Below are 57671 nucleotides of genomic sequence, written 5' to 3'. Positions count from 1 at the left end.
CAGCCGACGATAGGGCCGTTTCGTCAAGCCACCACCCCAATGTTCACTCACCGAACAGGGCTGGGCGATGGGGTGGCTGTGGCCGCGACGCCCGCCGCCGTGCGAGCTTCACTAGGGATAACGGGGACGGGCGTTGCGGTGGGCCGAATGTTCACTCTCCGGACACTGGATTGCCGGCCCCGCCGCAGCGATTCTAACGTTTCACCGTGATGAACCGCATTGACATGGTGGAGCTCTGGGAGCAGCACACCTATTACGAATTCGCCTGCCGGGACGCCGATCTCGCGGTGTCGACAATGGTCCCTGAGGCGCGCGTCATGCACGTGCCGACGATGAGCGGCGCGTCTGGACGTGACGCCCTGCGCGCCTATTACGCCGACGTCTTCATTCCAGGGCAGCCGCCGGACACCGAGCTCGACCTGATTGCCCGCTCGATCGGTGACGACGTCCTCGTCGATGAGTGCATCATGCGGCTCACCCACGACCGCGAGGTGCCCCAGCTTCTGCCCGGGGTGCCCCCGACGGGTCTGGCGCTCGAAGTTGCCTTCGTCGTGATCGTCACGTTCCGCGACACGTTGATGCTGAGCGAGAGGCTTTACTGGGACCAGGCACAAGTCCTCAAACAAGCGGGGCTGCTGTCGGATGCCGCGCTGATGTTGCCGGACACGTCCGACGTCAGCGGCTATCTGCGTACCTCGAGGACTCGGTGATGTCGCGCCCGAAGCAAGCGAGACGACGAGACGGTGTCACCGGCCCGAGGAAGGTACGCTATTGCATGGCCCCCGCTGCGGGAAAGCCCGAATCAGCCGCCTCAACCCGGGGCGTCATTCACACTGCCTTCGCGCTTCTCGACCTGGTCGCCGAGTTTCAACCGGTGCGGCTGGTCGACCTCAGTGCGGCCGCAGGGCTCCCCCACCCGACGGTGCATCGACTCCTTCGCCAGCTGGTCGAGGTGGGAGCGGTTCGGCGCGAGGGCTCTCGCTACTGCCTGGGCGCGACGGTGCTCCGTCTCGGTGCGGCGGTCACTCCCGTGGCGCGACTGCGCGTGGCGGCGCAGCGGCCCATGGCGGAACTCGCGGCACTCACCGGGGCCGCCGTGAGCCTGTCGGCCAACCTGGGCGACGGTCCGGTATACCTTGACACTCTCGATGCGCGAACACCCATCCGCTACATCGCGAAGACCGGTGCAGCGGTCCCCGCGGAGACGGCGCAGGCTCGCGCGCACAATAGCTGCGCGACAACGGTTCCGCTCGTTGACGCCGGCCAAGTGGCCGCCGACTACAGCTGCTCCGCGATGGCGATACCGCTCGGCGCGTCGGGGGTGGCCGTCGTGTCCACGTTGCTGCCAACGGGCAGTCCCCCGCCCGGGATGATCGAAGCAACTCGCCGGACCGCCGAACGCATCACCGCCGTGCTGCGGGCGTCCGTGTCCGAGCAGTAATCGATCACGGTCAATCGCTCGAACCGCGTCCGCGATCGCACCGAAAGCCGCTGCGGCAGCAGCTTTGGCGTGCTCGCGGCGCACGCAGCAGAAGGGAAGGCATTCGGTGGCACGAACCGAACGCGATGCGTGGGACCTGGCCCGCAGCGTAGGAGCCACCGCGACCATGGTCGCCGCGGCGCGAGCGGTCGCGACCAGGCGCCCGCGGCCGATCGTCACCGACGACCTGGCCGAGCCCTTGGTGCGCGCCGTCGGACTGGAAGCGCTCAGTCAATTCGCCAGCGGCGAGATCGATTCGGAGGACCTCGAAAGCGACATCGGTGTTCCTCGGATGGTCGACATGTTCGCCGCCCGAACCCGCTTCTTCGACGAATTCTGCGTCGCGGCGACGCACGCGGGCGCGCGTCAGGTGGTGATCTTGGCGTGCGGGCTCGACACCCGCGCCTACCGCCTGGACTGGCCGACGGGTACGACGGTGTACGAAATCGACCAGCCCGACGTGATGGCGTTTAAACGCCGTGCGCTGTCCGCCCTTGGCGCAACCCCCACCGCGAGCGTGAAACACATCGGAGTCGATTTGCGCGAGGCGTGGCCGGCGGCGTTGCAGGACAGCGGGTTTAGGGCGGCACAACCCACGGCATGGCTCGCCGAGGGTCTCCTGATCGGCTACCTGCCGCGTGCGGCAGAGGTCGCCTTGCTGGACTCGATCACCTCGCTAGCCCACCGGCACAGCCGGCTTGCCGCCGACTATGGTGTGGTCACCGGAACGTCAGCAGAGTCGCGAGAACAGGCACGGATGATGGCCCAGGGCTGGCGGCGGCGCGGTCTCGACATGAACCTCGCCGGTTTGATCTATCCCGGCGAACACACCGACGCCCCGCCTTGTCTACAGGGGACAGGTTGGACAACAACGACATTCGGGATCGGCGAGCTGTTTTCCACGGCGGGGCTGCCGGCTTTGAGCCAACTCAGCGACGTCGGGTCGGCCGCAGAAATCAGCTTCGTCACGGCACTGCGAGGGTGAGCGACGGGTGGGACCCAGCCGTACATCGTTGGGCCCCGTGGCGTAGCGACCGGAAGGCCCAACGGATCACGTCGCCGGCCGGTGGGGTTCAGGTGGCGTTGCACGCTCCTCGGAGCCGGTGAGCGCCGAGAGGGCCGTCGATACATCGAGGCGAGGGTCGAGGCGGGCGGCACAGCGCAGTGAAGTGACGAGTAGCTGGACGACCACCTCGACCATCTCGTCGCGGCCGAACGGGTGGTCGTGGTTCAGCCAGAAGGCGGTGGCCTCATCGAGGCTGCCCTGACAGGAGCGCAGCATCAATCCGATCGCAAGATTGGTGCTATCGAGGTCGAGAAGGGCGCAGGTCCATTCGATGGTGCGCCAGCGCGCCTGGTCGAAGATTGCTCGTGCCTCCGGGTCACCGCCGTCTCCGCCGAGGATCAGCCGCAACGCGAAGTCCCTATGGTCACCCAGATAGGTCAGATGTGCGTGAATCATCTGGCGGAAACAGTCACCCGCCGAGGCGGTCTCGGCCGGAGAGGTGGTCGCGGCGCCGACGCGCGATGCCGCCTCGCGCAACACTTCGAGATAGAGACCGCGCTTGCTGCCGAAGTAGTGAAAGAGCAGACCTTGTGTCACACCGGCGGATCCGGCGATGTCGCTGGCGGTGACGTCGTCGAAGTGGCTCGTCGAGAAGTGTTCGAGCGCTGCGTCGAGCAGCCTCCGGCGAGCGCGTTCGGCCTGCGCTCGACGTTGCGTCACCGGGGTGCCGATCGCAAAAGAGGAAGTTCTCGTTCGGAAGTCACCGACCGATCGTCGGATAAGGGCGCGGGCGGGAGCAACCGACCCTCCGCATCCCTCCACATTACTCATTGAGTCTCACTCAACAAGCCCGCTATTGTGGGAGGAGGCGTCCCCCGCGGTCCGCCAGAGAGAACCCACCTGCCAGCGCGCGCATCGCCCCGCTGCCAGAGCGACTCAGGAGGTACGTCATGGCGCTCTATGCGCTTTGCGAGCTGGAGCCGGGAGACCTGCACGGGATGCAGCCATATCTCGACGGGGTGGCCGAGACGATCACCTCGCACGGCGGCAGATATCTCGTAGCAGGGCAAAGCCCGGAAGTCATCGAAGGCGGCCCGGGGGAATACCCGGTAAAGGTCGTCCTCGAATTCCCTTCCGTGGAAGCGTTCAAGACCTGGTACGCCTCCGCCGAGTACCAAGCCATTCTTCCTTTTCGGCGCAACAATTCGACGGCGAACTTCTACGTGATGGAGGGCGTCGCGACGTCGCGATGACTTGATGTCGGTATCCGTAGGGCTCCGCGGTTACCGTGACGACGGGGCCGCGGAACCAACATTCGCGTCAGGTCGGCCCTCGACGCTGCCGAACTTCGGGTGGCGACCAACCAGCCACCGCCGCCTCGCCGGTGACGGTCGTCGACGGTCAACCGTTGTCGATGGGATGCGCGGGTTCGGGCGTTTCGATCGAAGCCCCACTGGTGGAAAGGCTCTGGTGGTAAGTCTGCCCGCGGCTCAGGCCCAGTACCCAGCCGAACCAGCGGTGGCGCGCCAACCCCTCGATGACGAGGTCGCCCAAGCGCGACGACACCGCCTCGGTGACCAACAGCAAGGTGACGATCGGAGGTATCACGGTGCGGCGCTTGCCACGGCGAACGGCGCTGACCACGGCACGGGCGACGCCATCGGCCGACAGCGGAGTGAGGTAGCGGAACGCGGGCGGCATGTCTTCCTCGTCGACCTCTGCGAGCAGGGCGGTGGTTGTCAATGCCGGGTAAATCACCGACACCTTGATATCCGTCCCAGCCAATTCCTGCCGCAGCGCGTCGGAAAATCCCGAGATCGCGTGCATGACCAGTCCGTAGGCGCCGAAGCGGGCGATGGCTTTCCGGCCCATCACCGACGACATATTGACCACCGTGCCCGAGCCCTGCCGACGCATGACCGGCAACACCTGCTGAGTCACGTTGATCGCTCCGAAAAGACTGGCCTGCATGATGGCTCGCGCGTCGTCGGCAAACGTTGAGGATTCGACTGCTCCGACTCGGGCGAGGCCGGCGTTGTTGATCAGTACGTCGACCCGGCCGAATCGATCCATGATCGTGGCGACAAGCGCGCTGACCGCCTCCGGCGACGTCACGTCGGTCGGCACCGGAAGCGCGACTGCGCCGAGCCGGCGGACCTGTTGTGCGACATCCTCGAGCAGGCCGACCGACCGCGCGACGAGTACCACCGACGCCCCCTGCCCGGCGAAAGCCAACGCCATGGCCTTGCCTATTCCCTGGGAGGCGCCGGTGATCACCACGACCTTCTCGGCGAAGGGTTGTTTCATCAAGCTCTCCTTGGGTTCGATGTGACGTAGCGGTCGGCGGGCGCGTCAGGCTGTGGGGCCGCGACAAGGCGCTCGTGTCCCCCGAGTGTCAGGACAGGACGTCCGCTGGGTCAGCAGTCGGCTTCGTGGTCGCTGGTTGGTCGGCTCGGGCGGGCAGCAGCCATGCGACGACGAGGGCGGCACCCACCGCGATCCCGGCGCACACCAGGGTCGCGACGCGGTAGCCGTCGAGGAACGCATCGTTGACGGCAACGCGGACTTCAGTGGCGTGTGCCGACGGCAGCTGACCGACGATACTGTGCGCCAACGCCATTGAACGCCCGATCGCCGAGTGCAAGGCGGCGGGAAACCCGCCCAGGCTGGTCGCCGAGGCGATGCGCGCGCTGTAGATCGACGCGAAGACGCTGCCGGCGATGACCACACCGAGGGTGCCCCCGAATTCGCGGGTCGTGTCGTTGACCGCGGAGCCGATGCTGGCCTTCTCGGTGGACAGGGACCCCATGATGGCCTCGGTGGCCGGCGCGATGGTGAGGCCCAGACCACCGCCCAGGAGCAGCATTTGCATGGCCATCTCGGGATAGTCGGTTGCGGCGTCGACCGTCGAAGACCATGCGAGACCCGCAGAAAAGATCGCGAGTCCGCCGGCCGCTAGGGCGGTGGTGCCGATCTTCTCCACAAGCCGGGGTCCCACAATGCTGGTCAGCGCGATCGAGATGGCCACCGGCAACAGGCGGGCGCCGCTTTGAAATGCGGTGTATTCCTTGACGAATTGGAAGTATTGGGTGACCACGAAGATGAAGCCGAACAGCGCGAGAAAGCTCGCCGTGACGGCCAGGCTGCCGCCCGAGAAGCGGCGGTTGTAAAACACCGAGACATCCAGCATCGGGTGAGTGCTGCGCCGCTCCCAGAGGGCGAAGCCCACGAGAATGGCCGCGACGGTGGCAAATCCGGTGGCGGCGCGGGGGCTGGTCCAGCCCCAGGTGGGGGCCTCGATGACGGTGTAGACCAGCGTGGTGATGCCCACCGCGGACAGCAGCAGCCCGGGCACGTCGACGCGCGGGGCGTTCGGGTCGCGCGAGGGGGGCACGAACAGGATGCCGCCGAGGATGGCCAGTAGGGCGATCGGGATGTTCACCATGAATATCGCACCGCGCCAGAAGTGTTCGAGTAACCACCCGCCACTGATCGGTCCCACCGCAACCCCGACACCCACCATCGCCGCCCACAGCCCAATAGCCTTGGCCCGCGGCACCGGGTCGGTGAAGATGTTGGTGATGAGACCCAGCGTGGTCGGAAAGATCACCGCCGCACCGACACCCATCGCGGCACGTGCCGCGATTAGTTGATCCGCCGAATTCGCCCGCGCCGCAACCGCGGACGTCAACGCGAACAGCGCGAGACCGGCGATGAGCCAACCCAACCGACCGTAACGGTCACTGAGGCTTCCGACCGACAACAGCAGCCCGGCCATCACCAGGGTGTAGGCGTCCACGATCCACTGCAGTTGCGCGGTGTCGGCGTGCAGCTGGTACGACAAGGTCGGCAGGGCGACGTTGACGATGGTGGCGTCCACGTTGATGACGAAGACACTCAGGCAAATCACCGCCAGCGCGGCGATGGGGCGATTGCGCAGAACCGGGCGACGGGAACTCATGAACGTTGATAGTAAAGCTGTCAGACAAACAAATCAACCACGTAGGGTTGTTGATAAAGTAGTTGCCGTGAAGACCAGGGTCTACAACCAAAACTGCCCCATCGCACGTGGTCTCGACGTCATCGGCGAACGCTGGACATTGCTCATCGTGCGCGAACTCATCGGTGGCCCCCGCCGCTACAGCGACCTGCGCGCGGAACTGCCCGGCATCGCCACCAACCTGCTCGCGCAACGCCTCAAAGAGCTCCAAGAGGCCGGCCTCATCGACCGCACCGACCTACCCGCGCCGATCGGGCGCACGGTGTACACCCTGACCGACGCCGCCTGGCAGCGCGTGCTCCCGATCGTGCAGGCCGTCGCCCTCTTCGGCCTCGACAAGCTCGACCCCATGGACAGCAGTGCCATCACGCCGCTCAACGGATTCCTCGCGGGCCTCCTGCTGCCCTTCAATCCGGCCGTCGCCGCCGACCTTGACGCCACCTACCGCGTCGATATCGACGGCCGCCGTTTTGAATTCGGCGTCACCGACGGTCATTTGACCGGCGCTCACGGCGAGCCAAGCGTCGGCATTACCGCAGCTGCCGCCGACCTGATCACCGCACGCCTCGGCAGCGACGCCGCCGCCCGCAGATCCGCCCTCCGCCGTGTCCGCTTTGACGGTGACAAGCACGCAATCCACGCCATGCGTGATGCTTTTTCCCTAAGCGGATAACGCATCACGTCCCGAAGACGCCTTACGACTCCCCCCTCGCGCCCGCAGCCAACCGGCCGGCCGGACCGCGTCGCCGCGGGTCAGGTGGGTCGAGAAGTGGTGTCGTCGTGTGGCATGGGCGTTGGCCAGTCGGCGGGCGAGGCGTGCAGCGAGGACATGTCGGGCAGCGGCTTCTGGCACAGTTCACGAGCCTGTTCGGCAGACATGCCGAAGATTCGCAGAAGGTTTTCGGTGGCCGCGTCGACGGTGGCTTCGGCGTCGCGGTCGGGGCGTTCGTGTAACAGGGTGCCCAACCCGAACATGGCCCCGCCGGCGAGGGCGAGGCCGAGTTCGGGGTCGGCGATGGTGAACCGGCCTTGTTCGATCGCGGCGGTGATGTCGCGCAGTGCGCGCGGCGACAAGCCGCGATCGGACAGGATCAGCGAGCTGCCGTTGGCTCGCAGCAGCGAAGCCTCCCGCGGGCGGTGCCGCAGCAGTCGTCCGGTGAGGCGGTAGTTCGTGGTGAAGGCCTCGGCGGGGTCGGCGATGGCGGCGGTGTACCCGTCGAGCAGCGCGCCGAGGTCGTCGAGGGCGTCGGTCACGGCCGCCGCGAACAGTTCTTCTTTGGTGTCGAAGTGGTTGTAGAAGGAACCCATGCCGACGTCGGCGGCCTGGGTGATCTCCAGGACCGGCACGGCGAGCCTGCCTTCGGCGATGAATCCCTGGGCAGCGCGGATCAACGCGGCGCGGGTGCGCATTTTGCGGCGTTGCAGCCGGTTGGTGGGGGCGTCTGGCGGCGCATGGGCGTCACGATCAGGCGCGTGCATGAGCTGCAGAATACCAGCCGCGCCTCACCAGTGACGATTTCATCAGAAGCCTTGACTGAGGATCCAGTCTTGTGTGACGATTTCGTCACTCTATAGGAGAAGGGCGGTGACTCGGCGTGTGGAAGACGGTCACTCGCGTCGCTGACGGACATCAGAACCTGCACAGCGACCGCGGCGCGCGACGCGGGGAGCATCCCGGCCGCGCCCGCGACCCGATCATCCGGGTCGCCGACATCGCCTGGCTGGAGTTCGACAAACCCGACTTGCTGCGCGCGGAGGCGTTCGCCCGAGCCTTCGGCTTCGGCGTCGCCCTCCGTGAACCGCAGACTCTGCACTTGCGCGGCACCTCAGCGGGTGCGCCGTGCGTGATCCTGCGGCGCGCGTCAAAGACACGCTTCGCAGGACTGGCCCTGCAGGCCACCGGTGAAGTCGACGTGCTCCGCCTGGCCGACAGGACCGGCGCGCCGGTCTACCGGCTGCCTGAGCCGCTCGGCGGGATGGCGGTGCAGTTGCGCGACCCCAGCGGCATGGCCGTCAAGGTGGTCGCGGGCCTGCACGAATTACCCGCCTTGCCGGCTCAGCGCTCGCAAGCGTCCAACACCGGTCCCGACGATCAACGGGTCAACGCGACCGTGCGGCCGCCGCGAATGCCCGCACGGGTCCAGCGTCTCGGTCACGTCGTGTTGCAGTCGACCACCTACCTGCAAACGCTGAACTGGTACCTGGACACCTTCGGCATGATCGTCAGCGACTTCCTCTTCTTTCCCGGGCAACGCGACCGCGGTCCGACGATGAGCTTCATCCGTTGCGACCGCGGCAGTGTGCCCGCCGACCACCACACTCTGGCGTTGACGCTGGGACCGGCCAACCGCTATGTGCACTCGGCCTACGAGGTCAGTGACCTCGACGCGCTGGCCGCCGGCGGCGAATACCTGCGCGAGCGCGGCTACCTGCGGTCCTGGGGCATCGGCCGCCACATTCAGGGCAGCCAGTTGTTCGATTACTGGCGCGATCCCGAAGGCTTCCTGGTGGAGCACTTCACCGACGGCGACATGTTCGACAACACCCTCGAACCGGGCTGGGCACCGTTCACCGCCTCCGGGTTGGCCCAGTGGGGGCCCCCGGCAACTCGGGACTTCCTCGACGCCAGCCCACGCTCGGCGCGCCACCAGGTGACCGCCATGCTGTCCGCCCTGCGCGGCGACAACGAATTCGACGTCCACCGCCTCATCGGCCTACTGAAAGTCGCAACCTCATGACCATCTCCGTACTGCGCACCAGCGATAGCTGGTGGGTACACACCCCTACCGGCGCTGCACCGATCTCCACCAGCGCGACCAGCACCGCCGACCTGCTCGCCGACCGGGCGGCCATCGATGCGGCGACCACCGCCGGGGGGACTGTCGCGGTCGACGACCTGCGGCTGCTGTCGCCGGTGACCGCGCCGTGCCGGGTCGTGGCACAGATGACCAACTTCGAATCCCACGTCAAAGACGCCGGCATGGACCCCAAGGCGGTGCCCCTGACGTTCTTCCGGAAGTCCTCGGCCTCCATCATCGGCCCCTTCGACGAAATCGTGCGACCGCCCCATGTGCGCTTGCTCGACTACGAGGTCGAGATCGGCCTGGTCATCGGTCGCGACATTCCGGTCGGCACCACTGTCACCGATGCCAACCTCGCCGACTACGTCGCCGCCCTGACGATCACCAACGACGTCTCCGCCCGCGACATTCAGCTCCCGCAAACCCAGTTCTACGAGGCCAAGTCCTACCCGACGTTCACCCCGGTCGGGCCGGCGCTGGTGCTTCTGGACGCCGCCGAACTGGCCCGCTTCGGCGACCTACGGTTGCGGCTGCGGGTCAGCGGCGAGGAGCGCCAAAACGCACTCGTCGAAGGCGACATGCTGTACCGGCCTCTGCAAGCCCTGCAGGCGCTGACGCGGTTCCAGCACCTGGCCCCCGGTGATCTCATCCTCACCGGCACCCCGGTGGGCACCGCGCTGAGCGCCCCCCCGAAGCCGATCGAACTCATCGGCAACTTGCTGCCCCCGGCGCTGAAGTGGAAGGCCTTCTTCACCCGACAGGCCAACAACCCGAAGTACCTGCGCCACGGCGACGTCGTGGAAGCCTCGATCGCCACCGACGACGGTGCGATCGACCTAGGCACGCAACGGCTGGCGGTGCGCTGCGCATGAGCGCGAAACTGTTGTGGCCCGTGTGCCAGTCACCGGTCGATCTCGCCGTCGACTGGGCCTTCGAGGTGTGATGACCGAGTCCGTAGCGGACCCCGCCATCGAGCACGTGCCGGTCGCCGTCGTGGGCGGCGGGCCGACCGGCATGACCGCGGCCACCGTGCTCGCCCAGTGCGGCGTCGACACCCTGGTCCTGGACCGGTGGCCGCAGGTGTACCCACAGCCGCGCGCGGTGCACCTCGACGACGAGATCTACCGCATCCTGGCTCGGCTCGGTGTCGCCGAGGACTTCGCCGCCATCTCCCGACCGGCCCGCGGGCTGCGCCTCGTGGACCGCGACCTGTCGGTGCTCGCCGAGTTCCAGCGCGATACGGCGTTGACCCGCAACGGCTTTCCCGCGGCGAACATGTTCGACCAACCCGAACTCGAAGAGCTGTTGCGCCGCAACCTCGCGCGCTACCCGCGAGCACGTTTTCGCGGTGACACCGAAGTCCTCGACGTCACCACCGATGCCACGGGCAGGCTGCGCCTCGCGGCAGCGGACCGCATGTCCGGCCGCAGGTCGCTGATCACCGCCGACTACCTGCTGGGCTGCGACGGCGCAAACAGTATGGTGCGCGACGCGGTGGGCGCCACCATGTGCACCCTGAAATTCGATCAACGCTGGCTGGTCGTGGACATCGCCACGCCCGCCGATCTCCGTCAGTGGGACGGCGTGCACCAGGTCTGCGATGGCCGGCGCGCGGGCACCTACATGCGCATCGGCGACACCCGTTACCGCTGGGAGTTTCCCCTGGGAGACGACGAGTCCGTCGACGACTATGCGACCTTACGGGCGCTGCGCCCCCTGATCGCGCCCTGGACGCGAGGCGTCGACGACGCCGACCTGCAGCTCATCCGGGTCACCGAGTACACCTTCCGCGCCCAGATCGCCGACCGCTGGCGCCGCGGCAACGCCTTTTTGCTCGGCGACGCCGCGCACCTCACCCCGCCGTTCATCGGCCAGGGCATGGGCGCGGGGCTGCGTGACGCCGCGAACCTGGCATGGAAGATTGCCGGAGTTCACCACGGTCATCTGCCGCCGAGCGTGCTCGACACCTACCAGACCGAACGCGCACCCCATGCTCGCTACATGATCGCCCTGGCGCGCAACATGGGGCGCGCCATGACTGCCGGCGGCACATTAGGAACAGCTGCCCGGCGCCTCGTGCTACCCCGCCTTCGGTTGGTGCCGGGCCTGCGCGCCAAGATCACCGATTCCCGGACTCCGCCACTGCGCTCCTCGAGCATGGTGCGGCGGACGTGGGCCACCCGCCGGATCGCGGGAAGCCTGTGCCCGAACCCGTTGATCGACAACCGGCGGCGTCTCGACGACGAGTTGGGTTGGGGTTTCGGAGTGATCACCGCCGCAGCGCTGACACCGGCGCAGCAACGCCTCGTCGACGAACGCGGCGCGCGCACCGTGCAGGCCGCGCCGGGCACCGACCTGGCCGATTGGTTGGACCGCCACCATGTCACGGCCGCCGTCGTACGCCCCGACCGCACCGTCATGTCCGCCGGTCGCGACGTGAACGCACAGTGCCTCGCCCTCCCGGTCTTTCTGCCCGACCAGCCCTCGCCGTCGCTGTTGCGTGGCGCGTACGACGAATAGGACATAGGTCATGTTCCACCAGCGAACGGACGTGCCGGTCTACCGACCCGACATCTACAGCAGATCAGCCATTCTCGACCCGTACCCGCACTACCGCGAGCTACGTCACCTCGGACCGGTGGTGTGGCTACCGCGCCATCGCCTCTATGCGCTGCCGCGCTACACCGAATGCAAAGCCGCCCTGCGCGCTGACGACCGGTATCTGTCGGGAAGCGGGGTGGCGGCCAATCCAGTCGCTAACCGCTTGTCGCGCGGCACCACCCTGAACAGCGACGGCGCCGAACATGATCGGCGCCGCAAACTGGTCGCCCACCGATTGATGCCGCGCGCCCTACGCGCACTGGGCGACAGCGTCGACGAGCAGGCCCACACCATCGTCGACGCCGCGCTTCGGCGAGCCACTATCGACGCGGTCACCGACCTGGCCACCGCCCTGCCCCTGGCCGTCGTGCCCGACCTGGTCGGCTGGCCGCGCGATCAACGTGGCCATCTACTCGCCTGGGCCGCAGCGACTTTCGACATCCTCGGCCCGGCCAACTGGCAGGCCTTCAAGGCGGTGCTTCGTAGCCTGCACATGTTGCGCTTCACACGTCGCATCGTGCGCGACCGCAACGTGTTACCGGGCAGCATGGCCCACGAGCTGCTCGACGCCGCCGACAACGGCACTCTCGCTGCCGACGACGTGGCACCCCTGCTGATCGACTACATCGCGCCGTCGCTGGACACCACGATCAGCGCCATCTCCAACGCGATCTATCTGTTCGCCACCCACCCCGAACAATGGGAGACACTCAAGGCCGACCCGAGCCTGATCCCCAACGCGGTCAACGAAGTCGTGCGCTACGAGTCCCCGCTGCGCGGGTTCACGCGAAAGGCTCTGCACCAGAACACTCTTGGCGGTGCGCAGCTTCCCGCCGGTGCCCGTGTGCTGGTCATGTATGCCTCGGCAAACCGCGACGAACGCGAATGGGACCGTCCCGACGTCTTCGACATCACCCGCGACGCCGGACGCCACCTCGCATTCGGCAACGGCGCCCACGCCTGCGCCGGCCAAGGACTGGCGCGGCTGGAAACGACCGCCATGCTCAAGGCCCTGCTCGACCGGGTCGAACGCATCGAGGCGACCGCACGGCCGACGTGGGAGGTCAACAACATCATCCACCGCCACCAACATCTGCCGATCCGGCTCATCGCCGCCTGAGGCGCCGGCGCGCTAGCGTGCAGGAGTTCGCGCCGCTGTGCCGTGTGTGACACCTCCACGGCCTAGACCTCGCGCCCACGTCATTCCCTACCGAGTGCAGGATTCAGCGAGCGAGTGCCTCGCGCCGAAAATCCGCTCCGTGCAGCGTATTCAACGTGATCATCTGTCCGAGTCAAAGGCGTGCCGAGTGGCGCGTTAGCGTGCGGCCGCCGGGCGGAGCAACACCAGTGCAAAGACGGCGGCGGCCAGCGGCGCCACGGTCATGAGCAGTCCTAGCGTGTGGATCGCGTGAAGCATGCTGTGCGTTGCGCCCGCGACGACCGCCCTGGCCTGGTGGGGATTGAGCACGTGACTGCCGCCGACCGCAGCCGCGCTCCCGCCGCGCGCAATTTGCACCATCGGCAACCGGCGGAGGGACGCCGGCGAGCGGTCATGCCGGGGAGGCAAGCTGTGACGCTCGACAAAGGGATAGGAGCGGCCGAGCCGATGCCGAAATCGACTACGGACCAAACACCTTCGCGGCCGCCCGCGCCACAGCGCTGTCCTGGTCCCCCGTTCCTCCACTGACACCGACCGCACCCACGATCTGACCGCTCTGTTGCAGCGGGATGCCACCGGCGAAGATCATGATCCGTCCTCGGTTGGACACATGTATTCCGTAGAATTGATTGCCGGGCGCGGCGTTTGCTGCCAGCTCTTCGGTCGAAATGTCGAGCGCTCGCGCGGTGTACGCCTTATTGATCGATATGTCGATGCTGCCGATCCAGGCGCCGTCCATCCGGACATGGGCGACCAGGTTGCCTCCCGCGTCGACGACCGCGATATTGGACGGTGAGGAGATCTCCTCGGCCTTGGCCACACCGGCGGCGATGACACGCTGCGCATCGTCGAGGGACACCGAGGTCTGGGTAACAGTCATGATTCACCTTCTTCCATCAGAGTGCTTGTAACGACAGTCGCCAACGCAAGCTCAGCAGGTGTCTCACCCGGCCGGCTGCAAGACAGCGCGGACGCAACCATCCGTCTTGTTCTTGAACATTTGGTACGCCGTCGGGCCTTGCTCGAGAGGCATGACGTGGGTGGCGAGGTGCTCGGTGTGCAGCTCGCCGTCGGCGATGTGTTGCAAGATCCTGGGGATATAGCGCTGCCCGTGTTGCTGCGCCCCACGCACCGCCATCCCCTTGTTCATGATGGCGCCGAGCGGAAATTTGTCGACGACGCCGCCGAAGACACCCAGGATGAACAGGCTTCCGCCCTTGCGGCACGCGTAGATAGCCTCCCTCAGGGCGGTGGGGCGGTCGGTTTGTAGTCGTAGCTGCTGCTTGACTTGGTCGTAGAGGTAGGCCGGCCCATTGCTGTGTGCCTCCATGCCGACCGCCTCGATCACCACGTCTGGACCGCGACCACCGGTGCGCTCCTTCAGCTGGGCAACGACACTGTCCCGGGTGTAGTCGAGCGTCTCGGCACCGATGTGCTGTCGAACCTGTGCCAGGCGTTCGGGCAGTCGGTCGATGACGACAACCTGCTCGGCGCCCATCAGCATGGCGCCGCGCGCGGCCATTTGCCCGACCCCGCCGGCACCCCAGACCGCGACGATGTCACCGGGAGCGATGCCGGCCCCGTCGGCGCCGGTCCATCCCGTCGGGGCGGCATCGGACGCGAAGAGCGCCGCAAGGTCAGACACCCCGTCCGGCACGCCGAACGCGCCGTGGTCGGCATACGGCACGCGGATGTATTCGGCGTGACTGCCGGCGTAGCCGCCGAGGGCGTGGCTGTAGGCGAAGCAGCCGCCGATCGCCGACCCCCACATCGCCTCGGTCAGTGCGGGATTCGGGTTGCCGTTGTCGCACAGTGAGAACAGTTCCTTCTGGCAGTACCAGCACTGTCCGCAGGCGATGAACGAGCAGACCACGACCCGATCACCGATCTGGTGGTTGCGGACGGCCGAGCCCACCTCGACCACCTCGCCCATGAATTCGTGGCCAAGCACGTCCCCTGCCCGCATCGTCGGGATGTAGCCGCCCAGCAGGTGCAGGTCCGATCCGCAGGTCGTCGACAGGTTGACCTTCAGGATGATGTCGTGGTCATTGAGGATCTTCGGGTCGTCAACGGTCTCCACAGAGGTCTCGTTGACGCCGGTCCAGCAGAGGGCCTTCACAGCACTCCCTCCCCACCCGCGCGGCGGGTCGCCAAGTCGACGAGCTTGCCGGTTGGGGCGGCGCTACGGGCGCCGTGCGGTGTCGGATCGATCCGCAACACCTCACCCACTTCGATGAGTTGTTTGGCCTGGCGCAGCGCCGCACGCACCTGCTGGCGCGGATCGTCGCCGGACATCCGCTTCCCGACCGAGCCGAGGCCGCTGGGCTCCGGCTGGCGCAGCCGGGCGGCGAGCTCGGTACCCTTATCTCCCGCAGCCTTGCGGACCTTGACCTCGACATGGTCACCGAGCGCGGCGAGCGGGTCAGGCACCCGACCGTCCGGCATCACCTCCTCCGGACTCTTATTGATCGTCACGCTGCGCCACCGCGAGCGTGGCTCGGGGTCCGCAGCGCCATCGCCGTCGCTGCCCAGCCGGCGCTGAAGCTGGTGGATCAGCTGGCCGGCGCCGTCAAGACCAGCCTGCGCAATCCTGCTCATCGGGTTGCTCATGAGCCGCTCCTCGCGCCGGCTGGCCGTGTGGCGTCTGCCGCCAGGATTGCGACCCGCGTACCGCCCAATTCGTTTGACATGTGGATCCTTTCGATGAGAAGTTGCGGCGTGCCCGAGTGGCAGGCCGCCCCGCTGCCCGTGCCGGGCAGCGGGGGACGAGGCATCAGCGAGACCCTGCTCCGGCCTTCTGCTTGTGCGAGCCGTTCGGGTGCAGCACGACCTTCGTCCAGCCCTCGTCTCGACTGTCGAAGTGCTGGTAGGCGTCCGGGCCCTGGTCTAGGGGCAGCTCGTGGGACACAATCCACGACGGCTTGGCCTTGTCGGCCGCAATCAGGTCGCGCAGGCGGCGGTTGTACTTCTTGACCGGGCACTGTCCGGTGCCCAGAGTTTGGCCCTTGAACCAGTGCAGCCCGTAGTCAAAGGCCACCTCGCCCCTCTTGGCCATCTCGTCCGCGCCCCCAGGATCCTGCGGGACGAAGACCCCGACCGCGCCAATGCCACCCGTGAACCGTACGGACTTGACCAGGCTGTTCAGCGTCACGTTGGGATGCTCGGTGCCCTGCGGGTCGTGCGCCTGGTAGCCCACGCACTCGCAGCCCCGGTCGGCGCCCAGACCCATGGTCTGGTCCAGGACGAACTCGACCGGGTCGACCTTGGAGTCATCGATCGCAATGGCGCCGATCTCCTCCGCGAGGCGCAACCGGTCGGGATGGCGATCGACCACCATCACCTTCGACGCGCCCTTGATGGTTGCCGACAGCGCCGCCATCAGGCCGACCGGTCCCGAGCCGTAGATGACCACCGAGTCCCCAGGGATTACCCCAGCCAACTCGGTGGCGTGATAGCCCGTTGGAAAGATGTCGGCCAGCATCACGTAGTCGGTCTCTTTGTCGACCGAATCCTCGCCCAACCGCAGGCAGTTGTGGTCGCCGTAGGGCACCCGCAGTAGTTCCGCCTGCCCGCCCTGCCACGGTCCCATGTCGGCGAAACCATACGCCGCACCGGCCATGTTGGGCTCCGGCTGAGTGGTCAAGCAGTAATTGGTGAAGCCTCGTTCACAGTTTTTACAAAACCCGCAGGAGACGTTGAACGGCAAGCAGACTCGCTCACCCACCTTGACCTTGTCGACGCCGTTGCCTACTTCGACGACCTCGCCTAGATTCTCGTGACCGAACGAGCGGCCAGTCTCGAAATCGGTTCTGCCCTCGTACATATGCAGATCCGAGCCACAGATGTTGGTGGCGGTAATCCGCACCAAGACATCGGTGGGCCGCTCGATTTTGGCGTCCGGCACATCCTTGACGCTGACCTGGCGGGGTCCGTCGTACACAATCGCTTTCATGGTGAGCCTCCTGGGAACGGTTTTTGCAGCGAGGATGGTCCAGGCCGAACTGATCGCCAACGCGGTTGTTGAGGCGCGACGCAACTAGTCACCGGGCGGTGAACCAGTCGGATTTCTCGGCCGAAAGTCACCCGTCCAGGCGGTGGGCTCAGCCTGCGGATGCTGGTCGCAGAAGCCATCCTGCGGAGCTTCGTCGTGCGGCGACCTGCGCCCCACGGAAGTGCCCGGCCGTGGCGACCCTAAACGCGCCGATCAGGACACGGTTCCTTCTGGACATCAGTCGGGGTCTAACGTGACTGGGTATGGAGCTCCGACAGCTCCGGTATTTCGTTGCCGTGGCCGAGGAACGGCACTTCGGGCGGGCAGCCCGCAGGCTGCGGATCGCTGCGCCGTCGCTGTCTCAACAGATTCAGGCCCTGGAACGAGACCTGCGTGTCGCCTTGCTGGAACGTAGTCCGCGCAGCGTCGTCCTCACCCCAGCCGGGGAGGTGCTGCTCGAGCACTCCTATGTCTTGCTGGCCCGAGCCGAACGGGCCTGCAACGAAGTACGGTGCGCCGACGGCAACCACCGGCACCTCACTTTGCGGATTGCGCCGGCCGTGGAGCACGTGGTGGGCGAGCGGTTGCGCCACCTGTCCGGACCGGACTCCGGCCTGGAGGTTTCCATCGCCACGAACACCGACAGCGACGCGATCCGCGCAATCCGCAAGGAGCATATCGACGCTGCGATCGTGTGGGTCCGCGCCACGCAAGACCAAGACCTGGCCGGGACTCGCCTCTGCGAGGTACCCGTATGGCTTGCGCTGGCGGCCGGTCACCCCCTTGCCGCACAGGAAGCGATCTCGGTCGCCGACCTGGTTGCCGAGACCATCGTGATGTTCCCCCGCGACCTGTTTCCCGGCATCTGGGACCACATCATGTGCCACCTGCTCCCCGCCGGCCCCACTCGCCCCGGCCAGGTGCTCACGCAACCGGACCTGATCAACGCCCCGGAAGCGATGCTTCGGTCCGTCGCCGCGGGTCACGGCGTGGCACCGGTCGCCCCGGCGATGACCGAGCATGTGCCGGCCTCCGGGATCGTCGTCCGTCCCCTCAGCCTGCCTCTACTGGCTCCGGTCGAACTGATCTGGCGCGAACCCGCTCACCCCGCGCTACCACGCCTCATCACCCTGCTCGCCGACACCGGGGACTAGAGCGCAAACGGTGCGCCGAGTGGCCGCCGAGATCGCCAAACCGGCACTGCCTAGGCTTTGACTGACGACTCCTCGCGATCGACAACGAAGCGAACTTGACAGGCTTTGTGGACATTGCCTGAGCGGAAGCCTGCGACGTGGGTATCGACGACGCGCAGTCCTATGCTGTTGAATATCGAATGCCATTCATTAACGCGCTTGAACTGGCACCCGAAATTCATGTCGATGAGACCCTGAGCGACCGCGTTGCCAAAGAAATCAATCAGCACGAGTGCCTGAAATTGAACGCTTTCCTCAAGCTTGTTGAACTGTGTTAGCTCGCTTTGATTGGCCGTGACCTTCAACGGCATGTCGGAAACGCCATAAGTGTCTTCCTCGATGATCAGTCGCCGCGCGACCCTCCGCAGATTCTTCAGCAACGGAATTACGTGGGGCTCGTCGACATGATGGAGGACGGTCTTGACAATCGCGCTGTCGAACATGTCGTCCGCGTAGGGGACGTCGACGGGCGAAGCCATCTGTCGAAACGGTAGATGAGTGGCCTCCGGGCCACGGTAGTCCATGACGTCGGTGGTGTAGCAGTCAAAGCCGGCGCGCCCGATCAGTGCAGCTAGGTGGCCGCGGCCGCTGCCGAAATCCAGCACCGAGCTGCCGCTGATAGCGTCTGCGAAATTTTCGAAATCCTGCACTGGCTTACGCCGTGACTTGTACGCCGAGTAGCCCTCGCTGAACCACGACCCGTCTCCACCGGCGGCGAAAAATCTTTCGTGCACCTCTCCGGCCGCTTGGTAGAGTTCACGTCCATTATCTGCTGCCAGCAAGTGCTTACAGGCGTCCTGCAGAGTTGCACGCACGTTGCTGGAATATTTCGGGAAATGGAATTTGTAGCTTTTTTCCAACAGTGACAATGTGAAATTTAGAGCCGTGGTTCCGTGCTGCAAAGTCTCATGAATGAACTCGTATTGTGCTCGCTGGGTGGCTGTTGTCGGCACCGACAATCCTTCCATTACGCACGCTTCACGCGCCTGACGCGGCGTCGTCGGGTAGCGGCAGGCGTAGCCCAAAAAATTGTTAAACGCATGGTATCAAACTATGCAATATGATGTTATTTCGCCGACGGAAGTTAAATCCTCCGGGTTACGAACCTTTGCATCGCTCCCCAGCGCGCCGAGCAGCAAAAGCCCGCAAGCCCGATGACAGGCCACACCGCTTTGCTCACCCCGTTGCGTGCCGGCCGGCTGAGGTGCGACTCTTGCCGCCGACAGTCCATGTGCGCCACTGGCGAGGGTCGAATCCGCCGCAACTATGCGCGTTACGGGCAAACGATCGCATACGCCTCACGGACCAGGTTCCGCTGCGTGTGAGGCGCCAAATCACGGGTTTCAACCAAACTTTGTGTGACCTAACACAATTCGGGTAACGACTGTGGGCAGTGACACAGCCTGCGCAGGCGGGTGTTGCCCCGTTAGTGTGCTGGCTATGGCGGTGCTGCATGGCAAGAGGGTCTTGTTCGACATCGATGGCACTCTGGTCGACTCGACCGCCACGGTCGAAAAATCTTGGGGTACATGGGCCGAGGAGTACGACGTCGACTACCAGGACGTCCTCAAGGTATGCCACGGCAGGCGGACCGAGGACACCGTCGCGGAGTTCGTCGCGCCGCGCCATCGAACCGCAGCCACAAACCGATTACTCGCCCTACAAGAGCAGGCTGATGTGGAGGGTGTCGTGGCGTTACCGGGGGCACGCCGACTGCTTGATGCCCTGCCCTACACCCACTGGGCGGCGGTGACATCGGGGCCCCGCTCGTTGATGGCTGCTCGCTTGGCGGCGGCGCAACTCCCAGCGCCGAGATTGATGATCGGCGCAGAAGACGTATCGCATGGCAAGCCGAACCCCGAGAGTTACCTCAAAGCGGCCGCCGCATTGGGTGTCGAGGCCGGCGAGTGCGTGGTCGTGGAGGATTCGCCAGCAGGCGTCGGTGCCGGGCGGGCCGCTGGGGCGCAAGTCCTCGCCGTCATGACGACTCACCACGCGACCAAGCTGGCCGACGCTGACATCCTGGTAGCCGACCTATCCTCCGTCGGCATCGACGTTACCGATACCGGTGTCGCGTTGCTGATCGATTAACGCGGCAGGGTGCAGGACCTGGCCTGTGCCATTGAGTTTCGACACCCCGCCCGGCGGTTGCTTGCATATAGCTAGGCGCACAAGGGTTTTGGGCCTCGCTCGGTGGGCGCAATTCAACCAATGCGAAGGAAAGCGGTTCCATTTGTCGCTGTTCGTCGAACCCCGGCGCCTGTGCGATGCACTCGTGCTCGAACACCTCCCGGCCCCGGTCAGCGCGTGCCAGGTCGAGACGTACAGGTGCCGGCAGATCGCCTCGTGGGAGATCTACCAGTCGGGCCCATCGGGAAAGCTGCGCCGAAACCACTCGGCGATCTGCTCCGGGCGACCAGTCATCCGTTAGCTTCAACCGCTCCAATTCTCGAAGCCCCTCGTGCCGGTCCAGCTTCGACGCCTTCGGACGTCGGGAACGCCCAACCCTGTCCATGATTTGAGCCACACACCGTGGACGCGGATATCCGCACGCCACGAATACATCCGTATCCATCCGTAAGATCAGCGTAATAGGGATGAATGAGGTAGTTTACGTATGTGAGTGTTGCTGTGTACTCGGCTGAGCAGGTGGCCGATATTCTCGGGCTGCACGTGCGAACCGTACGCGGGTACGTCCGTGACGGCCGCCTACCGGCCGTGCGCATGGGCAAGCAATACCGAATCACCGAACAGGACTTGCAGGCCTTCGCCGGCGTGGTCACCGACGAGCCGGCGAGTAGTCCACACGCTCACGTCTCTACCGTCGTGCACATCGACAATGCCGACCGCCTCACGATGGATCGCATTACCACACATCTCGCCGCTGCAGCGATCAGCAACTCAAACCGACCAGGACAGCTCAATATTCACTCGACGTATGACGAATCTGCCTGCCGTCTCACCGTCTTCGTCGTCGGCGACCCAGAATCCACGACGGCCGTCATCGGATTGATCGGCGCCTTGACACGCCAGGGCGACAAGTGAGCGCCGACGTCTACCGTTCCTCGCATGGCCAGCACACCGTCGAGCTCAGTTACCGCGAGCACCTTCAACGCTGGGCAGTGCCGCTGCGGCAACGCACCGTCGCCACCCGCGAGGGCGACACCTTCGTCCTGGACTGCGGACCCACCGATGCTCCACCAGTGGTGTTGCTGCACGGCGCCGGGAGCAACAGCGCGATCTGGCAGGCCGATGCGTCGCGGTGGTCACTCACTCATAGGCTGTACATGATCGACCTCGTCGGTGAGCCCGGATTGAGCGCACCATCTCGGCCGCCCCTTGACTCCGACGCATATGCGTTATGGCTCGACGACCTACTTGACGAGCTGGGCGTCGACGCCGCCGGCTTCGTAGGGGTGTCGTTGGGTGGCTGGCTGGCCACGGATTACGCGATCCGCCGGCCCAGCCGCGTCGAACGACTGGCGCTGCGAGCCCCGGGCGGTATCGGTCGCCAACGTTACGGGGCCGTCTTCGCAGCACTGGCCCTTATGCCATTCGGCGAGCCCGGTACGCGCCTCGCTCTGCGGATCGCGCTTGGGCCCGGCTGCATTCCTGACCCCGTCATCGATTACATGCTGCTGATCCAACGCAACTATCGACCCCGCCGCGACACCCTGCCCGTCTTTCGCGACGAAGACTTAAGAGCCATCACCGCGCCGCTCTCCGTCGTGCTGGGTGCGCGAGACCGCATGCTCAACTCGCACGACACCGCCGCACGCTTGAGGCGTCTGCAGCCTGCAGCATCGATCAATCTAGTTGCCGGCGCGGGTCACGGCCTGTTCGACGACGGCGACGACCTTCATAGCTTCCTGAACGAAGGCGCGAGACCGTGAGAAACACGCAGGATCCCTTGGTCTTCCGCGAAGAAGTAAGCCGTGACCTTCGCACCGCGCTCAAATCACGTCAACCGGAGATTATCTCAGTCCTACGAATAATGATCGCCGCGATCGACAACGCCGAAGCCGTCCAACCGGAAGCACAGTCGCCGCGATCTGGCGACGGTACGGTCGCCCACTCGTCTCCCGGTGTCGGATCAACCGAGGCGCCCAGACGCGAACTGGCCATGCAAGACGTCCACGCGATCATTCGAGACCTCCTACGGGAGTACGAGACACAGGCACAGCATCACCGCTCGATGCGCCAACACGAGGCAGCCAACCGCCTTCGACGCCAAGCCAAGGTCTTGCACTCCTACCTTCATACATCGGGCAGTCCGACTTCTTGCTAACACAAGCTCCGCGATATCGCCGTTCGGAGGCGGCGTAGCGCTGACTGCGAATCCGGCGACCCATCCCTTGCTCGCCCTAATCCGCCCACAACGGCGTCTATCCCTCCTTCCTCAAACCAGCCCATACGAAGAATCACCCATAGACACGCACCCCTGTCCGCAGAAGGGCGGCGCCGACTGGTTCATCGGTGTCAAACCCGACCGATCGCACACGTTGCCGCTGAGATGGGGATATCACGGTCATGTGCATCGAAGTGGGTCAACAGATTCCGTCGATACGGTGAACTGGGTTTGCACGGTCACGCGACAGCGGCTAAAGGAGTGGGCACTTTAGTGCGAAAGCTGATGGACGTTGCGGCGCCGCGATTCGGTCCCAGCACGCCGATGATCAAGGCGCTTGACACTGTGACGACTGGGACCTGCACGCTCCATCGCCAAAAGCAGATCTATGAGCCACGGCTACCAACAGTGTTCGGCTGCAGACTGTGGATGCCTACAGCATGCCGGGACGAAGTATCCGCCGGCACGGTTAAGGTCACGGTGCAACCAGTTCCCGGTCCTTGGCTGTGGGCCTCGATATGGCCGCCGTGCGCTTCGACGAGTGCCTTGGCGATGGACAGGCCGATTCCCGCGCCGCCATGCTGGCGGTCGCGGGCGGTATCGGTGCGATAGAACCGGTCGAACAGTCGCGGCAGCTGCTCGGGGGCGACGCCGTCACCGGAGTCGGCAACGGCGATTGTCACGCCGCGTCCTGCGCGCGCGGTCACGATGACTTGACCGCCTGGGTCCGTGTGGCGCAGCGCGTTGTCAAGCAGATTGTCCAGGACTTGTCCCAACCGCTCGGCGTCGGCCCACAGTGCGGGCAGATCGCTGGCGACGTCGGTAGTCAAGGACACGCCTTTGGACTGGAAGCGCGGTGCGAAAGCCGCGACGGAGGTGGCGACCAGCGACGCCGCGGACTGCCAGTTCGCCTCGATGTGGGTGGCGAGGTTTTCCGCGGCCGACAGCGCCCGGACATCGCTGCTGAACCGGGCCAGCCGGCGGGTTTGGTCGCGAAGTATGTCGATCGTTTCGGTGTCGAGGTGCCGCACGCCGTCTTCCAGTGCCTCCATGTACGCCTCGAGCACTGCTACCGGTGTCCTGATCTCGTGGGCCAGATCCGCCAGCATTTGGCGACGGGTGTCCTCGGCGACTCCGAGCTGTCGCGCCATCGCGTTGAATGCCGCGGCGACATCGTCAAACTCTCTGCCCAATCGGGGCGGCGGGACGCGAATGTCATAGCGACCGTCGGCGATCGCGAACGCGGCACGGGACAAAGCCGTCGCTGAGCGGTGGACGCGCCGGCTCAAATACCAGTTCAGAGTCAGCGTGGCGAGCGCGGAGACGGCCACCGCGGTTCCGACCGACAGCGCTGTCGCCTCGCGGAACGCGTGCTCGTACGGATGGTTGCCGTGCAGGCCCGGAACGACCGCCTGGTCCATGAGCCGTCGGATCATCGGCGGGCCGACGATAGCTGCCACGACGCTGGTGGTGGCGACGCCCACGAGGACGACGGTGAAGTTCGACACCAGCAGCTGCATGCCGATGCCGTGGCGGCTGTGGGCTCGTGGCCCCGGCGGATCCCGAAGCAGCCGGCTGAACATCAGCCCACGCCCATGCGGTAGCCGACGCCGCGCACGGTCATCACGTATCGAGGGTGGGCAGGGTCGTCGCCGAGCTTGCGCCGCAGATGCCCCACGTGCACGTCGAGGAGGTTGTCGTTGCCCACCCAAGTCTCACCCCACACCGCGTCAAGTATCTGTCGGCGAGTGAGCACGGTGCGTGGACGCGCCGAGAGGGTCGCCAGCACGTCAAACTCCGTGCGGGTCAATAGGATCGGTGTCTGATCGAGGTGCACCTCGCGGCTATCGACGTCAATGCTGAGCGCGCCGAACCGCCTGGGCGGCGCGGCCGGCTGGGTGTGGTTCACGTCGGGCGCGGGGCTTAGGCGGGGTCGGCGCAGCATCGCGCGCACCCGCGCGATCAGCTCGCGAGGGCTGAACGGCTTCGTCACATAGTCGTCGGCGCCGACCGAGAGCCCGATGATGGTGTCCACGTCGGCGTCTCGGGCGGTCAACATGACGACGTAGGCATCGGAGAACGTCCGCAACTGCCGGCACAGCTCCAGTCCGTCGAGGCCCGGAAGTCCGATGTCGAGGATGACCACGTGCGGGTCCACGTCCTTGGCCATGTGCAAAGCGTGCCGTCCGTCATGAGCGGCAAACACCTCGAACGCTTCGCGCCTGAGATAGCTGGCCACTAGTTCACACAACGGCACTTCGTCGTCGACCACCAGCGCGCGCAAATCATGCGTTGCTGTGTCACCACTCATTCCTTGATCGTGCACCTCCCTGCGCCCGGCGGCTATGTCGGCACCGCTTCGCCGACGATCTTCAGTGAAACTTCAGACATCGAGGCCCGCCGTTACCCCGCGGGGTGGCATCACCGCGCATCCAAGGGCAGAGCCGATAACCGCCCAAAACCCGAAGTCGAGCTTGCCCTCGGACACCAGCTGTCAGGAGGGCATGAGTTTGACGGTCGGGTTTTGGCGGGCGAGTACTTCTTCATCGAATCATCAGCAAACGACCGCCGAATACCTTGAAGGCGCGACGAGGATACGAACTTGCGGCGTTCAGCTCATGGGCGATGCCACCGACAGACGACCAGATGACCAGGCCACACCGCAGCACGCCCCAATCGCCCTTCGCCCATGACCTCCGGTCAGGCATCGTGCACCGTCAGAAATCACCGTGTCCCTCAAGAAAGGCCCAGCCCATGATCGTCACCTCCGTCGCCACCCACATAGAAAAATCGGCTGTCAGCGTGCAACGGGTAGGAAACCTGGTCAGCCGGTACGGCTTGGTCGTCGTGTTGGCCTGGATCGGGTTCGGCAAATTCGTCAAGATGGAGGCTCGTGTCCTCATCGAGCACAGCCCCCTGATGAGTTGGATCTATGACGTATTCAGCGTCACTACCGTCGCGCGCGGACTGGGAACGATGGAAATCCTTGCGGCGCTACTCATTGCGCTGCGCCCGGTCTGGCCCAGCGCATCTGCCGCCGGGAGCGCTTTGGCCGTAGTCCTGTTTTTGGGCACGATCAGCTTTCTGTTCACCACCCCCGGCGTCGTGATGACCCATGCCGCCGGCGTACCGGTCCTTTCGGCGCAACCCGGGCAATTCCTGCTCAAAGACCTGGTGCTGCTCGGTGTAGCGATTTGGACTCTTGGTGACTCCCTGGGGCAGATGAAGACACACACGCTCGCTCGCCCACCCGCGCCGGTGGCCTCGTAGCGAGCTGCAGTAGGTGAAGGAGTTGTTCGTCGCCAGCCGGCGCCGCGCCGACGTGGTGACCACCTGGACGTCATATCGGGAGTCGCGCAGGTAGCGCACCGGTGGTGTGGTCGGCGGCGACCTTGATCTCGTCGACCGCGCGCCTACCGCGGGCGGTGAGTTCGAGTTCATTAAGCCGACGGTCAGCCGGCGCCCCCCTGCGCCGAACTAAGCGGTTGCGCTCAAGTTCGTCGGCGGCTTCGAGGCGTAATGACTCACCGGCGCGCCGCCGGGGTGACCGACCACGAGGCGGTGATCGTCGCGTCCTTGAGCCTTGCTACTACCGAGCGTAGTATCTGCTTCCAACTCCCCGGCACAAGGAGGTGCATCGTGAAGTGGAGTGTCGCTCAAGTTGGGTTACTGATCATCTGTTCGTTTCATGTCATCCAGGCGGTGATCGGCCTCATCATCGAACCAAGCTTCGCGACGGGTGCCGACGCGCAGACTGTTCAACTGCTCGGCATGGACTACAACGGATGGCACGCCGTCGCAGGCCTTGCACTATTCCTGCCGGGCCTGGTGTTCTCGCTGCGAAAGTCGTGGGCGGTGCTCTATCTGATTCTTGCCGCGATATCCGGTGCGATACCCGGCATTTGGGCGTTCTTCTCTCATCGGGTCGCCTACGTGTTCACCTTCCCGCACAACGTCACCGACGGAGTAGTGCACCTCCTGACTGCGGCCATAATGCTTGTGGTGGCCGCCGTGCAAATCCGCCTCGACGGGGGGCTGAGAGACTCGCTCGCCGACCTACGCAGGACGCCGTAGTCACGCGACTTGCCGCAAACCGCCTTGGCGACGACCTCGCCGCCCGCGTGCGCACAGTGAAATGAGTGACTAAGTCCGCGCCGAAGGGCTTTGGCTAGCATGTGGTGAACGTACGACGCGACGTTGAGCCAGCACGTTGCTCGTCCACGAAGACCTGTACCCATCCACCCGGAACCACCTGCCACTCAACGACATTCGGCATAGGATTGTTATCGCGCGCGCCCAAATAGCGATTTGTATACCAGCGGCGACTCCTCTCCAAGTCGGTCACAGGAACAACGGCCAAGACTGCTCGATCGACATGGAACACAAACCCCTTCGATCTGCTCTCCAAGGAAAGACCTGTCAGTCGGTCCCGACTCATCGGGGCGGGACCGCCGGCGCCTTTGGCGGGGCGGTCGAGGTTCCTCAGCTACCCCGCCGATTTCAGCGCCACGACTCGCGGATCTACGCGGTGGTTTGGCAGAAGCGGATCGTGTTGGAGAACGGATCGATGACTTCCATGGTGGGCCCGCCCGGCGAGTCGACGTCGACGCCGGGGTTGATCCGCTCGTATCCGGTGGCGTGGAGTTCTTTGTGCAGTGCGGTGATATCGCTGACCGGTACCCACACGGTTGAGCCGGGGGTGCCGTCGCCGTGGTGTTCGGACAGGTCGAGGACGAACCGGTCGCGGCGCAACCGCATGTAGAGGATTGATTGTGCGAAGTCGAAGCGGTGTTCCCATTCGACGTTGAAGTGCAGATAGTCGATGTAGAACTCGCGGGCGCGGGCCTCGTCGAGGCTACGGAGCACAGGCACTGGTGCGCTCATGCCCCGCCGGGATGGAAGCCGCGCCGCGGCGGTGTTCCAATCTCGGAAACCGAGCTGTTGGGCCACGATCTCCAGCGTTCTGGAATGGGTGAGATCGCTGTCGGGCAGTTGGTCGCGCAGCACGCGGGCGGCGCGTTTGGCGTCGTCAAGGGTCAGATCCATCACTTCACCTACGTTTCGGGTGCGGGTGTGCAATTCAGTGCCCGCGTTGCTGAGCTGTCGAGGCACCGTTGCTGGTAGATGACTGCGGTGGTGACCGATCGCGATGTGTTCACCTCACCGAACTTGTCTCGGCGCGGGCGGCGGGTCACATCGAACCCGTGTGCTGACGGTACGGGCTGTAAGTAGGGGTTTCAAGCCCAGCGGTCTGTACTCGTGGCTTGTTGACGTTCGCTTTGCCGGCCATCGCAGTGCTGGCACGAAAACCACCCTCTGCGCCGACCCCACTTGGCGAGCCAACTCAGCTCTTCGTAACCCACAGGCATTCCCCTGCAAGTCCCAGGCACCTGCTGTCCCTTAACGCGCAGCTCTCCTGCCTCGCAACCTTGGGGGATTTGCACAAAACGAACACGAGGAGCAACGACCAAGCCGTGCCGCATTACGTGTTGCGTTGTGGTGCAATGGCTTTCGCTGACGCCGGAATCGCGATCTCGTCGATATGTGCGCGGACTTCGCCCGCGAGACCTTGCCCGCCAATGACAGCCGACCGGGCCTGTGCTGGGCCGCGAGCACGCCCGGTCGTGAAGCACTCGAGATCGCCGTCGTGTCCGATCTGCGGCGCGCCACGGACGCTTCGCCCACAGCGCACGATTGACCACTCTCATCCGACACCTCACCGCGGGCAATCCACGCCTCGCCGCTCTGTGGGAATCGGGCATCGTGGGCGCACGTCGAGGATCACAAGATCATCGGTCACCCCACAGCCGGTGAGATCTCCGTCGACTGCGACATCCTCACCACCGGCGACGCCGAGCACAAAATAGTCATCCTGACCGCCTCGCTAGACACCGAGGACGACGCCAAGGTGCGACGGGTTCTCCAACACAGCTAAACGTCTCGCTCGGCGTCTCATTCGTGGAGAAGCGAGGGGCTCACATCCTGCCTCGCGTGAGACCAGCGAAGGAGCGCGGACTCGCCTTCAACGGCTGATGAGGGTCGAAGCCGGCCGGTTGTCTTGTGCCGAAGTTATGTTCGCTGCCGGGCTAATACTTCCTTGAAGAGTTTGATCACCCCCTCCGGTGCGCCGGTGCCAAAGATCGTCTCCATTGTCTGGTGCGCGGCGATGGCGGCTGCCTCGTTGCGCGGAAAAGCGATCTCTTCATACTTCTTTAGCGCCACTTCGGGCTGTTGCAGGTGCGTGGCAAGGGCTTCGCCGAGTTCAGCACCGTCGAGCATGGCAAGGTTCGCACCGTCGCCTCCCGGGACGGTGAGGTGCGCGGCATCGCCAAGAAGGGTCACGCCGGGGGTGCGGTTCCAACGGTGGCGGTCGGGAAGTTGATGAATCTTGCGCAGAACGGGCGATCCGTCGCCTTGCAGGATCAGCGCTGTCAGCCTTGGGGACCAGCCGTCGAACTCAGCGGCGATTCGAGAGCGGGCGGTGATCGCCTCCGTGAAGTCAATCTGGTCAAACCAGTCGACGGTGCGGCGCAAGATCACGTATGTGTGGACCACATTGCCGACCTCGCGATGCGCCAGTAGTGCTTTGCCAGGCATAACGCAGTAGAGCGCGCCGTCTCCGACGGTCTCGACGACCTCTGGATGCTCCCGATCTGCGTTGAACATGTAGGTGTCGATGTAGCTCAGCCCCGCATAGGCGGGCTGTTCATCGGACAGCAGGGGGCGCACAGCGGACCACGCCCCGTCAGCGCCGATAAGGACATCGGTGAGCGTACGTGAGCCGTCGGAGAACACGAGTTCATGTCGCCCAGCGCCGTCTATGGGGTTCGCCGACAGGAGCTTTCGGCCCCATTGCACAGCATCGTCGGGCAATGATTCGAGGAGGATGCGGCGAATGTCACCGCGTAGCGCCTCAGGACGCGTCATCGACCCGTCGTCAGGAACCTCGACCAGTACATTGCCGCGGGTGTCATAGACCCGCCGAGCACCACCGCCGCGATGGATGATGCCGCAGTACTGCTCAGTGAGCCCCGCGATGTCCAGCGCACGCTGACCAGTATGTTCGTGCAGATCTAGCTGGCCACCTTGCGTTCGAACACTCGGCGAGGCTTCACCTTCATAGACCGTGGCACTAACGCCCGCGACGTGTAAGACACGCGCAAGTGTTAGGCCGCCAAGGCCGGCACCGATGACGGAGATCTTGGGAACCATGACGGTATTCCTGTCAGACGATGATCGGAACGAACTCGGTCCGGCGGCAAGCGTGTTCGGGCCACATCAGCGCATCCGCCCCCGCACCCGCAACGCGCCGCTCGTATTCCGCCACCTTCTCATACCGTCGCGCAAGCTTGCGCCGTCTCGTATCTAGAGAAACGAGGTCGATCACATCCTGTCTCGCCGATCTGCCTCAAAAGGTTCTCTTTGGCGCGCGATCGAGGGCGAGCGTGGCCAGGCTACTTACTCTGGCTAGGTGCCCGACCCAATGCATTTCAACGATCGGTCCGATCTCTATCGGAAATTCAGGCCGCCCTACCCCGCTGATCTCTGGCAGCGGGTACAGGACACCGGTTTGGTGGGGCATGGTCGCCGCGCGCTCGACCTAGGGGCCGGAACCGGCGAAGCCACCGGCCCGTTACTCGCCGAAGGCATGGAGGTCGTCGCGGTCGAACCGGGTCGCCAGCTCGCTTCCGCTCTTGCCGCAGCCCACCCCGACGCTCAACTGTTGACTTCACGAGCTGAGGACGTCGATTTCGGTGAGTCAGTGTTCGATCTCGTCGTTGCCGCGACGTCTTTTCACTGGATGAACCTCGATGTGCTCGCACCAAAGATCGATCGTTGGCTCAAGCCAGGTGGACGTCTATTAGTGTGGCGCAGTGTCTTTGGTGATCCTTCCGTGGCTGTAAGCCCATTTCGGGCCGTTATCCAGAAGATCGTGGCACGTCGACCGACACCCGAGCGCACTGGCAAACCCGAAGATGTCGACGCGACCGCGTACAAGCTGAGATCGACCGGATTTTTCGTCATTGACGACATCTGCGCCTACCGGTGGAGCACCGCCCTAAACGCAGATCAGATTCATGGCCTCTTCAGTACATTCAGCGACTGGTCACCTGAAGAAGTCGACGAAGCGACCGCCGGCGCTCGCTCACTCGGCGGAGAAGTCGTCGAGCACTACACATCCTGGCTCATCATCGCGTCCCCACGGGCAAGCCCTAGGGGTAGCGGCGCGACGGAATGAAAAGGGGTCTCTCGTTTTAAAGAAACGAGACACCCCTTTGTTCGCCACTCCCCCGGGGCCTTATACCGGGTCGCAGCGTCTCATATCTTGTCTCACATTGCCTTTCGCACACATCCCGCTTCCCCGGTCGAAGCCACGGCGCACTCCGGACGAGGCTCTACCGGGCGCAAAGACTCGTATCACCGAGCCATGTTGGTGAAGCGCGACAGGTGCAGCTGGTGCGCCACGGTGACCGTCTTGGTAGGGCCGTTACGGTGTTTGGCGAGAATGAAATCCGCCTCGCCCCCGCGCGGGTCGTCGCGCTCGAAGGCGTCGGGTCGGTTCAACAGGATCACCATGTCGGCGTCCTGTTCCAACGATCCCGACTCGCGCAGGTCGGACAGCATCGGCTTCTTGTCCGTGCGCTGCTCGGGACCGCGATTCAGCTGGCTGATCGCCACCACCGGGACCTCGAGTTCCTTGGCCAACAGCTTGAGGTGGCGGGAGAACTCGGACACCTCGAGCTGCCGCGACTCGACCTTCTTGCCCGAGGACATCAGCTGCAGATAGTCGACCACGACCAGGCGCAGGTCGGCCTTCTGTTTCAGCCGGCGCGCCTTCGCGCGGATCTCCATCATCGTCAGATTCGGGGAATCGTCTATGTACAGCGGCGCCTCGCTGATTTCGCTCATTCGCCGCGCCAACCGGGTCCAGTCCTCGTCGCTCATGCGACCCGAGCGCATGTCGGCAAGCTTGATCTTCGCCTCCGCCGACAGCAGCCGCATGACGATCTCGGACTTGCTCATCTCCAGCGAGAAGATGACGCTGGCCAAGCGGTGCTTGATCGAGCAGGACCGCAAGAAATCCAATCCCAGTGTCGATTTCCCGACACCGGGCCTGGCGGCCACGATGATCATCTGCCCGCCGTGCAGGCCGTTGGTGACCTCGTCGAGCTCGGTGAAACCGGTCGGCACGCCGCGCGCGACGCCGCCGTTGGAGGCGATGGCGTCGATCTCGTCCATGGTCGGCTGCAACAGGTCCTCGAGCGGGACGAAGTCCTCCGAAGTCCGCCGCTCGGCGACCTCGTAGATCTCCGCCTGCGCGCGATCCACCACCTCGGCCACGTCGGCGCCCTCGGCGCCCGCGTAGCCGTACTGCACAACGCGGGTGCCGGCCTCGACGAGCCGGCGCAGGAGGGCCTTCTCGGCGACGATGGTCGCGTAGTACCCCGCGTTGGCGGCCGTGGGCACCGTCGAAATCAGCGTGTGCAGATACGGGGCGCCGCCGATACGGCGCAACAGGTTGCGGCGGTCGAGTTCCGCGGCGACGGTGACCGCGTCAGCCGGCTCCCCCCGCCCATAGAGGTCCAGAATGGCGTCGTACACGTTCTGATGGGCTGGCCGGTAGAAATCGCTCGGCCGCAGCCGCTCCAGCACGTCGGCGATCGCGTCTTTACTCAGCAGCATGCCGCCCAGCACCGCCTGCTCCGCCGCCAGGTCCTGCGGCGGCTGACGGCCGAAGTCCTCGCTGGGTGGCGACGACTCAGACGTCAGATCATCGACGACCGCCATGGCGCCCCTTCTCCCCCGATACGCATCCGAACATACATTCGATAGACCTATTCTTCAGCGTAAAACACTGCGCCGACACTGTGTCCTCAAAGCACCCGCAAGCCCGGCGCCGGGACGACGTTAGACGTTGCTGGCTACGAGGTGAAGGGGGCGCTGTTCATGAACTTGTGCATCACGTGTGCATTACCGTCGACACCGGTGTTGAGCGGGTTGTGGAGAACCTGTGGAACGAATTGAGCGACCGGGACATAGCTGCAGATACGGGCCATATAACGCCAGGAAAATCGTGTGGACAAGAATCTCCTCGGCGTGTCGCCGCAGGTTACCGCGCCGGGCGTGTTGGCTTGCGTCGACGTTTTCCCAGCGTTACGCCCGGGTAACGGGACCTCCGGGAATACACCCCAGAAATAGTTCGCCAGGGCGGCCGTCCGCGATCGGCGTCGGAGCGCGATGGGCACGCTGACGCAGCACAACGAAGTCCGGCGGCGGCCAAGGCTGGCCGCCGCCGGATACGAGCAAATGTCGGTGCCTTAGCTCGCGGCGACAACCTCGAGCGCGACCTCCACGTCGACGTCGGGGTGCAGGTGCACGGCGACCGGATGGGTGCCGACGGCCTTGATGTGCGACTTGGGCAGCCGCACGATCCGCTTGTCGAGGTTCGGGCCGCCGGCCTTTTTGATGGCGGCCACGATGTCACCGGCGGTCACGGAACCGAACAGCTTCCCTGAGTCGGCCGCGGTCCGCACCGGCAGCTGGACGGGACCCAGCGCCTGGATGGCCGTCTTGAGTTCGTTGGCGTGCTCGAGGTCGCGGACCGCCTTGGTGTCGCGGGACCGGCGGATCTCGTCGGCCTGCTTCTGCGCGCCTCGCGAGGCCACGATCGCCAGGCCGCGAGGGAGCAGGAAGTTGCGGCCGTAGCCGTCTTTGACCTCAACCGTTTCGCCGACGGTACCGAGGTGGTCCACGTCAGCCGTGAGAATCAGCTTCATCGTTTCGTCTTTCGGTTGGGCGTCGGGGCTACCGCGCCGAGGAGGTGAAGGGCAGGAGCGCCACTTCGCGGGCGTTCTTCACCGCGATGGCGACGTCGCGCTGGTGCTGCACGCAGTTACCGGTGACTCGACGGGCCCTGATCTTGCCGCGCTCACTGATGTAGGTGCGCAGCAGCGCGGTGTCCTTATAGTCGATGTTCTGCCCCTTCTTCGCGCAGAAGACGCATTTGCGTGCCTTGACCGGCTTCTCCGGAGCCGGACGCCGCTTGTTGGACTTGGCCATGTCTGTCTTTCTTTCCTCTTACTGTCTGTGAAGTGTGTTCGGGTCAGAACGGGGGTTCGTCGTCGCCGCCGCCGAAAGATCCCGAGGCGGGCGCGCTGCCCCACGGGTCATCAGCCGGGGCGCTGCTCGCCGGGGCCGACTGGCGGGAACCGCCGCCGCCGCCGAAGCCGCCGCCACCACCGCCACCGCCACCGCTGCGGCTGGCCTTATTGACCTTGGCCGTCGCGTAGCGCAGCGAAGGCCCGATCTCGTCGACCTCGACCTCGACGACGGTGCGCTTCTCACCTTCGCGGGTCTCGAACGAACGCTGCTTGAGCCGGCCGGTAACGATCACCCGCGACCCCCGCGTCAGGCTCTCCGCGACGTTCTCGGCGGCCTCGCGCCAGATGTTGCACCGCAGGAAGAGCGCCTCGCCGTCTTTCCACTCGCCGCTTTGGCGGTCGTAGATGCGCGGCGTCGACGCCACCGTGAAGTTCGCGACCGCGGCCCCCGACGGGGTGAACCGCAGTTCGGGGTCGGCGGTCAGGTTTCCGATCACGGTGATAGTGGTGTCACCAGCCACAAGTTCCTCCTGGGTCCGCGTCTCCGACGGTGAATGGCATGAGCGTAGCCTCGCCGAGCCTACGCAGCTGCACCCCACGGCGGGTCCACGGCGCGGCCACGGCTGTTAGTGCTTGTCGGTGCGCATCACCTTGGTGCGCAGGACCGACTCGTTGAGGCTGAGCTGGCGGTCCAGCTCGGACACCGTCGCCGGCTCTGCCTTCAGGTCGATGACCACGTAGATCCCCTCGGCGTGCTTGGCGATCTCGTAGGCCAACCGGCGGCGGCCCCAGATGTCGACCTTGTCGACGCTCCCGCCGTCCTTGCGGACGACGTTGAGAAACGTCTCCAGGGACGGAGCAACGGTGCGCTCGTCGAGCGTGGGGTCAAGAATGACCATGATTTCGTATGGACGCATGGAAACCTCACCACCTCCTCTGGTCTTGACGGCCGCGGTCGATCCGCGGCAGGAGGGTCGCCTGCGTCGGCAACCGCACCAGGTTACCGGACAGCGGGCCGACCGGAGAAATCCGGCCGAGCGGCTATGAGGTGGCTGCCACCGCCGCCACCTGCGTATGGGGGTCGCCTGAAGGCAGCCAATACCTTCCGGACCGCGTCTCCGGCGCCATGACGCCCCGCGACAGCGCCTCGACGGCGGCGCGCACCGCGGGCCGTTCGTCGGCGCGCCGACGCACCAGGGACCAGGTCCATATCGGCACCGGGTCGACGATCCTCGACTTGACCATGTCCTTGGGTAGCGAGTCGAACGCGCCCTTCGGTGCCTTCAGGGTTGGCCGGCGCGCCCGCCGCGCGTGATGCAGGAACGCCCGGCCCGTCAGGCCGCCGTCCTCAATGTTCACGATCGTCGCCTCGGTAGCGCGGGCGAACTCCTCGGCGAACGAATTCCACGACTTCCAACTGCTGGTGTCGGCATCGACCAACACCGCGGTGCTCGACGCCCGCGTCGGAGCGATGTCCGAAGCGGCGCCGATCGCGTAGAGCGGATCGACCTCGACCAGGTGGGCGGCCAGGCCGAGCGCCTGCAGATCGGCCCTGTCGACGTGACAGATCGCCAGATCGAGATTGCCGGCGGCCACCCGGGCGGCTTGGGCGTGCGACGGCATCACCCAGCTGTCGACGTTGATCGAGGCCACCCGCGACAACCGCTCGATCCACTCTGGGCGGCAGCGGTCGACCAGGCCGAGGCGAATGGTCTGCGTGCATCCCAAATCGCGGACGCGCCTGCTCAATTCGTCGGCGTGGGTGAGCAGCGCGCGCGCTTGCGGCAGCAGCGCGGAGCCGATGGGCGTAAGGGTGACCGAATGCCGGTTGCGCTCAAACAGTTGCGCTTTGAGCTCGCCCTCCAGGAGCTTGATCTGTTGGGACAGTGACGGTCCCGCTATTCGCAAGCGCCGCGCCGCGCGCGCGTAACTGAGTTCCTCCGCCACCGCGACGAAGTAGCCCAGCCGGCGCAAGTTGACGCTCTGACGTTCGTTGGCCAAGCACTGCACCCATCTGCTCTACGTCGGTGTGAATCCTCGACGAGGCGATCACCGTGCCTTTGACGATAAAAACGTTGCCCCGGAGGGACTACCGGAAATGCGCACGGCATCCCGCGCGCGGCGCAGCACCCGCGATCGAGCTACCGGTCAGGCGAAACCGACGCCACCGACGCGGCGACTTCTGCGCTCTCCGCGGTGCGCTCGGCGGTCGCCGAGCGGCGCAAGGCCGCCGGCCGCAACCGGTCCGGCAACCACCGCGGCGGGGCGTCCGGCGCCCGGTCGAAGGGGCCTCCCGCCGGATCGTCCACGCGACCGCCCCACCGCACCAGATCCTCGTCCGGGCGGTAAATCTGCCTAATCACCAACGCGCACAATGCCATCACCGCGACATCACGGGCCAGCACGGTGGTGGTGAAGAACTGCTCCGGTAGCGAACGGTTCGGGTTGCCGTACAGGTAGTACATGCGGGGCACCCACACCAGCGCGTCAATCGTCATCCAGGCCAACAAGACCCGCCGATGCGGGACGGCCAGAACGGCCAACGGCACCAGCCACAACGAGAACTGCGGACTCCACACCTTGTTGGTGAGCAGGAACGCCGCCACCACCAGGAACACCAACTGCGCCACCCGCGGCCGCCGCGGCGCCGTCAGCGCGACGATCGCGATGGCCACGCAACAGGCCACGAAGGACACCGCAACCACCACGTTGAGCACCGTGGGCGGCTCCCAGAATCCGAGCTTCGGATCGAACCCGCGCCAGCCCGTGAACGACTTGACGACGTTGTAGAGCGAGTCCATGTCGTCGCCGCGCCGGGTGTTGAGCCGGAAGAACTCCGACCACCCCCGCGGGAACAGCACCAGCACAGGCAGATTGACGGCGAGCCACGTCACGGCGGACGCCGCCGCGGTGCGGCCTAGCGCGCGCAGGCGCCCGGTCCGGATGCCGAGGACCAGCATGGGCCCCAAGAAGAGCAGCGGGTACAGCTTGGCGGCGGCGCCCAACCCGATCAGCACGCCCGCCGACACCGGTTTGCGTCGCGCCCAGGCAAGCAGCCCGGCCATCGCGAACGCCGTTGCGAGGGCGTCGAAGTTGGTGAAGATCTGAAAGATCACCACCGGCGAGGCAGCAACCAGCGCGGCGTCCCACACCCTGCGCCCGGCCAATCCGGCCGTAGCCCACACGGTGGCCAGCCACGCCAGCGCGAGCCCGAAGGCCGCCACGTCGAAGAACATCACCACCTCGGCCACCACGGGCAGCGGGGCGACCTTGCTCACCGCGGTGTAGGTCTTGGCCAGCGCCATCGACACGTACTGATACATGCCGGTCAGCACCGGATACTCCATGTACCGGACCGCGGGCCGGCCGTCGTAGCGGATCTGCTGGACGCCGGCCGCGTCGGTCTCCATCCAGCTCGACTTGTAGGGGAACTTGCCCTGACTCAACAGCTCCGCGCCGTAGAGCGGCACCGTGTCGGAGTAGCACAGCTCGTAATACGCGCGCTGGTTGTCCCAGTTGGCCACCCGCTGATCGCCGGTGCCACTGCCGGTGCTTTGCAGGCAGGCGGCCTTCGTCGACCAACCCAGCGCCAGGAACACCAGCGCGATGAGGAACATCACCCGCACCGGCGTCATCACCCGGGAACGCCCGATCAGCGCGTGCCGCCCCACCGGACCCCCCACCGCCTCGGCCAGGGCGGCCCCCAACGAGTCAGTGCGGCTCGGGCAGTCGCGATTGCCGACGCTGCGCAGATCGGCGGCCAGTCGCACCGGTGAGATGGGGGCGCTGCGCGGCGGGGCCTCGGTCACTGTCCCGGGGGCGGGGCTTGCGGGCCGCCCGGCGGAACGCCCGGTTCGAAACCGCCCGGCGGCCCACCGCCGGGCGCCGGCGGCGGCGCGGTGATCGTCGTGGGCGGACCGACCGGGATGGTGATCCCCGGGGCCACTTCGATGGTCGGCTGAATGACGGTTTCCGAGGGGGGCGGCGGGGGCGGCGGCGCGGCCGGAACACCCGCGTAACCGCCGATCTCGGTCGGTTTGGGGAACGACTCGTTCGGGGTGCCCTTCAGCGCACCGTCCATGGTGGCTTTCCAGATGTCCGACGGCAATCCCGAGCCGTACACCGGCCCACCCGACGCCGTGACCAGCGGCTGGTCCCCCTTCACGGTGCCCACCCAGACGGCCGTCGACAGCGACGGCGTGTAGCCCACCATCCAGGCGTCCTTGTTCGAGGTGGTGTCCCCGAACTGGGTGGTGCCGGTCTTGGCCGCCGACTTCCTGCCGCCGGCGAGCGCGTGGCCGCGCGAATAACTGGCGATGGGTTCCATGGCCGCGGTCACGTTGTCCGCGACGGCCTTCGGGATCCGCTGGTCGGTCTTGTTGTCCGCGTTACCCGCGTCGAACAGGACCTGCCCCTCGGAGTTGACCACCTTTTGCACCAGGTGCGGGCGGTGGTAGTCGCCGGAGTCAGCGAGGGTCGCATAGGCGGAGGCCATGTCGAGCACCCGCGTCTGATACTGGCCCAACACGACGCCGTTGTTGGGCGGGCCGCCCTTGCCGTCCTCGGACAGGGTGTGATCCACACCCGGGAAGCTCGTCGCGACGCCGGCCTGGTGCGCGGCGTCCGCGACGGCCTGCGGGCCGCCCTTGAGCTTGAGCATCAACCGGTAGTACGACGTGTTCAGGGACTGCTTGAGCGCCTGGGCGATGTTGCAGGTGCCGCAGTTCTCCCCGTCAACGTTGGTGATCTTGATGCCGTCGACCGTCAGCGGCGAGCTGTCGACCTGGTAACCCAGTCCGATGCCTTGCTCGAGCGCGGCGACGAGGCAGAACACCTTGAACGAGGACCCGGTCTGCAGCCCGGCCTGCGCGAAGTCGAAGCCGTTGGCGTCCGCGCCCCCGTAATAGGCGCGTATCGCGCCGTTGTGCGGATCGATCGAGACGACCGCCGCGCGCATGTCGGGATCCTGGCCGTCCAGATACTTCGAGACCGCTTTCTCGGCCGCCTGCTGCGCCTTGGGGTCGATCGTGGTGGTGACCTGCAGACCCTGGGTGTTGAGAGTCTGCTCGTCGATGTTGAACAGCTCCATCAACTCTTTGGTGACCTGACGCTCGATCAACCCGTTGGGCCCCGTCGTCTGGTTCTGCGCGCGCGCCTGGTCGGGCGCCACGGTCTGCGGAAACACCTGTGCGGCCCGCTCACTCGGCGAGAGCGCCTTGGTCTCCACCATGCCGTCCAGCACCCAGTTCCAGCGCGCCACCGCGCCCTTGGGGTCGACGGCCGGGTCCAGCGTGGACGGCCGCCGGATCAACGCCGCCAGCAGCGCCCCCTCCGCGACGGTGAGCTGCTCGACGGGCTTGTCGAAGTACGCCTTGGCGGCCGCCGAGACGCCGTAGGCGCCGCGGCCGAAGTAGATGATGTTCAGGTAGGACTGCAGCACCTGGTCTTTCGACCACTCCCCCGACATCTTGGTCGCGATGACCAATTCCTTCGCCTTGCGCATCAGGCCGCTGAGCCCGTGCTGCGCCGAACCGACCAGCGCGTTCTTCACGTACTGCTGGGTGATTGTCGACCCGCCTTGCAGGTCGCCGGAGCCGAACAGGTTGTTGTCCACCGCGCGGGCGAAGCCGCTGAAGTCGAAGCCCGGGTTGGAATAGAAGTTGCGGTCCTCGGCCGCGATGACGGCCTGGCGTACCGGTACCGGCACCTGGTTGAGGTTGACGTCGACTCGGTTGCCTTCCGGGGGAATGATCTTCGCGATCTCCGAGCCGTCGCTGGCAAAGATCGTCGACACCTGGTTGGTGCGCAGGTCGCCCGGCTTAGGGATGTCGACGATGAAATAGGCCATGCCGAAGGTGACGATCGGCAACAGCACTAGCACGGCCGCGCACAGGTAGGCGCCCCGCCGGACCCACAGCCAATTGATGCGCTGCGTCCAACTCCAGTCGTTCCACGGCCTGGGCGCTGGACCGCTCGGTCCGCCGGGCCCACCACCGCCGGGTGGGGGCGGGCCGGCCGGCGGGCCACCGCCGAGGCCGGGGCCGTCGGGTCGCGGGGGCTTGGCCCCACGACTGTCGAGAGCGGCCTTGACCTCCTCGAGGGGGTCACGGCGCGGGGGCATCGGCGGCGGCCCGCTCGGCGCGGGCCGGCCGGCGTCGGGGCGGCCCCGCGGCGACCGGTCGTCGACTACCGCCGGCAAGACCGTGGTTTGGCGGTCGTCGGGCGGCGCCTGCCGACGGCGGCCAAGCACCGGCGGCGCCTCGGCGCCCACCCCGGGGCGGTCGCCGCTGTCCTCGTTGCCCACTCGCCCAGCCACAGGCGCACGCTCGTCACCGGACGACTGGCTGTGGCGTCCCTCGTTATTCACTGGCCGTGCGGGCGCCGTTGCGCGCCGTTCGGGTGCCGCGGCTGCCCCGTGGCGGAGGTGCGGTGCGCGCCGCGCCCAGGACGTAGGACTTCACCAGGTGATTCCAACTGCAGGTGCGGCACACCTCGACCACGTGGACCGCGAACTCCTCGAAACGGGTCGCCAGCATGACCAGCTCTTCGGCCGTGCGGGCCGACCCCGACACCGCGCCGAGGTGCTCCCCGAAGACCCAGGACACCAGCGTCAGCTGCTCCTTGCGGCAAATCGGGCACATCACCTTGCTGGGTTTGCCGTGAAACTTGGCGGCGCGCAGCAGATACGGGTTCGCGTCACACACCTCGGTCACGCCGGTGCGGCCCGAGTACACCTCGGCCAGCAGTGAGCGCCGCCGAAGCGCGTAATCCACCACTTGTCGCTGCAGTCGCACGCCCACCAGAGTACGTCGCCATCCCAAGCACCGATACGCAACCAAACCGTTGTGGGTCGGCGGACGGAAAACCCCGCGGGCTTTCCGCACCCGAGCGGGCGCGGGCCTTCTACGATCAACCCCGTGCCCAAACGGCTCGGCGCGCCGCCCACGGCCGGGAAAACGGCGGCGACGCGCGCCAAGGACAGCGACCGGCAGGAGACGTGCGCCGCCCTGGACAACGCCCTCAATGACGGCGAGCTGTCGGCCGAGGAGCACCGCGAACGGGTTGGCGCCGCGACCAAGGCGGTGACCCTGGGCGACCTCCAGTCGCTGGTGAGCGACCTGCAAACCGAGACTGCACTGACGCCGCCCGCCGTCGCGGCGCCCCGGCTCCCGGAGCGCAACAGCTGGGCAGTGCTGGCCGCGGCGTTCGTCGTCTCGGTGCTGCTGGGCGTCGGGATCGGGTGGGGCCTGTACGGCAACACGCCGTCGCCGCTGAGCTTCACCAGCGCGCCGGCGGATCCCGGGGCCAAACCCGACGGCGTCGGCGCCGTCGTCCTCACCCCGCCGACCCAGCTGCATTCGGTCGGCGGCCTGACCGGGCTGTTGGAGCAGGCGCGCAACCGGTTCGGCGACACCGTCGGCTACCGGTTGGTGATCTATCCGACGTACGCGGTCCTGGACCGGCCGGACCCCTCGGACGACCGGCGCATCCTGACCTACACATACCGCGGCGGTTGGGGCGATCCGACGAGCTCGGCCAGGAACGGCGCCGACGGACCGGTGCCGGCGGATCTGAGCAAGTTCGACGTGGCGAAGGCCGTGGGCATCATGCGCGGCGCACCCCAGACGCTGCACATCAAGCCGGCCGACGTGACGACCACCTACCTGATCGTCGAACCCGCCAAGGACCCCACCACCCCGGGCGCGCTGTCGCTGTCGCTGTATGTCTCCAGCGACTACGGTGGCGGCTACATCGTCTTCGCAGGTGACGGCACCATCAAGCAGCTCAATCTGCCGTCCTAGCGCATTGTTCACGCAGCGGGACGTGGTTCCCGCGCGCCATGACGAATAACGAACGAACAGTAGGTGGTGTTGTGGCGAATATATCGAGACGATACGATTCCGCGAGGCGTCGAACCGTCGTAACAGTCCGTGCAAATCAGTCCCCGGGGAGGTGAATCGATTGCTGGAGCTCGCCATTCTGGGACTCCTGATCGAGTCACCGATGCACGGCTACGAGTTGCGCAAGCGCCTGACCGGTCTACTCGGCGCGTTCCGGGCATTTTCGTACGGTTCGCTCTACCCGGCCCTTCGACGGATGCAGGGCGAAGGGTTGATCGCCGAGGACGCCGCTCCGGCCGGCACCCCGGTCCGGCGGGCCCGGCGCGTCTACCAGCTGACCGACGAGGGTCGTCGTCGCTTCGGTGAGCTGGTGGCCGACACCGGGCCGCACAACTACACCGACGACGGCTTCGGCGTGCACTTGGCGTTCTTCAACCGGACTCCGGCCGAGGCGCGGATGCGCATCTTGGAGGGACGCCGCCGTCAGGTCGAGGAACGACGGGAGGGCTTGCGTGAAGCAGTGGCGCGGGCCAGTAGCTCGTTCGACCGCTACACCCGTCAGCTGCATCAACTGGGGCTCGAGTCCAGTGAGCGCGAAGTCAAGTGGCTCAACGAGCTGATCGCTGCGGAGCGGGCGATGCCCGGCCTCTCCGAGCAAACGTAATTCCCACAGAAGTCCGAATCACCCGAGACACAGCAGGTTATGGAGTTAGGAGAACGCCCTATGAGTGAGCACAAGCCGTTGGGGGCGCCGGAGGCGCAGACGGAGGTACGGGTCGCCATCGTCGGCGTCGGCAACTGCGCGTCTTCGCTGGTTCAGGGCGTTCAGTACTACCACGACGCTGACGAGAACAGCACCGTGCCCGGACTGATGCACGTCAAGTTCGGCCGCTACCACGTCCGCGACGTGAAGTTCGTGGCCGCGTTCGACGTGGACGCCAAGAAGGTCGGCTTTGACCTGTCCGAGGCGATCTTCGCCTCGGAGAACAACACGATCAAGATCGCCGACGTGCCGCCCACCAACGTGACGGTGCAGCGCGGCCCGACCCTCGACGGCATCGGCAAGTACTACGCCGACACCATCGAGGTCTCCGACGCCGAGGCGGTCGACGTGGTGAAGGCGCTCAAGGACGCCGAGGTCGACGTGCTGGTGTCCTACCTGCCGGTGGGCTCGGAGGAGGCCGACAAGTTCTACGCCCAGTGCGCGATCGACGCCGGCGTGGCGTTCGTCAACGCGCTGCCGGTGTTCATCGCCAGCGACCCGGTGTGGGCGAAGAAGTTCGCCGACGCCGGTGTGCCGATCGTCGGTGACGACATCAAGAGCCAGGTCGGCGCGACCATCACGCACCGCGTGATGGCCAAGCTGTTCGAAGACCGCGGCGTGCAGCTCGACCGCACCATGCAGCTCAACGTCGGCGGCAACATGGACTTCCTCAACATGCTCGAGCGGGAACGCCTGGAGTCCAAGAAGATCTCCAAGACGCAGGCCGTCACCTCGAACCTGCAGCGCGAGTTCAAGACCAAGGACGTCCACATCGGCCCGTCCGACCACGTCGGCTGGCTCGACGACCGCAAGTGGGCCTACGTCCGCCTCGAGGGCCGCGCGTTCGGTGACGTGCCGCTGAACCTGGAGTACAAGCTCGAGGTGTGGGACTCGCCGAACTCCGCCGGCGTCATCATCGACGCGGTGCGGGCGGCCAAGATCGCCAAGGACCGCGGCATCGGCGGCCCGGTGATCCCGGCGTCGGCGTACCTTATGAAGAGCCCGCCGCAGCAGCTGCCCGACGACATCGCCCGGGCCCAGCTCGAGGAATTCATCATCGAGGGCTGATCGCCCCTTCGCGACCGCGAGCGTAACGCCAGGCGATTCCGACCCGAAATCGCCCCGCGTTACGCTCGCGGCCGTTTCTGGGCCAATCGTCGACACGATGCTGTGCGAGTGCTTAGCATCATGTCTCGATGCCCGTGCAACCCGCCGCGTTCCTGCGCACCACGCTGCCCCTCGACCTGTCCCGGCTGGCCGAGCTGGACAGCGGGCGCTACCACTCGATCTGGCTGCCCGACCACATGGTCAGCTTCTGGCCCGACGCGCTGTGGACGCCGGAATTCACCGATCTGGCTACGGCCTCGCCGTCGCCGCACCGCCATCTCGACGGGTTGGCCGTCGCGGCCGCGGCCGCCGTGCTCACCGAACGGGTTCCGCTCGTCAGTGCCGTCGTCGACACCGTGCGCCGCCATCCCGCACTGTTGGCGCAGACGGCGCTGACCATCGACCACCTTGCGAACGGGCGGTTCATCCTCGGCCTGGGTAGCGGCGAGAGCGAGAACATCGTGCCCTACGGCTTCGACTTCGCGCGGCCGGTCAGCCGCTTCGAGGAGGCGCTGGCGGTGATCCGGCTGCTGTGGGACAGCGCCGGGCCGGTGGACTTCGACGGGCGGTTCTACACGCTGCGGCACGCCCGCCTGGACACCGAGCCGTACGCGGGCAGCCCACCGCCGATCTGGATCGGCGCCAGCGGCCCCCGGATGCTCGACATCGCCGGCCGCTACGCCGACGGGTGGTGGCCCGCCGGGGCGTGGACGCCCGACCACTACGCCGACATGCTCGGCGCGGTGCGGGCCTCGGCTGAGCGGGCTGGCCGCGACCCCCAGGCGATCACGCCGTGCTTCATTCAGGTCTGCCTGCTCGGGGCGGACGACGGCGCCCTCGCCGAAATCCTGCGAGCCCCGCTGGTGCAGGCATTCCTGTTGCAGGTGTCGGCAAAGACGTTGCGCAACTTTGGGTTTACCCACCCCATGGGCGAGGACTGGGGCGGTTTCCACGACATCGACCCCGCGCTGCTGACCCGGGAACGCATTCTGCGCTTCCTCGAGGAGGTCGACCCCGAGATGGTGTTGGCCGTCGTGCCCCATGGAACACCGCAAGAGGTGGCCAAGATCGTCAAGACCTACGTGGACGCGGGCCTGCGCGTACCGAAGATTCTCGACTACGGCGCCATGGCCGGGCTGGCCCACTCCGAGACGTCGGCGGCCAATGTCCGCGCCGCCGAGGACGAGCTGGTGCGGTTGTGTGGAGGGCCGGCGTGACGGCGCCCCTGGACGCCGCGCAATTGCTGGCGGCGGCGCAGGCCGAGACGGGGCTGCGCGACTACGGCGATCCGACCCTGCCGGAGCGCTTCGCGGTCGCGGTCGACCACCTCAACGGCCTCGGCATGGACGACGAGGGCCTGCTCGCGGCCGCCCAGGTGTGCCGGTGGTTGCTGACGTCGCGGTTGGAATTCATCGAGGACCGCAACCGATACCCGATCGCCGCCGAGGTGATCGAGGCTCCGATGTTCGTCACCGGTGAACCCCGTTCGGGCACAACGCTCATGCACGCGCTGATGTCGGTCGATCCGAACGCGCGGGCGCTGCGCTTCTGGGAGGTCATGTACCCGTCGCCGCCGCCCGGCCTGGCGGCCCCCGACGACGATCGCCGCGCCCGCGCCGACGCCGACTGGCGCGAAATCAACGCCAAGATGCCCAAATGGCTGCGCAGCCACCCCTACAACGACATGCTGGGCGACGGGCTGCCCGAGGACGAACGCACGTGGGCGTTCGACTTTCGGGTGATGACGCCCACCGCGTGGTGGCGGGTGCCGATGCAGTCGCTGGTCGGCGGACTGGCCACCGATGCCCCGGCACAGTATCGGCTGCACAAAGCGATGCTTCAACAACTGCAGTACGGCCGGCCGCGAAAACAGTGGATGCTCAAGGGGTTTCATGGGTTCCGGCTCAAGGAGATGTTCGACGCCTATCCGGACGCCACGCTGGTGTGGCTGCACCGCGACCCGGTGCAGGTGGCCGCGTCGCGGACCATGATGATGGCCGACATCGCCGAAGGCATGGTGGGTCCCGTGGATCTGCACGCCACCGCGAAGATGCACCTGGAGTTGACCCGCGCCGGTGTGGCCAACACGATGAGCAACCCGATGGTCGACGACCCGCGGATCCTGCACGTGCGCTACACCGACTTCGTTGCCGACCAGGTCGGCACTGTGCGGCGCTACTACGAATTCCGCGGCCGGGAGCTGTCACCGGCGGCCGAGGCGGCGATGCGGAGCTACCTCGCCGACAACAAGGGCGATCGCTACGGGAAGTTCGCCTACTCCACCCAACTGCTGATCGATATTGGTGAGAACCTCGATGATTTGCACGACGAGTTCCGGCCGTTTCGCGAACGCTTCGGCGTCGCGATCGAGAACCGGCGCTGACGTGGCGGCCCACCGGCGCCTGTCGGTCCACAATGTCACTTTCCTGGGCGCGCCGCTGGCGGACCTGTGCTCGTATTGGGGCGCGCTCGGCGTCTCCCGGCTCAGCGTCCTGGACAGCCAGCTGTGCGACCCCGCATTCGCTAAGGCGTTGCGCGACAACGAGTACGCGGTGGAGGCGGTCTACCACCTCTTCGCCGGCGGCAGCCTGGCGGGCGACGAGGACGCCGCCCGCGCGGCGTTGACCACCGTCATCGATGCGGCCCGCGCGGCGGGCGCCCGCATGGTGTACCTGCTCACCGGGGGCCGGGGCGAGCTCAGCTGGCCACGAGCCGCGGACCGGTTCTGCGCCATGGTCGCCCCGTGCGTGGCGCACGCCCGGGCCGCGGGCGTGACGTTGGCGGTCGAAAACGCGTCCAGCCTGTACGCCGACATACACATCGCCCACACGCTTCGCGATACCGTCACCCTCGCCGAGCACGCCGGCCTTGACGTCTGCATCGACGTGTTCCACTGTTGGGCCGAAGGCGATTTCGAGGAATTACTGCGACGCGCGCTGCCCCGCACCGCACTCATCCAGCTGAGCGACTACGTGCTGGGTGACCGGGCGCTGCCGGGCCGCGCGGTGCCCGGCGACGGCACGATACCGCTCCCGGCGCTCATCGCTTCGGCGCTCGACGCCGGTTATGCGCACGGCTTCGACCTCGAACTCATCGGCCCCCGCATCGACCGCGAAGGCCGCCTGGCCGCCGCCGGCCGCGCCTGCGCTGTGGTCGGCGCCATGCTCGACGAGCTGGGGGCTTGAGCGATGGCTTTCGGCGACGGTTCCGATGACGCGGCCCTGCGCGCAGCGTGGGCCGGATTTTGCGACCGGCTACAGCAGGCCGGCGAACGGGTCTTCAAGGAGGCCAACCCCGCCGCCGCGGCGCACCGCGTCGACGCCTACCGGTTCCTGACCCAAAACCTGGGTCAGGCCTTCGATTTGGCGCTGGAGACCCGCGACACCCGCTTCCCGGCGCTGCACACCTTCTGCGGCCCCACCCGCAAGCTGGGCGGCGACTGTGCCGATTTCACCTACCAGCAGGCGTGGATCGACGGCGAGTCGACCTATCGGCTCTCCGGCACCCGCGGGACCGCGAGGTTCTTCAACGTCACCGTTCAGGGCCCGCGCAGCCCGGGACCGGGCGTGCTGCACGAGCCCTTCGGTGACACCCCGGAGGCCAATCTGTTGGGCCACCAACTCCAGGTCGACAACGACGGGCGCTTCGCGGTCTACATCGGCGGCCCCGAGCGCGGGCCCAATTGGCTGCCGACCACCGCGGGCTCGCGAAAGTTGTTCATTCGCCAGGGGTTTGACCGCTGGGATGAGCTGCCCGCCCAGCTGCTGATCGAGCGCGTCGACGTCAACTCGCCCAAGCCGCTGCCCACCACCGCCGACATGCTGCAGGCCATGACCTGGGCCGGCGACTTCGTGACCGGCCTGATGGGCGACTGGCCCGAATTCCCGTTCAGCTACGGCGGCGTGGACGCCGAACGCCCCAACACCTTCGGGCGCGTCGGCGACACCGACGCCGACGCCAAGCGGGGCCGGGCGGCAACCAACATGTACTGGCGGCTGCGCCCCGACGAGGCGCTGATCGTCGAGTTCGACGCCCACGACGGGCTGTGGATGTTCACCAACATGGGCGTCTTCTTCAACAGCATGGACTACCTGTACCGGCCGGTGAGCTACACCCCGAGCCGCACAGCCGTCGACCGTGACGGTCGCATCCGGCTGGTCATGGCCCACCGCGACCCCGGCGTGCACAACTGGGTGGACACGCAGGGCTTCGAGTGCGGCAACCTCACCTACCGGCACATGCTCGACGGAGCACCGGTCGCGCTCGACACCCGTGTCGTCGGCTACGACGCGTTGCTCGACGCCTTGCCCGCGGACACCGCGATGGTCAACGAGGCCGAACGCGCGGCGGCCCTGCGCGAGCGCTTCTGTGCCATTCGCCGCCGATACGTTCTGTGATGCGTCCGCACTAGTGTCTTTAGGTCATGACCGAGATCTCCGACGACGACCTGGCCGGCCTCACCGAATTCTCGTTGCTGACCGAGAACGCCGAGCAGGCGGGCGTGGCCGGGCCGCTGCCTGCGGTCGAGCGGATCGAGTCCGGCGCGGGTGAGAGCCGGATCAGCGCTCTGCGCTGGAGCGGCCAGGCCGCACAGCAGAGCCCACGGATCGTCTTCCTGCACGGCGGGGGCCAGAACGCGCACACCTGGGACACCGTCATCGTCGGCGTGGGCGAACCCGCGCTGGCAGTCGACCTGCCCGGCCACGGCCACTCCGCCTGGCGCGCGGATGGCGACTACTCGCCCCAGCTCAACGCCGACGCGGTGCTGCCCGTGCTGCGGGAGCACGCGCCGCGGGCCGAGCTGCTGGTCGGGATGTCGTTGGGCGGGTTGACGGCGATCCGGCTGGCCGCCCTGGCGCCCGATCTGGTCAACGAGCTGCTGCTGATCGACGTCACCCCCTCGGCGCTGCAACGGCATTCCGAGCTGACCAAGGAACAGCAGGGGACCGTGGCGCTGATGCAGGGGGAGCGGGAATTTCCCAGTTTTCAGGCGATGGTCGACCTGACCGTCGCCGCCGCGCCGCACCGGGAGGTCAAGGCCTTGCGCCGCGGCGTGTTCCACAATTCGCGCCGGCTGGACAACGGCAATTGGACATGGCGTTACGACGCCATCCGCGCCTTCCCCGACTTTGCCGGCCTGTGGGACGACGTGGACCGGCTGGCCGCGCCGGTCACCCTCGTACGCGGCGGCTCGTCGGGTTTCGTCACCGATGAGGACGCGGCCGAACTCGCCCGGCGCGCAAGGTATTTCCGCGTCGCCCACGTCGTTGCCAACTCCGGGCATTCCGTACAAAGCGACCAGCCCGCCGCGCTGATCGACATCCTGCGCGGGGTGCTCGACGCGCGATGAGCCTACGGTGGACGGTATGACTTCCCACCAGCCCATCCGCATCGGTGTCCAACTTCAGCCGCAGCACGCCCCTCATTACGCGCAGGTCCGCGACGCGGTGCGACGCTGCGAAGACCTCGGCGTCGACATCGCGTTCAACTGGGACCATTTCTTCCCGCTCTACGGCGACCCCGACGGCGCGCATTTCGAGTGCTGGACGATGCTGGCCGCTTGGGCGGAGCAAACGTCGCGCATCCAGATCGGCGCCTTGGTGACGTGCAATTCCTACCGGAACCCCGAGTTGCTGGCCGACATGGCCCGGACCGTCGACCACATCTCGGACGGCCGCCTCATTTTGGGAATCGGTTCGGGTTGGAAGCAGCGCGATTACGACGAATACGGCTACGAATTCGGCACGGCCGGCGGTCGCCTGGACGATTTGGCCGAGGCACTCCCGAGGATCAAGGCGCGGCTGGGCAAGCTCAACCCGGCCCCCACCCGCGACATCCCGGTGCTGATCGGCGGCGGCGGTGAGCGCAAGACCCTGCGATTGGTGGCCGAATACGCCGACATTTGGCACAGCTTCAGCTCCGCCGACGAATACCCGGCCAAGTCGGACGTGCTGGGCCGGCACTGCGCCGACGTCGGCCGCGATCCCGCCGCCATCGAGCATTCGGCGGCGGTGAAGAACGACGGTGGGCTGATCGACAACGCCGAAGCGCTCGTCGGCCTGGGCGTCACGCTGCTCACCGTGGGCTGCGACGGCCCCAACTACGATTTGAGCTCCGCGGAGGCGCTCTGTAAGTGGCGCGATTCCCGCCAGGCGTAACGCCGCGCGGTCCGCGCCCACCTTCCTCGGCGAAACACCTCAAACCGCGCGCCAAGTCGTGAGAAACTTCTGGCGCTGGATCGCTGGATCGGTTTGAAAGAGACGCCTAAAACAGATGCCGAAGAAATACGGGGTCAAGGAAAAGGATTTGGTTGTCGCCCATATCCTGCACCTTTTGCTGACGGGTAAGTTGCGCACCGGGGACCGGGTCGACCGCAATGAAATCGCGCTCGGTTTGGGGGTCAGCCGCGTTCCCATTCAAGAGGCACTGGTCCAACTCGAACACGACGGCATCGTGTCCACCCGCTACCACCGCGGGGCATTCGTCGAACGCTTCGACGAGGCAACCGTTCTCGAACACCACGAACTCGACGGCCTCCTCAACGGGATCGCGTCCGCCCGGGCCGCCAGCAACCCGACCCCCGGGATCCTGGGCCAACTCGACGCGCTGATGCGCTCCATGCGCGCCGCCAAAGACTCCCGCGGGTTCACCGACATCGCCGCCGAATACCGGCGCACCCTCAACGAGGAGTACGCCGGGCCGCGGCTGCTCGCCACGATCCGCGCGTCGCAGAACTTGATCCCCCGCGTGTTCTGGATGACCTACCACAGCAGCCGCGAAGAGATGCTGCCGTTCTACGAGGACGAGACGGCCGCCATTCAGCGGCGTGATCCCGAAGCGGCCCGAACGGCGTGCGTGGGGCGGTCCTATCTGATGGCCCAGACCATGCTGGCTGAGCTGTGCCGCCGCCGGGTGTTCACCGCCCCCGACGACCTCGCTCCCGTGGTGGCCGCGCCCGTCGCGGTGCCGGAGGTCACCGAGGCGGTCTGCGGCGAGGCGTCGCTGTTGCTCTGATCCGCCTTTGACGGGCCAAGCCGCCGCGCGCTCGATACGGTGGCAGCAATGAGTGTGCGCGTGGATCGGTGCGCCGGGCGCGGCGCAAAACTGTGCGGGTTGGCGGCGACCATCCTGCTGGTCTGCGCCGTGGCCCTGGTCGGTTCCGCGGCACCCGCGGCGGCCGACTGGAACCAGTGCTCCCCCTCCGGGATGGACAGCGCGCGCGCCCTCCCGCAGGACCTGACGACCGCGCCGAAAACCGATCCGGTCGACCGGGACACGACGCCCACCGTCGAACCGCTCGATGCCGTGAGCGCCGACGCCCTGGGCCTGAGCACCCCGGGCGTCTTGACGGTCGGGACGCTCTCGGACGCGCCACCCAACGTCTGCATCAGCCCCACCGGAGAGTTCAGCGGCTTCGACAACCTCGTGTTGCGCGCCATCGCCGGCAAGCTCGGCCTGCAGATCCGCTTCGTCAGTACGGACTTCGCCGCGCTGCTCGCGCAGGTCGCGTCCCGGCAGTTCGACGTCGGCTCGGCCGCCATCAAAGCCACGCAGCCGCGCCGCCGCACCGTCGCCTTCACCAACGGCTACGACTTCGGCTTTTACTCGCTGGTGGTGCCGCCCGGCTCGGCGATCCACTCGTTCAACGATCTGGCGGGTGGCCAACGGATCGGGGTGGTCCAGGGCACGGTCGAGGAGTCCTACGTCGTCGACACCCTGCACCTCCAGCCGGTCAAGTACCCCGGCTTCGCGACCTTGTACGCGAGCCTCAAGATGCGCCAGATCGACGCGTGGGTGGCGCCCGGGACGCTTGCTGCCACCGTGATCCACCCGGGTGACCCGGCGGTGATCGCCGCCAACACGTTCAGCCCCGGCAACTTCGTCGCCTACGCGGTCGGGCGCGAGAACAAGCCGCTCGTCGACGCGCTCAACTCCGGCCTGGATGCGGTGATCGCCGACGGCACCTGGGCCACCCTGTATTCACAGTGGGTGCCGCGGCCGCTGCCGCCCGGCTGGAAGCCCGGATCCAAGGCCGCTCCCGTCCCCAAGCTGCCGGACTTCGCCGCCATCGCCGCCGCCCAACACCGGCAAACCCAGAGCCCGGCCGCACCGAGGTCGGCCCTGGCGCAGCTGCGCGACTCCTTCTTCAACTGGGACATGTACCGGCAGGCCATCCCCCAACTGCTCACCACGGGGCTTCCGAACACCCTGATCCTGACCAACAGCGCGCTCGTCATCGGCCTGGCGCTCGGCATGGTGTTGGCCATGGCGGGGATCTCGCACTCGTGGTGGTTGCGCTGGCCCGCCCGGATCTACACCGACATCTTTCGCGGCCTTCCCGAAGTGGTCATCATCCTGCTGATCGGGATGGGCGTCGGCCCCCTGGTGGGCGGCCTGACCCACAAGAACCCTTATCCGCTGGGCATCGCGGCGCTCGGGCTGATGGCAGCCGCCTACATCGGCGAGATCCTGCGCGCGGGAATTCAAAGCGTCGACCCCGGGCAACTGGAGGCCTCCCGCGCGCTCGGCTTCAGCTATGCCACCGCGATGCGGCTGGTGGTGGTGCCGCAGGGGATCCGCCGGGTGCTGCCCGCCCTGGTGAACCAAGCCATCGGGCTGCTGAAGGCGTCGGCGTTGGTGTATTTCCTCGGGCTGATCGCCGACCAACGGGAGCTGTTCCAGGTGGGTCGGGACCTCAACGCGCAGACGGGCAACCTGTCGCCGCTGGTGGCCGCGGGCGCCTTCTACCTGATCCTGACCATTCCGCTGACGCACCTGGTCAACTACATCGACGCGAGATTGCGCCGCGGACGGCCGAAGGCGGAACCCGACAAAGGGGCCGCGGTGCTCACCCCGGCGTTGAGCCAGGAAATGACGTGACCGCCACCGCCCATTGGCCGTCGGTGTCGTTGCGCGCCAGCGAAATTCGCAAGACCCTGGGAGGTGCCGCCGTGCTGCGCGGGGTCGACATCGAGGTGCCCGCCGCGAGCACGGTGGCGGTCATCGGCCCGTCCGGCTCGGGCAAGTCGACGCTGCTGCGGGTGCTCAACCGGCTGTACGAACCCGACGGCGGCGACATCCAACTGGACGGCCGCTCGGTGTTGGATGACGATCCCGACGAACTCCGGCAGCGCATCGGCATGGTGTTCCAGCAGTTCAACTTGTTCCCGCACCTGAGCGTGCTGAAGAACGTCGCCATGGCCCCCCGCAAGCTGCGCCGGATGCCCGCCGACGAGGCGCGCGACCTCGCGCTGGCCCAGCTCGACCGAGTTGGCTTGAAGCACAAGGCGGATGCGCGCCCCGGCATGCTCTCCGGCGGCCAACAACAACGGGTCGCCATCGCCCGCGCGCTGGCCATGGCCCCGCAGGTGATGTTCTTCGACGAGGCCACCTCGGCGCTGGATCCGGAAATGGTCAAGGGAATTCTGCAACTGATCGCCGACCTCGGCTCAGACGGCATGACAATGCTCGTGGTCACCCACGAAATGGGCTTTGCTCGCTCGGCATCCGACACCGTGGTTTTCATGGACCACGGCAAGGTCGTGGAATCGGGGCCGCCCGAGCAGCTTTTCGAAGCCGCGCAGACCGAACGCTTGCAGCGTTTTCTGTCCCAAGTGCTTTAAACGGGCTAACTAGTGGGCATTAGTGCGCTTGAACGGTCCTGATATCGCGTTAGACTGCCCGTTTATGGTGGACAGCGAACCCAACCCGGCCGACGTGGCCGAGCTCGCCGAAGGGCTGCACCGCGCGCTGTCCAAATTGTTTTCGATTCTGCGCCGCGGAGACCCGAGCGCGACCGCAGCCGCGGGCGAACTGACCCTCGCGCAGTTGTCGATTCTGGTGACTTTGCTCGACCAGGGTCCCATCCGGATGACCGACCTGGCCGCCCATGAACGGGTGCGCACCCCCACCACCACCGTGGCGATCCGCCGGCTCGAGAAGGTGGGCCTGGTCAAGCGCTCCCGCGATCCCTCCGATCTGCGGGCGGTGCTCGTCGACATCACGCCACGGGGTCGCGCCGTTCACGGCGAGTCGCTGGCCAACCGGCGCGCCGCCCTGGCTGCCATGCTGGGCCAACTTCCCCTGGCCGACCTCGACATTCTGATGAAGGCGCTGGCGCCGTTGGAGCGGCTGGCCTCGGGCGAGCCCACATCGGGTCCCGCAGGCGAGTCACCGGCCCGCAAAGAGGCTTGAAAACACCTGCTGAGCAAGCGGTTTCACGGCGTCTCGTAGACTGTGCGGCATGCCAACCGCACTCATCACCGGCGCCGGCGGCGGCATCGGTTCCGCCATCGCCGCGGCGCTGGCGCCCACGCACACCCTGCTGCTGGCCGGTCGGCCCTCCGACCGGCTCGACGCGGTGGCCGAGCGACTCGGCGCCACCACGTTTCCGTTGGACCTGACCGACACCGACGAGATTGAGGCCGCTTGCGAAGTGGTCGACGAACTCGACGTCCTGGTGCACAACGCGGGCCTGTCCATCCCCGGCCACGTCGCCGACTCGCACGTCGACGAATGGCGCGCCACGTTCGCGGTCAACGTCTTCGGACCGGTGCACCTGACGCTGGCGCTGCTGCCCGCGCTGCGCAGCGCCCGCGGGCAGGTGATCTTCATCAATTCCGGTGCGGGACGCAATGTTTCGCCGGGGATGGCGTCCTACTCCGCCAGCAAGTTCGCGCTCCGGGCCTTCGCCGATTCGTTGCGCGGCGACGAGCCCGACCTGCGGGTCAGCACGGTATATCCCGGCAGGACCGACAGCGACATGCAACGCGAGCTGGTCGAGTTCGAGGGCGGCCACTACGATCCCGCCAAGTTCCTGAAGCCCGAGACGGTCGCGGCCGCCGTCGCCAACGTGGTGGCGACTCCCCGCGACGGCCACGTCCACGAGGTGGTGCTGCGGCCCGCGGGGCGCTAGACCACCAGGTTCACCAGCCGGCCCGGGACCACGATCACCTTGCGCGGATCCGCGCCCGCCAGGAAAGCCTGCACCTTCTCGTCGGCCAGCGCCGCCGCCTTGAGCGTGTCCTGGTCCGCGTCGGCGGCCACCACCACCCGGCCCCGCACCTTCCCGTTGACCTGCACGGGATATTCGACGGTGTCGTCCACCAAGTGGGCGGGGTCGGCCTTGGGGAACGGCCCGTGGGCCAGCGAGCTGCTATGCCCGAGCCGCTGCCACAACTCCTCGGCCAGGTGCGGCGCCAGCGGCGCCAGCATCAGCACCAACGGCTCGGCCGCCGCGCGGGGCACGGCGTCCCGGTGCTCCTTGGTCAGGTGGTTGGTGTACTCGATCAGCTTCGCCCCGGCGGTGTTGTTGCGCAGCGCCGCATAGTCTTCGGTGACACCGGCGATGGTGCGGTGCAGCACCCGCAGCGTGCCGGCGTCGAGCTCCCGCCCGTCGACGACCCGCGTGACACCGGTCTGTTCGTCGATCACCAGCCGCCACACCCGCTGCAGGAACCGGTGCGCGCCCACGACGTCCTTGGTGGCCCACGGGCGCGAGTACTCCAGCGGTCCCATCGACATCTCGTAGACCCGCAAGGTGTCGGCGCCGTAGTCGTCGCAGATCTCGTCCGGTGAAATCGAATTCTTCAGGCTTTTACCGATTTTGCCGAATTCCTGGAAAACCTCGATCTCGCCGTCGGGACCCGGGTAGAAGAAGGTGCCGTCGCGTTCGACGACGCGCTCCGCGGGAACGTAGGAACCCCGCGCGTCGGTGTAGGCGAAGGCCTGGATGTAACCCTGGTTGACCAGCCGCCGGTACGGTTCACGGGAGCTGACGTGCCCCAAGTCGTAGAGGACCTTGTGCCAGAACCGCGCGTAAAGCAGGTGCAGCACCGCGTGCTCGGCGCCACCGACGTAAAGGTCCACCCCGCCGGGGTCGCGGTCGCCGTGCTCGGCGGGCCGCGGGCCCATCCAGTACGCCTCGTTCTCCTTAGCGCAGAACCGCTCGGAATTGTGCGGGTCGGTGTAGCGCAGCTCGTACCAGGAGCTGCCGGCCCATTGCGGCATGACGTTGGTGTCGCGGGTGTAGGGCTTCAGGCCGTCGCCCAAATCCAACTCCACGTGCACCCAGTCGGTCGCCTTGGCCAGCGGCGGCGAGGGCTCGCTGTCGGCGTCGTCGGGGTCGAACAGCACCGGCGAATAGTCGGGGACGTCGGGCAATTCGACCGGCAGCGCCGCCTCGTCGAGGGCGTGCGGGCGTTCGTCACTGTCGTAGACGATCGGGAACGGCTCACCCCAGTACCGCTGCCGGGCGAAAAGCCAGTCCCGCAGCTTGAATTCGACGCGGGCCTGGCCGCGCCCCTCGGCCGCCAAGCGGTCGGTGATGGCCTGCTTGGCGGCGGCGACGTCCATCCCGTTCAGGAAGCCGGAGTTGACCAGCACCCCGTCACCCGCATAGGCGGACTGCGAAACATCGCCCCCGGCAATAACTTCCACGATGGGAAGCCCGAACTCGCGCGCGAAATCCCAGTCGCGCTGGTCGTGGCCGGGAACGGCCATGATGGCGCCGGTGCCATATCCCGCCAACACGTAGTCGGCGATGAAAATCGGCACCGGCTTACCGTTGGTGGGGTTGGTGGCGTAGCTGCCCAGGAAGACGCCGGTCTTCTCCTTGCTCTCCTGACGCTCCAAATCCGACTTCGACCCGATCGCGCGCCGGTAGGCGGCGACGGCTTCACCGGGGGTGGCCGCACCGTAGGTCCACCGCGGGTCGGTTGCGTCCGGCCACGCCGGCGCGACCAATTCGTCGACCAGGTCGTGTTCGGGCGCCAGGACCAGATAGGTCGCGCCGAACAGCGTGTCGGGGCGGGTGGTGAAGACCTCGATGTCGACCGCGCGGCCGCCGGCCGTCGCGGCCGAGAACAACGCCTTCGCGCCGGTGGACCGGCCGATCCAGTTGCGCTGCATGGTTTTCACCGGCTCGGGCCAGTCGAGCAACTCCAGGTCGTCGAGCAGCCGGTCCGAGTAGGCGGTGATCCGCATCATCCACTGCCGCAGCCTTTTCCGGAACACCGGGAAGTTTCCCCGGTCGCTGCGACCGTCGGACGTGACCTCCTCGTTGGCCAGCACTGTGCCCAGACCGGGGCACCAGTTCACCATCGAGTCGGCGCGGTAAACCAGGCGGTGCCCGTCGATCACGTCGGACCGCTCCCCCGCCGACAGCGCGGCCCAGTCCCGCCCGTCGTCGAGGGTGCGTGCGCCCGAGTCGAATTCGGCGATCAGCTCGGCGATCGGTCGTGCCTTGTTTGCCGCAGGGTCGAACCACGCGTTGTAAATCTGCAGGAAGATCCACTGCGTCCACTTGTAGAACTCCACGTCGGTGGTGGAGAAGCTGCGCCGGGTGTCGTGACCCAGACCCAAGCGGCCCAGCTGCCTGCGGAAGTTGACCACGTTGGCTTCGGTCCTGGAGCGCGGATGGGTACCGGTCTGCACCGCGTACTGCTCGGCCGGCAAACCGAACGCATCGAAACCTAACGCGTGCAACACATTACGGCCGGTCATGCGGAAGTAGCGGGCGTAGACGTCGGTGGCGATGTAGCCCAGCGGGTGACCGACGTGCAAGCCTTCGCCCGAGGGGTACGGGAACATGTCCTGCACGAACAACTTGTCGGCGGGAATGGGGGTGCCGTCCTTCGGAGCCAGGGAGCCGACCGGGTTGGGCACGTTGAACGTTCCAAGCTTGGCCCAGTTGTCCTGCCACGTGCTCTCGATGCGGCCCGCCAGCGCCGCGGTGTAGCGGTGTGGCGGCGCGTCGGAGTCCGTCTGAACGGCGCCGGCGTTGCTTGCTGGCGCGCTGGTCGGGGTTTCGGTCACCTGAACAGGGTATAAGGGCCGCCACGTCGAGAACGCCGGCCACAGCTTGGTCTCGGTTCCGTTGCGCACCGATCAGAGGTTCATCCCAGCTGTGTGTCGAGCCTGTTCACCGCCTTTGACCTGTAGTTACAGTCGGCCTCTATCGACGGCTTCTGGTATCGAGCCTGTGAAAGGACCGACGCAGATGAAAGAGATCGTGCCCGCGCCCCGGGTCGTCCTGGGGGGCCTGATCGCCGGCCTGATCGGCTGTGCGATTGCCACGGGCGGCGCCGCCTCGGCGGACCCGCTGCCACCCGCGCCGGCACCCGCCCCCGCCGTGCCGGCGCCGGCACCGCAGAACCTCGGACCCGAGCTGGTGCCGCCGAGCCACTATCTCGTCGCCCCGCCCGCCGCCAGCAGCAACGGCATGTCCCCGGCGCGCACGGCCAGGATCGTCCCGCTCGCGGCGATGAGCACAAGGCGCC

Annotated in this window: 53 protein-coding genes and 2 pseudogenes; 32 read left to right on the top strand and 23 right to left on the bottom strand. The window is 66.5% G+C overall.

All coding sequences use genetic code 11. The features are described 5' to 3' along the window. Positions 1–209: 209 nt before the first annotated feature. From A5700_RS03985 to A5700_RS03975, 3 genes are all read left to right on the top strand, one after another. Entirely contained in the window at positions 210–710 is a 501-nt protein-coding gene (locus A5700_RS03985) for a nuclear transport factor 2 family protein (protein WP_068070676.1), read from the top strand. A gap of 65 nt (positions 711–775) precedes the next feature. After that, a complete protein-coding gene (locus A5700_RS03980; protein ID WP_068070678.1) occupies positions 776–1441 on the top strand; it encodes a helix-turn-helix domain-containing protein in 666 nt (221 codons plus the stop codon). A gap of 106 nt (positions 1442–1547) precedes the next feature. Then, positions 1548–2465, top strand: coding sequence for a class I SAM-dependent methyltransferase (locus A5700_RS03975; RefSeq protein ID WP_068070825.1), 918 nt, complete (start codon positions 1548–1550; stop codon positions 2463–2465). A gap of 66 nt (positions 2466–2531) precedes the next feature. On the opposite strand, the gene A5700_RS03970 is transcribed toward A5700_RS03975, so the two are convergent. Then, complete coding sequence (locus tag A5700_RS03970) at positions 2532–3317, bottom strand: TetR/AcrR family transcriptional regulator (RefSeq protein WP_082960516.1); 786 nt, start codon at positions 3315–3317, stop codon at positions 2532–2534. A gap of 119 nt (positions 3318–3436) precedes the next feature. Between A5700_RS03970 and A5700_RS03965 the strand changes: the two genes are divergently transcribed. Continuing rightward, positions 3437–3739, top strand: coding sequence for a DUF1330 domain-containing protein (locus A5700_RS03965; RefSeq protein WP_068070683.1), 303 nt, complete (start codon positions 3437–3439; stop codon positions 3737–3739). Positions 3740–3887: 148 nt separating this feature from the next. Here A5700_RS03965 and A5700_RS03960 read toward each other — a convergent pair whose 3' ends face one another. Then, positions 3888–4793 carry an SDR family oxidoreductase gene (locus A5700_RS03960; protein WP_156671065.1) on the bottom strand — a complete coding sequence of 302 codons (906 nt, stop codon included), beginning with the start codon at positions 4791–4793 and terminating at the stop codon, positions 3888–3890. 88 nt (positions 4794–4881) lie between these two features. Then, complete coding sequence (locus A5700_RS03955) at positions 4882–6447, bottom strand: MFS transporter (protein ID WP_068070687.1); 1566 nt, start codon at positions 6445–6447, stop codon at positions 4882–4884. Between the two features lie 67 nt (positions 6448–6514). On the opposite strand from A5700_RS03955, the gene A5700_RS03950 reads away from it, so the two are divergent. Continuing rightward, positions 6515–7159, top strand: a complete 645-nt coding sequence (locus A5700_RS03950; protein WP_068070688.1) for a helix-turn-helix domain-containing protein — start codon at positions 6515–6517, stop codon at positions 7157–7159. A gap of 80 nt (positions 7160–7239) precedes the next feature. On the opposite strand, the gene A5700_RS03945 is transcribed toward A5700_RS03950, so the two are convergent. Continuing rightward, positions 7240–7965, bottom strand: coding sequence for a TetR/AcrR family transcriptional regulator (locus A5700_RS03945; protein WP_068070690.1), 726 nt, complete (start codon positions 7963–7965; stop codon positions 7240–7242). A gap of 116 nt (positions 7966–8081) precedes the next feature. Between A5700_RS03945 and A5700_RS03940 the strand changes: the two genes are divergently transcribed. The 4 genes from A5700_RS03940 (at position 8082) to A5700_RS03925 (ending at position 13008) form a co-directional block, all read left to right on the top strand. After that, complete coding sequence (locus A5700_RS03940) at positions 8082–9224, top strand: VOC family protein (RefSeq protein ID WP_068070692.1); 1143 nt, start codon at positions 8082–8084, stop codon at positions 9222–9224. Further along, positions 9221–10159 carry a fumarylacetoacetate hydrolase family protein gene (locus A5700_RS03935; protein ID WP_068070695.1) on the top strand — a complete coding sequence of 313 codons (939 nt, stop codon included), beginning with the start codon at positions 9221–9223 and terminating at the stop codon, positions 10157–10159. Before A5700_RS03940 ends, A5700_RS03935 begins: the two co-directional genes overlap by 4 nt. A 70-nt stretch (positions 10160–10229) precedes the next feature. After that, positions 10230–11807, top strand: a complete 1578-nt coding sequence (locus A5700_RS03930) for a bifunctional 3-(3-hydroxy-phenyl)propionate/3-hydroxycinnamic acid hydroxylase (protein ID WP_068070697.1) — start codon at positions 10230–10232, stop codon at positions 11805–11807. Positions 11808–11817: 10 nt separating this feature from the next. After that, positions 11818–13008: a cytochrome P450 gene (locus A5700_RS03925; protein WP_068070699.1), complete on the top strand. Its 1191-nt coding sequence runs from the start codon at positions 11818–11820 to the stop codon at positions 13006–13008. Positions 13009–13507: 499 nt separating this feature from the next. On the opposite strand, the gene A5700_RS03915 is transcribed toward A5700_RS03925, so the two are convergent. The 4 genes from A5700_RS03915 to A5700_RS03900 form a co-directional block, all read right to left on the bottom strand. Beyond that, positions 13508–13927, bottom strand: coding sequence for a heme-binding protein (locus A5700_RS03915; protein WP_068070705.1), 420 nt, complete (start codon positions 13925–13927; stop codon positions 13508–13510). Between the two features lie 63 nt (positions 13928–13990). Continuing rightward, the gene (locus tag A5700_RS03910; protein WP_369828218.1) at positions 13991–15127 is read right to left on the bottom strand and encodes a zinc-dependent alcohol dehydrogenase; all 1137 of its coding nucleotides are present in this window, start codon (positions 15125–15127) and stop codon (positions 13991–13993) included. 35 nt (positions 15128–15162) lie between these two features. Then, on the bottom strand, positions 15163–15657 hold the full coding sequence (locus tag A5700_RS03905; protein ID WP_068070709.1) for a hypothetical protein: 495 nt from the start codon (positions 15655–15657) through the stop codon (positions 15163–15165). A gap of 163 nt (positions 15658–15820) precedes the next feature. Next, positions 15821–17059 carry a glutathione-independent formaldehyde dehydrogenase gene (locus A5700_RS03900; RefSeq protein WP_231973814.1) on the bottom strand — a complete coding sequence of 413 codons (1239 nt, stop codon included), beginning with the start codon at positions 17057–17059 and terminating at the stop codon, positions 15821–15823. A 242-nt stretch (positions 17060–17301) separates the two neighbouring features. On the opposite strand from A5700_RS03900, the gene A5700_RS03890 reads away from it, so the two are divergent. Beyond that, entirely contained in the window at positions 17302–18192 is an 891-nt protein-coding gene (locus A5700_RS03890) for a LysR family transcriptional regulator (RefSeq protein WP_082960518.1), read from the top strand. A 50-nt stretch (positions 18193–18242) separates the two neighbouring features. Here the strand turns inward: A5700_RS03890 and A5700_RS03885 are convergent, their stop codons facing one another. Next, positions 18243–19184, bottom strand: coding sequence for a class I SAM-dependent methyltransferase (locus A5700_RS03885; RefSeq protein ID WP_197502853.1), 942 nt, complete (start codon positions 19182–19184; stop codon positions 18243–18245). 487 nt (positions 19185–19671) lie between these two features. Between A5700_RS03885 and A5700_RS03880 the strand changes: the two genes are divergently transcribed. The 4 genes and pseudogenes from A5700_RS03880 to A5700_RS25055 form a co-directional block, all read left to right on the top strand. Next, entirely contained in the window at positions 19672–20322 is a 651-nt protein-coding gene (locus A5700_RS03880; protein WP_068070827.1) for an HAD-IA family hydrolase, read from the top strand. A gap of 528 nt (positions 20323–20850) precedes the next feature. Further along, a complete protein-coding gene (locus tag A5700_RS03875; RefSeq protein ID WP_068070720.1) occupies positions 20851–21276 on the top strand; it encodes a helix-turn-helix domain-containing protein in 426 nt (141 codons plus the stop codon). Then, positions 21273–22124, top strand: coding sequence for an alpha/beta fold hydrolase (locus tag A5700_RS03870; protein WP_068070722.1), 852 nt, complete (start codon positions 21273–21275; stop codon positions 22122–22124). The genes A5700_RS03875 and A5700_RS03870 overlap by 4 nt, the downstream gene beginning before the upstream one ends. Positions 22125–22651: 527 nt before the next feature. Continuing rightward, positions 22652–22813 (top strand): annotated as a pseudogene (locus A5700_RS25055) (leucine zipper domain-containing protein); the annotation flags it as partial. 152 nt (positions 22814–22965) lie between these two features. On the opposite strand, the gene A5700_RS03865 reads toward A5700_RS25055, so the two are convergent. Beyond that, positions 22966–24162 (bottom strand): cell wall metabolism sensor histidine kinase WalK, encoded by a 1197-nt coding sequence (locus tag A5700_RS03865; RefSeq protein ID WP_068070727.1) that lies wholly within the window; start codon positions 24160–24162, stop codon positions 22966–22968. Next, positions 24162–24890: a response regulator transcription factor gene (locus A5700_RS03860; protein ID WP_068070729.1), complete on the bottom strand. Its 729-nt coding sequence runs from the start codon at positions 24888–24890 to the stop codon at positions 24162–24164. Before A5700_RS03860 ends, A5700_RS03865 begins: the two co-directional genes overlap by 1 nt. 443 nt (positions 24891–25333) lie before the next feature. On the opposite strand from A5700_RS03860, the gene A5700_RS03855 reads away from it, so the two are divergent. Beyond that, positions 25334–25849 carry a DUF417 family protein gene (locus tag A5700_RS03855; protein ID WP_068070731.1) on the top strand — a complete coding sequence of 172 codons (516 nt, stop codon included), beginning with the start codon at positions 25334–25336 and terminating at the stop codon, positions 25847–25849. A gap of 369 nt (positions 25850–26218) precedes the next feature. Continuing rightward, positions 26219–26653 carry a DUF4383 domain-containing protein gene (locus A5700_RS03850; RefSeq protein WP_068070829.1) on the top strand — a complete coding sequence of 145 codons (435 nt, stop codon included), beginning with the start codon at positions 26219–26221 and terminating at the stop codon, positions 26651–26653. Positions 26654–27100: 447 nt separating this feature from the next. Here A5700_RS03850 and A5700_RS03845 read toward each other — a convergent pair whose 3' ends face one another. Together A5700_RS03845 and A5700_RS03840 are read right to left on the bottom strand one after the other, a co-directional pair. After that, a complete protein-coding gene (locus A5700_RS03845; protein ID WP_068070733.1) occupies positions 27101–27625 on the bottom strand; it encodes a glyoxalase superfamily protein in 525 nt (174 codons plus the stop codon). A gap of 1023 nt (positions 27626–28648) precedes the next feature. Beyond that, a complete protein-coding gene (locus A5700_RS03840) occupies positions 28649–29791 on the bottom strand; it encodes an NAD(P)/FAD-dependent oxidoreductase (protein WP_068070735.1) in 1143 nt (380 codons plus the stop codon). Between the two features lie 259 nt (positions 29792–30050). On the opposite strand from A5700_RS03840, the gene A5700_RS25050 reads away from it, so the two are divergent. Continuing rightward, positions 30051–30818 (top strand): trans-aconitate 2-methyltransferase, encoded by a 768-nt coding sequence (locus tag A5700_RS25050; protein WP_082960520.1) that lies wholly within the window; start codon positions 30051–30053, stop codon positions 30816–30818. A 179-nt stretch (positions 30819–30997) separates the two neighbouring features. Here the strand turns inward: A5700_RS25050 and dnaB are convergent, their stop codons facing one another. The 9 genes from dnaB to A5700_RS03795 form a co-directional block, all read right to left on the bottom strand. Continuing rightward, on the bottom strand, positions 30998–32368 hold the full coding sequence (dnaB, locus tag A5700_RS03835) for a replicative DNA helicase (RefSeq protein ID WP_068070737.1): 1371 nt from the start codon (positions 32366–32368) through the stop codon (positions 30998–31000). Between the two features lie 530 nt (positions 32369–32898). After that, positions 32899–33357: a 50S ribosomal protein L9 gene (rplI, locus tag A5700_RS03830; RefSeq protein WP_068070738.1), complete on the bottom strand. Its 459-nt coding sequence runs from the start codon at positions 33355–33357 to the stop codon at positions 32899–32901. Between the two features lie 28 nt (positions 33358–33385). Further along, positions 33386–33640, bottom strand: a complete 255-nt coding sequence (rpsR, locus tag A5700_RS03825) for a 30S ribosomal protein S18 (RefSeq protein ID WP_068070739.1) — start codon at positions 33638–33640, stop codon at positions 33386–33388. Between the two features lie 43 nt (positions 33641–33683). Beyond that, positions 33684–34202 carry a single-stranded DNA-binding protein gene (locus A5700_RS03820; RefSeq protein ID WP_068070740.1) on the bottom strand — a complete coding sequence of 173 codons (519 nt, stop codon included), beginning with the start codon at positions 34200–34202 and terminating at the stop codon, positions 33684–33686. Between the two features lie 105 nt (positions 34203–34307). Continuing rightward, positions 34308–34598, bottom strand: a complete 291-nt coding sequence (gene rpsF, locus A5700_RS03815) for a 30S ribosomal protein S6 (protein WP_068070741.1) — start codon at positions 34596–34598, stop codon at positions 34308–34310. A 124-nt stretch (positions 34599–34722) separates the two neighbouring features. Beyond that, on the bottom strand, positions 34723–35682 hold the full coding sequence (locus tag A5700_RS27185; RefSeq protein ID WP_068070830.1) for a LysR family transcriptional regulator: 960 nt from the start codon (positions 35680–35682) through the stop codon (positions 34723–34725). Between the two features lie 140 nt (positions 35683–35822). Beyond that, on the bottom strand, positions 35823–37490 hold the full coding sequence (locus tag A5700_RS03805) for a glycosyltransferase family 87 protein (protein WP_068070743.1): 1668 nt from the start codon (positions 37488–37490) through the stop codon (positions 35823–35825). Continuing rightward, entirely contained in the window at positions 37487–40048 is a 2562-nt protein-coding gene (locus A5700_RS03800) for a transglycosylase domain-containing protein (RefSeq protein ID WP_369828216.1), read from the bottom strand. The genes A5700_RS03805 and A5700_RS03800 overlap by 4 nt, the downstream gene beginning before the upstream one ends. Next, the gene (locus A5700_RS03795; protein WP_197502854.1) at positions 40041–40475 is read right to left on the bottom strand and encodes a DUF5318 family protein; all 435 of its coding nucleotides are present in this window, start codon (positions 40473–40475) and stop codon (positions 40041–40043) included. The genes A5700_RS03800 and A5700_RS03795 overlap by 8 nt, the downstream gene beginning before the upstream one ends. 123 nt (positions 40476–40598) lie before the next feature. On the opposite strand from A5700_RS03795, the gene A5700_RS03790 reads away from it, so the two are divergent. The 14 genes from A5700_RS03790 to A5700_RS03725 all read left to right on the top strand — a co-directional run bounded on the left by A5700_RS03790 (position 40599) and on the right by A5700_RS03725 (position 54307). Beyond that, complete coding sequence (locus A5700_RS03790; protein ID WP_068070745.1) at positions 40599–41483, top strand: DUF1707 domain-containing protein; 885 nt, start codon at positions 40599–40601, stop codon at positions 41481–41483. A gap of 160 nt (positions 41484–41643) precedes the next feature. Then, positions 41644–42186 (top strand): PadR family transcriptional regulator, encoded by a 543-nt coding sequence (locus tag A5700_RS03785; RefSeq protein WP_008262664.1) that lies wholly within the window; start codon positions 41644–41646, stop codon positions 42184–42186. Between the two features lie 60 nt (positions 42187–42246). Then, positions 42247–43353: an inositol-3-phosphate synthase gene (locus A5700_RS03780; RefSeq protein ID WP_068070746.1), complete on the top strand. Its 1107-nt coding sequence runs from the start codon at positions 42247–42249 to the stop codon at positions 43351–43353. A 128-nt stretch (positions 43354–43481) separates the two neighbouring features. Continuing rightward, entirely contained in the window at positions 43482–44609 is a 1128-nt protein-coding gene (locus A5700_RS03775) for an LLM class flavin-dependent oxidoreductase (RefSeq protein ID WP_068070747.1), read from the top strand. Beyond that, positions 44606–45775, top strand: coding sequence for a sulfotransferase (locus tag A5700_RS03770; protein WP_068070834.1), 1170 nt, complete (start codon positions 44606–44608; stop codon positions 45773–45775). The genes A5700_RS03775 and A5700_RS03770 overlap by 4 nt, the downstream gene beginning before the upstream one ends. Before the next feature lies 1 nt (position 45776). Next, on the top strand, positions 45777–46577 hold the full coding sequence (locus A5700_RS03765) for a sugar phosphate isomerase/epimerase (RefSeq protein ID WP_068070748.1): 801 nt from the start codon (positions 45777–45779) through the stop codon (positions 46575–46577). Between the two features lie 3 nt (positions 46578–46580). Further along, positions 46581–47789 (top strand): DUF1214 domain-containing protein, encoded by a 1209-nt coding sequence (locus tag A5700_RS03760; protein WP_068070750.1) that lies wholly within the window; start codon positions 46581–46583, stop codon positions 47787–47789. Between the two features lie 26 nt (positions 47790–47815). After that, on the top strand, positions 47816–48742 hold the full coding sequence (locus A5700_RS03755) for an alpha/beta fold hydrolase (protein WP_068070752.1): 927 nt from the start codon (positions 47816–47818) through the stop codon (positions 48740–48742). Positions 48743–48758: 16 nt separating this feature from the next. Further along, complete coding sequence (locus tag A5700_RS03750; protein WP_068070754.1) at positions 48759–49550, top strand: LLM class F420-dependent oxidoreductase; 792 nt, start codon at positions 48759–48761, stop codon at positions 49548–49550. A gap of 115 nt (positions 49551–49665) precedes the next feature. Then, positions 49666–50406 carry a GntR family transcriptional regulator gene (locus A5700_RS03745; protein WP_068070756.1) on the top strand — a complete coding sequence of 247 codons (741 nt, stop codon included), beginning with the start codon at positions 49666–49668 and terminating at the stop codon, positions 50404–50406. 48 nt (positions 50407–50454) lie between these two features. Continuing rightward, a complete protein-coding gene (locus A5700_RS03740) occupies positions 50455–52272 on the top strand; it encodes an ABC transporter substrate-binding protein/permease (RefSeq protein ID WP_068070759.1) in 1818 nt (605 codons plus the stop codon). Continuing rightward, positions 52269–53015, top strand: a complete 747-nt coding sequence (locus A5700_RS03735; protein WP_068070761.1) for an amino acid ABC transporter ATP-binding protein — start codon at positions 52269–52271, stop codon at positions 53013–53015. Before A5700_RS03740 ends, A5700_RS03735 begins: the two co-directional genes overlap by 4 nt. Positions 53016–53079: 64 nt before the next feature. After that, the gene (locus tag A5700_RS03730; RefSeq protein WP_068070763.1) at positions 53080–53586 is read left to right on the top strand and encodes a MarR family winged helix-turn-helix transcriptional regulator; all 507 of its coding nucleotides are present in this window, start codon (positions 53080–53082) and stop codon (positions 53584–53586) included. Between the two features lie 49 nt (positions 53587–53635). Beyond that, entirely contained in the window at positions 53636–54307 is a 672-nt protein-coding gene (locus A5700_RS03725; RefSeq protein ID WP_068070765.1) for an SDR family oxidoreductase, read from the top strand. Here A5700_RS03725 and leuS read toward each other — a convergent pair. Then, complete coding sequence (leuS, locus tag A5700_RS03720) at positions 54304–57207, bottom strand: leucine--tRNA ligase (protein ID WP_068070836.1); 2904 nt, start codon at positions 57205–57207, stop codon at positions 54304–54306. The genes A5700_RS03725 and leuS overlap by 4 nt on opposite strands. A gap of 184 nt (positions 57208–57391) precedes the next feature. Here leuS and A5700_RS03715 point away from each other — a divergent pair. Further along, a pseudogene (locus A5700_RS03715) lies at positions 57392–57671 on the top strand (hypothetical protein); the annotation flags it as partial.

It is taken from the genome of Mycobacterium sp. E1214 (genome assembly GCF_001666755.1).
Lineage (GTDB): Bacteria > Actinomycetota > Actinomycetes > Mycobacteriales > Mycobacteriaceae > Mycobacterium.
This window is presented reverse-complemented; position numbering and strand designations above follow the sequence as displayed.

Excerpts from the sequence above, each read along its gene's own strand:
- A5700_RS03845 (WP_068070733.1), bottom strand. The coding sequence starts at position 27,625 with ATGGATCTGACCCTTGACGACGCCAAACGCGCCGCCCGCGTGCTGCGC.
- rpsR (WP_068070739.1), bottom strand. The coding sequence starts at position 33,640 with ATGGCCAAGTCCAACAAGCGGCGTCCGGCTCCGGAGAAGCCGGTCAAG.
- A5700_RS03945 (WP_068070690.1), bottom strand. The coding sequence starts at position 7,965 with ATGCACGCGCCTGATCGTGACGCCCATGCGCCGCCAGACGCCCCCACC.
- A5700_RS03985 (WP_068070676.1), top strand. The coding sequence starts at position 210 with ATGAACCGCATTGACATGGTGGAGCTCTGGGAGCAGCACACCTATTAC.
- A5700_RS03840 (WP_068070735.1), bottom strand. The coding sequence starts at position 29,791 with ATGGTTCCCAAGATCTCCGTCATCGGTGCCGGCCTTGGCGGCCTAACA.
- A5700_RS03965 (WP_068070683.1), top strand. The coding sequence starts at position 3,437 with ATGGCGCTCTATGCGCTTTGCGAGCTGGAGCCGGGAGACCTGCACGGG.
- A5700_RS03905 (WP_068070709.1), bottom strand. The coding sequence starts at position 15,657 with ATGAGCAACCCGATGAGCAGGATTGCGCAGGCTGGTCTTGACGGCGCC.
- A5700_RS03775 (WP_068070747.1), top strand. The coding sequence starts at position 43,482 with ATGCCCGTGCAACCCGCCGCGTTCCTGCGCACCACGCTGCCCCTCGAC.
- A5700_RS03730 (WP_068070763.1), top strand. The coding sequence starts at position 53,080 with ATGGTGGACAGCGAACCCAACCCGGCCGACGTGGCCGAGCTCGCCGAA.
- A5700_RS03960 (WP_156671065.1), bottom strand. The coding sequence starts at position 4,793 with ATGAAACAACCCTTCGCCGAGAAGGTCGTGGTGATCACCGGCGCCTCC.
- A5700_RS03855 (WP_068070731.1), top strand. The coding sequence starts at position 25,334 with ATGATCGTCACCTCCGTCGCCACCCACATAGAAAAATCGGCTGTCAGC.
- A5700_RS03890 (WP_082960518.1), top strand. The coding sequence starts at position 17,302 with ATGGAGCTCCGACAGCTCCGGTATTTCGTTGCCGTGGCCGAGGAACGG.
- A5700_RS03915 (WP_068070705.1), bottom strand. The coding sequence starts at position 13,927 with ATGACTGTTACCCAGACCTCGGTGTCCCTCGACGATGCGCAGCGTGTC.
- A5700_RS03760 (WP_068070750.1), top strand. The coding sequence starts at position 46,581 with ATGGCTTTCGGCGACGGTTCCGATGACGCGGCCCTGCGCGCAGCGTGG.
- A5700_RS03970 (WP_082960516.1), bottom strand. The coding sequence starts at position 3,317 with ATGAGTAATGTGGAGGGATGCGGAGGGTCGGTTGCTCCCGCCCGCGCC.
- A5700_RS03725 (WP_068070765.1), top strand. The coding sequence starts at position 53,636 with ATGCCAACCGCACTCATCACCGGCGCCGGCGGCGGCATCGGTTCCGCC.
- A5700_RS03955 (WP_068070687.1), bottom strand. The coding sequence starts at position 6,447 with ATGAGTTCCCGTCGCCCGGTTCTGCGCAATCGCCCCATCGCCGCGCTG.
- A5700_RS03925 (WP_068070699.1), top strand. The coding sequence starts at position 11,818 with ATGTTCCACCAGCGAACGGACGTGCCGGTCTACCGACCCGACATCTAC.
- A5700_RS03860 (WP_068070729.1), bottom strand. The coding sequence starts at position 24,890 with ATGAGTGGTGACACAGCAACGCATGATTTGCGCGCGCTGGTGGTCGAC.
- A5700_RS03755 (WP_068070752.1), top strand. The coding sequence starts at position 47,816 with ATGACCGAGATCTCCGACGACGACCTGGCCGGCCTCACCGAATTCTCG.
- A5700_RS03935 (WP_068070695.1), top strand. The coding sequence starts at position 9,221 with ATGACCATCTCCGTACTGCGCACCAGCGATAGCTGGTGGGTACACACC.
- A5700_RS03780 (WP_068070746.1), top strand. The coding sequence starts at position 42,247 with ATGAGTGAGCACAAGCCGTTGGGGGCGCCGGAGGCGCAGACGGAGGTA.
- A5700_RS03740 (WP_068070759.1), top strand. The coding sequence starts at position 50,455 with ATGAGTGTGCGCGTGGATCGGTGCGCCGGGCGCGGCGCAAAACTGTGC.
- A5700_RS03750 (WP_068070754.1), top strand. The coding sequence starts at position 48,759 with ATGACTTCCCACCAGCCCATCCGCATCGGTGTCCAACTTCAGCCGCAG.
- dnaB (WP_068070737.1), bottom strand. The coding sequence starts at position 32,368 with ATGGCGGTCGTCGATGATCTGACGTCTGAGTCGTCGCCACCCAGCGAG.
- A5700_RS03865 (WP_068070727.1), bottom strand. The coding sequence starts at position 24,162 with ATGTTCAGCCGGCTGCTTCGGGATCCGCCGGGGCCACGAGCCCACAGC.
- rplI (WP_068070738.1), bottom strand. The coding sequence starts at position 33,357 with ATGAAGCTGATTCTCACGGCTGACGTGGACCACCTCGGTACCGTCGGC.
- A5700_RS03745 (WP_068070756.1), top strand. The coding sequence starts at position 49,666 with ATGCCGAAGAAATACGGGGTCAAGGAAAAGGATTTGGTTGTCGCCCAT.
- A5700_RS03880 (WP_068070827.1), top strand. The coding sequence starts at position 19,672 with ATGGCGGTGCTGCATGGCAAGAGGGTCTTGTTCGACATCGATGGCACT.
- A5700_RS03980 (WP_068070678.1), top strand. The coding sequence starts at position 776 with ATGGCCCCCGCTGCGGGAAAGCCCGAATCAGCCGCCTCAACCCGGGGC.
- A5700_RS03930 (WP_068070697.1), top strand. The coding sequence starts at position 10,230 with ATGACCGAGTCCGTAGCGGACCCCGCCATCGAGCACGTGCCGGTCGCC.
- rpsF (WP_068070741.1), bottom strand. The coding sequence starts at position 34,598 with ATGCGTCCATACGAAATCATGGTCATTCTTGACCCCACGCTCGACGAG.